Source organism: Verrucosispora sp. WMMD573 (genome assembly GCF_027497175.1).
Lineage (GTDB): Bacteria > Actinomycetota > Actinomycetes > Mycobacteriales > Micromonosporaceae > Micromonospora.
This window is the reverse complement of the sequence record NZ_CP114901.1, coordinates 1,028,900-1,086,570: the sequence shown is the minus strand read 5'-3', so window position 1 is coordinate 1,086,570 and position 57,671 is coordinate 1,028,900. Positions and strand designations below refer to the sequence as shown.

Annotated in this window: 50 protein-coding genes, 1 tRNA gene and 1 pseudogene (2 of these 52 running past the window's edge); 31 read left to right on the top strand and 21 right to left on the bottom strand. The window is 71.5% G+C overall.

Features of this window, described 5'->3' with window-relative positions; genetic code table 11:
* The 3 genes from O7601_RS05070 to O7601_RS05060 form a co-directional block, all read left to right on the top strand.
* Positions 1-107: the end of a phosphodiesterase gene (locus O7601_RS05070; RefSeq protein WP_281565089.1), read on the top strand. 673 nt of this gene lie to the left of the window's left edge; the window shows 107 of its 780 coding nt (coding positions 674-780); its start codon lies beyond the left edge, outside the window; the stop codon is at positions 105-107.
* 343 nt (positions 108-450) lie between these two features.
* Positions 451-909, top strand: a complete 459-nt coding sequence (locus tag O7601_RS05065) for a lamin tail domain-containing protein (RefSeq protein ID WP_281565088.1) — start codon at positions 451-453, stop codon at positions 907-909.
* A gap of 110 nt (positions 910-1,019) precedes the next feature.
* Positions 1,020-1,484: a hypothetical protein gene (locus O7601_RS05060; RefSeq protein WP_281565087.1), complete on the top strand. Its 465-nt coding sequence runs from the start codon at positions 1,020-1,022 to the stop codon at positions 1,482-1,484.
* Between the two features lie 36 nt (positions 1,485-1,520).
* Here the strand turns inward: O7601_RS05060 and O7601_RS05055 are convergent, their stop codons facing one another.
* The 3 genes from O7601_RS05055 to O7601_RS05045 all read right to left on the bottom strand — a co-directional run bounded on the left by O7601_RS05055 (position 1,521) and on the right by O7601_RS05045 (position 3,020).
* Positions 1,521-1,847, bottom strand: coding sequence for a hypothetical protein (locus O7601_RS05055; RefSeq protein WP_281565086.1), 327 nt, complete (start codon positions 1,845-1,847; stop codon positions 1,521-1,523).
* Positions 1,848-1,983: 136 nt separating this feature from the next.
* Positions 1,984-2,060 (bottom strand) — tRNA-Pro (locus O7601_RS05050).
* Between the two features lie 66 nt (positions 2,061-2,126).
* The gene (locus tag O7601_RS05045; protein ID WP_281565085.1) at positions 2,127-3,020 is read right to left on the bottom strand and encodes a metallophosphoesterase; all 894 of its coding nucleotides are present in this window, start codon (positions 3,018-3,020) and stop codon (positions 2,127-2,129) included.
* A gap of 25 nt (positions 3,021-3,045) precedes the next feature.
* On the opposite strand from O7601_RS05045, the gene O7601_RS05040 reads away from it, so the two are divergent.
* From O7601_RS05040 to O7601_RS05025, 4 genes are all read left to right on the top strand, one after another.
* Positions 3,046-3,501, top strand: a complete 456-nt coding sequence (locus O7601_RS05040; protein ID WP_093409988.1) for a GatB/YqeY domain-containing protein — start codon at positions 3,046-3,048, stop codon at positions 3,499-3,501.
* 305 nt (positions 3,502-3,806) lie between these two features.
* Positions 3,807-6,158, top strand: coding sequence for a glycoside hydrolase domain-containing protein (locus O7601_RS05035; RefSeq protein ID WP_281565084.1), 2,352 nt, complete (start codon positions 3,807-3,809; stop codon positions 6,156-6,158).
* A 33-nt stretch (positions 6,159-6,191) separates the two neighbouring features.
* A complete protein-coding gene (locus tag O7601_RS05030; RefSeq protein ID WP_281565083.1) occupies positions 6,192-7,265 on the top strand; it encodes a hypothetical protein in 1,074 nt (357 codons plus the stop codon).
* Positions 7,266-7,333: 68 nt separating this feature from the next.
* Complete coding sequence (locus O7601_RS05025) at positions 7,334-7,618, top strand: hypothetical protein (protein ID WP_281565082.1); 285 nt, start codon at positions 7,334-7,336, stop codon at positions 7,616-7,618.
* A 67-nt stretch (positions 7,619-7,685) separates the two neighbouring features.
* On the opposite strand, the gene O7601_RS05020 is transcribed toward O7601_RS05025, so the two are convergent.
* The gene (locus O7601_RS05020) at positions 7,686-10,139 is read right to left on the bottom strand and encodes a transglycosylase domain-containing protein (RefSeq protein ID WP_281565081.1); all 2,454 of its coding nucleotides are present in this window, start codon (positions 10,137-10,139) and stop codon (positions 7,686-7,688) included.
* A 402-nt stretch (positions 10,140-10,541) separates the two neighbouring features.
* Between O7601_RS05020 and O7601_RS05015 the strand changes: the two genes are divergently transcribed.
* Positions 10,542-10,862, top strand: a complete 321-nt coding sequence (locus O7601_RS05015) for a WhiB family transcriptional regulator (protein WP_093409985.1) — start codon at positions 10,542-10,544, stop codon at positions 10,860-10,862.
* Between the two features lie 46 nt (positions 10,863-10,908).
* Here O7601_RS05015 and O7601_RS05010 read toward each other — a convergent pair whose 3' ends face one another.
* Genes O7601_RS05010 through O7601_RS05000 form a run of 3 tightly spaced genes read right to left on the bottom strand, consistent with a single transcriptional unit; the run spans position 10,909 to position 13,714 of the window.
* Positions 10,909-12,060, bottom strand: a complete 1,152-nt coding sequence (locus O7601_RS05010; RefSeq protein WP_281565080.1) for an ArsA-related P-loop ATPase — start codon at positions 12,058-12,060, stop codon at positions 10,909-10,911.
* A 53-nt stretch (positions 12,061-12,113) separates the two neighbouring features.
* On the bottom strand, positions 12,114-13,091 hold the full coding sequence (locus O7601_RS05005) for an ArsA-related P-loop ATPase (RefSeq protein ID WP_281565079.1): 978 nt from the start codon (positions 13,089-13,091) through the stop codon (positions 12,114-12,116).
* Positions 13,092-13,117: 26 nt separating this feature from the next.
* Positions 13,118-13,714, bottom strand: coding sequence for a hypothetical protein (locus tag O7601_RS05000; protein ID WP_281565078.1), 597 nt, complete (start codon positions 13,712-13,714; stop codon positions 13,118-13,120).
* A 326-nt stretch (positions 13,715-14,040) separates the two neighbouring features.
* On the opposite strand from O7601_RS05000, the gene O7601_RS04995 reads away from it, so the two are divergent.
* From O7601_RS04995 to O7601_RS04965, 7 genes are all read left to right on the top strand, one after another.
* Positions 14,041-14,535, top strand: a complete 495-nt coding sequence (locus O7601_RS04995) for a hypothetical protein (RefSeq protein WP_281565077.1) — start codon at positions 14,041-14,043, stop codon at positions 14,533-14,535.
* Positions 14,536-14,579: 44 nt separating this feature from the next.
* A complete protein-coding gene (locus O7601_RS04990; protein WP_013736319.1) occupies positions 14,580-14,735 on the top strand; it encodes a DUF4177 domain-containing protein in 156 nt (51 codons plus the stop codon).
* Between the two features lie 5 nt (positions 14,736-14,740).
* On the top strand, positions 14,741-15,202 hold the full coding sequence (locus O7601_RS04985) for a RidA family protein (protein WP_281565076.1): 462 nt from the start codon (positions 14,741-14,743) through the stop codon (positions 15,200-15,202).
* A gap of 112 nt (positions 15,203-15,314) precedes the next feature.
* A complete protein-coding gene (locus O7601_RS04980) occupies positions 15,315-16,142 on the top strand; it encodes an MBL fold metallo-hydrolase (protein ID WP_281565075.1) in 828 nt (275 codons plus the stop codon).
* Positions 16,139-19,726: an adenylate/guanylate cyclase domain-containing protein gene (locus O7601_RS04975; protein ID WP_281565074.1), complete on the top strand. Its 3,588-nt coding sequence runs from the start codon at positions 16,139-16,141 to the stop codon at positions 19,724-19,726. Before O7601_RS04980 ends, O7601_RS04975 begins: the two co-directional genes overlap by 4 nt.
* Positions 19,727-19,949: 223 nt before the next feature.
* The gene (locus tag O7601_RS04970) at positions 19,950-20,486 is read left to right on the top strand and encodes a hypothetical protein (protein ID WP_281565073.1); all 537 of its coding nucleotides are present in this window, start codon (positions 19,950-19,952) and stop codon (positions 20,484-20,486) included.
* Positions 20,487-20,517: 31 nt separating this feature from the next.
* Entirely contained in the window at positions 20,518-21,993 is a 1,476-nt protein-coding gene (locus tag O7601_RS04965; protein WP_281565072.1) for a serine/threonine-protein kinase, read from the top strand.
* Between the two features lie 13 nt (positions 21,994-22,006).
* Here the strand turns inward: O7601_RS04965 and O7601_RS04960 are convergent, their stop codons facing one another.
* Positions 22,007-22,342, bottom strand: coding sequence for a hypothetical protein (locus tag O7601_RS04960; protein WP_281565071.1), 336 nt, complete (start codon positions 22,340-22,342; stop codon positions 22,007-22,009).
* 185 nt (positions 22,343-22,527) lie between these two features.
* Between O7601_RS04960 and O7601_RS04955 the strand changes: the two genes are divergently transcribed.
* Entirely contained in the window at positions 22,528-23,469 is a 942-nt protein-coding gene (locus tag O7601_RS04955; protein WP_281565070.1) for a transporter substrate-binding domain-containing protein, read from the top strand.
* A complete protein-coding gene (locus O7601_RS04950) occupies positions 23,466-24,608 on the top strand; it encodes a hypothetical protein (protein ID WP_281565069.1) in 1,143 nt (380 codons plus the stop codon). The genes O7601_RS04955 and O7601_RS04950 overlap by 4 nt, the downstream gene beginning before the upstream one ends.
* A 97-nt stretch (positions 24,609-24,705) precedes the next feature.
* Here O7601_RS04950 and O7601_RS04945 read toward each other — a convergent pair whose 3' ends face one another.
* The 8 genes from O7601_RS04945 to O7601_RS04910 form a co-directional block, all read right to left on the bottom strand.
* Positions 24,706-25,896, bottom strand: a complete 1,191-nt coding sequence (locus O7601_RS04945; RefSeq protein WP_281565068.1) for an acyl-CoA dehydrogenase — start codon at positions 25,894-25,896, stop codon at positions 24,706-24,708.
* Positions 25,893-27,923: a biotin carboxylase N-terminal domain-containing protein gene (locus tag O7601_RS04940; RefSeq protein ID WP_281565067.1), complete on the bottom strand. Its 2,031-nt coding sequence runs from the start codon at positions 27,921-27,923 to the stop codon at positions 25,893-25,895. Before O7601_RS04940 ends, O7601_RS04945 begins: the two co-directional genes overlap by 4 nt.
* A 116-nt stretch (positions 27,924-28,039) precedes the next feature.
* Positions 28,040-29,641 (bottom strand): carboxyl transferase domain-containing protein, encoded by a 1,602-nt coding sequence (locus tag O7601_RS04935; RefSeq protein WP_281565066.1) that lies wholly within the window; start codon positions 29,639-29,641, stop codon positions 28,040-28,042.
* Complete coding sequence (locus O7601_RS04930) at positions 29,638-30,837, bottom strand: acyl-CoA dehydrogenase family protein (protein ID WP_281565065.1); 1,200 nt, start codon at positions 30,835-30,837, stop codon at positions 29,638-29,640. The genes O7601_RS04935 and O7601_RS04930 overlap by 4 nt, the downstream gene beginning before the upstream one ends.
* On the bottom strand, positions 30,834-32,540 hold the full coding sequence (locus O7601_RS04925) for an acyclic terpene utilization AtuA family protein (RefSeq protein WP_281566799.1): 1,707 nt from the start codon (positions 32,538-32,540) through the stop codon (positions 30,834-30,836). Before O7601_RS04925 ends, O7601_RS04930 begins: the two co-directional genes overlap by 4 nt.
* 32 nt (positions 32,541-32,572) lie before the next feature.
* Positions 32,573-33,373, bottom strand: coding sequence for a TIGR03084 family metal-binding protein (locus O7601_RS04920; protein ID WP_281565064.1), 801 nt, complete (start codon positions 33,371-33,373; stop codon positions 32,573-32,575).
* A 25-nt stretch (positions 33,374-33,398) separates the two neighbouring features.
* Positions 33,399-34,019, bottom strand: a complete 621-nt coding sequence (locus tag O7601_RS04915) for a TetR/AcrR family transcriptional regulator (protein ID WP_281565063.1) — start codon at positions 34,017-34,019, stop codon at positions 33,399-33,401.
* Between the two features lie 172 nt (positions 34,020-34,191).
* Positions 34,192-34,869, bottom strand: coding sequence for a Crp/Fnr family transcriptional regulator (locus tag O7601_RS04910; RefSeq protein ID WP_013736306.1), 678 nt, complete (start codon positions 34,867-34,869; stop codon positions 34,192-34,194).
* Positions 34,870-35,089: 220 nt separating this feature from the next.
* On the opposite strand from O7601_RS04910, the gene O7601_RS04905 reads away from it, so the two are divergent.
* The 6 genes from O7601_RS04905 (at position 35,090) to O7601_RS04880 (ending at position 40,534) form a co-directional block, all read left to right on the top strand.
* Positions 35,090-35,752 carry an adenosylcobinamide amidohydrolase gene (locus O7601_RS04905; RefSeq protein ID WP_281565062.1) on the top strand — a complete coding sequence of 221 codons (663 nt, stop codon included), beginning with the start codon at positions 35,090-35,092 and terminating at the stop codon, positions 35,750-35,752.
* A 58-nt stretch (positions 35,753-35,810) separates the two neighbouring features.
* A complete protein-coding gene (locus O7601_RS04900) occupies positions 35,811-36,956 on the top strand; it encodes a CapA family protein (protein ID WP_281565061.1) in 1,146 nt (381 codons plus the stop codon).
* Positions 36,957-37,010: 54 nt separating this feature from the next.
* Positions 37,011-37,790 (top strand): endonuclease III, encoded by a 780-nt coding sequence (gene nth / locus O7601_RS04895; RefSeq protein WP_281565060.1) that lies wholly within the window; start codon positions 37,011-37,013, stop codon positions 37,788-37,790.
* Complete coding sequence (locus tag O7601_RS04890; RefSeq protein WP_281565059.1) at positions 37,787-38,395, top strand: TlpA disulfide reductase family protein; 609 nt, start codon at positions 37,787-37,789, stop codon at positions 38,393-38,395. Before nth ends, O7601_RS04890 begins: the two co-directional genes overlap by 4 nt.
* Before the next feature lie 156 nt (positions 38,396-38,551).
* Positions 38,552-39,292, top strand: coding sequence for a CoA pyrophosphatase (locus tag O7601_RS04885; protein WP_281565058.1), 741 nt, complete (start codon positions 38,552-38,554; stop codon positions 39,290-39,292).
* A gap of 63 nt (positions 39,293-39,355) precedes the next feature.
* A complete protein-coding gene (locus O7601_RS04880; RefSeq protein ID WP_281565057.1) occupies positions 39,356-40,534 on the top strand; it encodes a MarP family serine protease in 1,179 nt (392 codons plus the stop codon).
* Between the two features lie 6 nt (positions 40,535-40,540).
* Here the strand turns inward: O7601_RS04880 and O7601_RS04875 are convergent, their stop codons facing one another.
* The 3 genes from O7601_RS04875 to eccCa form a co-directional block, all read right to left on the bottom strand.
* On the bottom strand, positions 40,541-41,182 hold the full coding sequence (locus O7601_RS04875; RefSeq protein WP_281566798.1) for a phosphatase PAP2 family protein: 642 nt from the start codon (positions 41,180-41,182) through the stop codon (positions 40,541-40,543).
* 155 nt (positions 41,183-41,337) lie between these two features.
* Positions 41,338-42,660 carry a type VII secretion-associated serine protease mycosin gene (gene mycP, locus O7601_RS04870; protein WP_281565056.1) on the bottom strand — a complete coding sequence of 441 codons (1,323 nt, stop codon included), beginning with the start codon at positions 42,658-42,660 and terminating at the stop codon, positions 41,338-41,340.
* Between the two features lie 73 nt (positions 42,661-42,733).
* On the bottom strand, positions 42,734-46,678 hold the full coding sequence (eccCa, locus tag O7601_RS04865) for a type VII secretion protein EccCa (protein ID WP_281565055.1): 3,945 nt from the start codon (positions 46,676-46,678) through the stop codon (positions 42,734-42,736).
* 100 nt (positions 46,679-46,778) lie between these two features.
* On the opposite strand from eccCa, the gene eccD reads away from it, so the two are divergent.
* Positions 46,779-48,179, top strand: a complete 1,401-nt coding sequence (gene eccD, locus O7601_RS04860) for a type VII secretion integral membrane protein EccD (RefSeq protein ID WP_281565054.1) — start codon at positions 46,779-46,781, stop codon at positions 48,177-48,179.
* A 26-nt stretch (positions 48,180-48,205) separates the two neighbouring features.
* On the opposite strand, the gene O7601_RS04855 is transcribed toward eccD, so the two are convergent.
* Positions 48,206-48,712 (bottom strand): inorganic diphosphatase, encoded by a 507-nt coding sequence (locus O7601_RS04855; protein ID WP_093409905.1) that lies wholly within the window; start codon positions 48,710-48,712, stop codon positions 48,206-48,208.
* Positions 48,713-49,172: 460 nt separating this feature from the next.
* On the opposite strand from O7601_RS04855, the gene dacB reads away from it, so the two are divergent.
* The 4 genes and pseudogenes from dacB to O7601_RS04835 all read left to right on the top strand — a co-directional run bounded on the left by dacB (position 49,173) and on the right by O7601_RS04835 (position 54,501).
* Positions 49,173-50,585, top strand: a complete 1,413-nt coding sequence (gene dacB, locus O7601_RS04850) for a D-alanyl-D-alanine carboxypeptidase/D-alanyl-D-alanine-endopeptidase (RefSeq protein WP_281566797.1) — start codon at positions 49,173-49,175, stop codon at positions 50,583-50,585.
* Positions 50,586-50,721: 136 nt separating this feature from the next.
* Positions 50,722-51,789: a zinc-dependent metalloprotease gene (locus O7601_RS04845; protein WP_281565053.1), complete on the top strand. Its 1,068-nt coding sequence runs from the start codon at positions 50,722-50,724 to the stop codon at positions 51,787-51,789.
* 16 nt (positions 51,790-51,805) lie between these two features.
* Positions 51,806-52,783, top strand: a pseudogene (tilS, locus tag O7601_RS04840) (tRNA lysidine(34) synthetase TilS); the annotation flags it as partial.
* An 83-nt stretch (positions 52,784-52,866) separates the two neighbouring features.
* Positions 52,867-54,501, top strand: a complete 1,635-nt coding sequence (locus O7601_RS04835) for a gamma-glutamyltransferase family protein (RefSeq protein ID WP_281565052.1) — start codon at positions 52,867-52,869, stop codon at positions 54,499-54,501.
* 24 nt (positions 54,502-54,525) lie between these two features.
* Here O7601_RS04835 and O7601_RS04830 read toward each other — a convergent pair whose 3' ends face one another.
* The gene (locus tag O7601_RS04830; protein WP_281565051.1) at positions 54,526-55,488 is read right to left on the bottom strand and encodes a helix-turn-helix domain-containing protein; all 963 of its coding nucleotides are present in this window, start codon (positions 55,486-55,488) and stop codon (positions 54,526-54,528) included.
* A gap of 152 nt (positions 55,489-55,640) precedes the next feature.
* On the opposite strand from O7601_RS04830, the gene O7601_RS04825 reads away from it, so the two are divergent.
* From O7601_RS04825 to ftsH, 3 genes are all read left to right on the top strand, one after another.
* Complete coding sequence (locus tag O7601_RS04825) at positions 55,641-55,778, top strand: hypothetical protein (protein WP_281565050.1); 138 nt, start codon at positions 55,641-55,643, stop codon at positions 55,776-55,778.
* Between the two features lie 99 nt (positions 55,779-55,877).
* The gene (gene hpt / locus O7601_RS04820) at positions 55,878-56,453 is read left to right on the top strand and encodes a hypoxanthine phosphoribosyltransferase (RefSeq protein ID WP_099849003.1); all 576 of its coding nucleotides are present in this window, start codon (positions 55,878-55,880) and stop codon (positions 56,451-56,453) included.
* 372 nt (positions 56,454-56,825) lie between these two features.
* Positions 56,826-57,671 carry the 5' portion of an ATP-dependent zinc metalloprotease FtsH gene (ftsH, locus tag O7601_RS04815; RefSeq protein WP_093409891.1) on the top strand. The gene runs 1,173 nt beyond the window's last position, so 846 of the gene's 2,019 nt are visible here — the first part of the coding sequence; the start codon lies at positions 56,826-56,828; its stop codon lies beyond the right edge, outside the window.

The window sequence follows — 57,671 nt, the reverse complement described above, 5'->3', positions numbered from 1 at the left end:
GGGTCGCCGAGCCGACCGCACTGCTGCTGCACGTGGTGTCCGGGTCGGGCTGCGTCACGCACACCGTCCAGGTGAGCCACACCGCCGGCATGACCTGCGGCTTCTGAAGCCGGCGCTGGAGGAGGCGGCTTCAGAAGCCGCAGGAGCTGCCGACGACCGTGCCCACCGGTCCGAAGTGGATGCCGAAAGCGTGGTCCGGACCACCTGTTCGGGCGGCTGATCATGGTCGCGGGGCGAGTCCCGTCGGTCGGACCGGGTGATTCCAGCGAGCCGGCCGGGTGCGCCGGAGATGCCGGCCGGGTGTGTGGGGGTCCCCGGTCGGCCCTAATCGGTGGCAGCGCGTGCCGGGGCATTCACTCTGCCGTGATGCGTCGTTAACCTCGCTCCGTCACGCGTCGGCGTGACAGGTCCGCGCCGAGGATCCGGCGCCGTCCGTGGGGGTTGACACGTATGACGAGAAGGCTCATCGGGCTCGTGGCCGCGTTCGCCGTGATGGTGGCTGGTTCGCTCACTGCGGCCGTCCCGGCACAGGCTGCCACCCCGGCCATCGAACTCACCAAGATCTACTACGACTCGCCGGGCACTGACAACCGGTCAAATTCCAGCCTGAACGCCGAGTACGTGAAGCTCACCAACCGGCGGGCAAGCACCATCAATCTGAAGAACTGGACCCTGCGCGACAAGGCCAACCACGTCTACAAGTTCAGCGGCGACGTCAGAATCGCCAAGGGCAAGAGCATCGTCATCCGCACCGGCAAGGGCAAGAACACGGCGGGGACCCGATACTGGGGCTCGGGCAACTACATCTGGAACAACACCGGCGACACCGCGTACCTGCGCAACGCCAGCGGCAAGCAGATCGACAAGTGCGCCTGGACGAAGAAGGGCGCGGGCTACACGAACTGCTGACCGGAAGACGGCCCGGGGCGACGAGGAACGACGCGAATCACTATCGTTGGTTTGCTGAGGTTGCCGGTGGTCGCTCCGGGCCGGCCGATCCGGCGGGACAGAGGGGTGTCGTGTTGCGGCGTGGTCTTGGGCCGCTGGTGGTGGCCCTCCTGCTGAGCACTCCGGTGGTGACCGGCTGGCTCGTCGGCGACCTGACCGGCGAGGCGGCGCGGCAGCTCGCGGCCGAGGGAGAGCCGCTCGACTACGCGGTGGAGCCGGTCAGCCTGGGCCAGGCCGGCGACCGGGTCCTGGTGGCCGTGGCCAGCGTGCTTCTGCTGGTGTCGCTGGCCCTGTTGATTCGCGCCACGGTCACCCACGAGCTTGATCCTCGCTGGTGGTTCGCGCTCGTACCGCTGATCGTCGCCGGTGCGTTGGTCGGTCTCGGCTGGCGGATCGTGACCGCCGGAGCGATCGGCGCGAACATCGGGGCCGGACTCGTCGTTCTCGGCGGCGGCCCGGTGCTCCTGATCCTGCTCGGCGTCGCCGCCGTGCAGGCCGCTCGGCTGCGCCGCGAGCATCGCCGCCGGGTCGGCTGAGGCGGAAATTTCGGCGTCGGCGGGCCGGGCCAGGGGTCAGCGGAGCGGAGGGGGAATCGGCACTTCTCCCCTGAACGCCTTGGCCGCAAGCTCGACGCGCTCCGGATGGCAGGCACCATCTCCGAGCGGGTGGCTGGCCACGTTGATACAGAGTTGACCCGGCTGGGCGTCGCAGATCGGGCATTGCAGGAACAGGCCGCCCGACGACACCAGATCGACGCCCTGTGCGAGCGCGGCTCTGCCGATCTTGACGATTGCCTGGTAGAGGGCTTGATCCTGATGGCGTGCGGCGGCGTTGGCGACGTCTCGCATCCCTTCCCAGAACAGGTTGCGGGCGTCGGGCTCGTCCACGTCGATGCGCATGACCGCGCATCCCCGTCGACCCATCGGCCAAACCTGACCTCGGAAACTCGCCGCGCTCGATGCGCCGGTCGGGCGATGCCGTTGGCACACCATGGAAAGAGGGGCACATCCAGTGGCTGGATGTGCCCCTCTCACCTGGTCGGGGTGGCCGGATTCGAACCGACGACCTCTTCGTCCCGAACGAAGCGCGCTACCAAGCTGCGCCACACCCCGAGGCGTGCCGACAAATAGTAGCCCACCCGTCCCGAGGCTCAAACTCGGTACCCGGGGCGCGGATGGTCAGCGCGGGATCAGCGTGAGCAGGCTGGCCTCCGGAGGGCAGGCGAACCGTACGGGGGCGGTCGGATGGGTGCCGAGCCCGGCGGAGACGTGCAGCCAGGAATCCGATCCGGGCCAGCGGTGCAGGCCCTTCGCCATCGACCGGGGCAGCCCGCAGTTGGTCACCAGCGCCCCTACCCCCGGCACGCACACCTGGCCACCGTGGGTGTGCCCGGCGAGCAGCAGCCCGAAGCCATCAGCGGCCATCTCGTCGAGCACTGCGGGCTCGGGAGAGTGGGTGAGCGCGATGGAGAGGTCGACGTCGGGGGAGATCGGCCCGGCAACCGATGGGTAGTCGTCCCGCTCGACGTGGGGGTCGTCCACCCCGACCATGTCGATTGCCCGGCCGCCGGCCTTGACCGTGTTCCGCCGGTTGTTCAGGTCGACCCAGCCGGCCCCGACGAGCACGTCACGCAGCTCGTCGGAGGGCAGCTCGACGCCCTCGGTGTACTCCCGGTCGGGCAGGAAGTAGGTGAACGGGTTCTTCCAGACCGGCCCGGTGTAGTCGTTCGAGCCGAACACGAACGCACCCGGGTAGTCGAGCAGGGGTTGCAGCGCTCGCAGCACCCCCGGCACCGCACCCGGGTGCGCCATGTTGTCTCCGGTCACCACCACGAGGTCGGGATCGAGGGCGGCCAGCGAGGCGACCCACTGCTGCTTGCGTACCTGGTTGGGGGTCATGTGCAGGTCCGACAGGTGCAGCACGCGCAGCGGCTCGGTGCCGGTCGGCAGCACCGGCACGTCGAAGCGGCGGAGGGTGAACATGTTGCGCTCGACCAGGGAGGCGTACGCCAGGGCGGCGGCACCGGTGGCGACGGTTGCGGTCGCGAGCCGGAATAGTGTGCGCTTTCGCATGCCGATCAGGGTAGTTTGACCGTCCATGAGCACGCTGAAGGATCGCCTCACCGCCGACATGCGCGCCGCCCTGAAGGCCCGCGATGAGCTGACCACCTCCACGCTGCGGATGGCCCTGGCCGCCGTGGGCACGGCCGAGGTCTCCGGCAAGGCCAAGCGGGAGCTCAGCGACGACGAGGTGGTGGCCGTGCTGACCAAGGAGGCCAAGAAGCGCCGCGAGGCCGCCACCGCCTTCGCCGACGCGGGCCGCGCCGAGCAGGCCGCGAGGGAGAGCGCCGAGGGCGAGGTGCTGGACCGCTACCTGCCGAAGCAGCTCTCCGACGCCGAGCTGACCGAGCTGGTGACGCAGGCGCTCGCCGCGGGCGGCTTCACCGGCAAGGCCCAGATGGGCCCGGCGATGAAGGCGGCCCAGGCCGCGGTGGCCGGCCAGGCCGAGGGGGGTCGGGTGGCCGCCGAGGTACGCCGCCAACTGGGCCTCTGAATCGTCCTGCCGAGCACCGCCGGGTACGCCCGGCTGCGGATCGGACGGGCCCCCGCACTGATCGATCGACTGTTATATTCATGGCTCTGGCATGTTTGCCACGATCGAATGCGGGGTGACGGCGGCGGCATGACCAGCCCCGGTCGTTGCCGCGAGCCATGCTGTTCTGCCCTGCCGTCGAGCACTTTCGCCTTTCCTCGGTTCGGTAGGAAAGCTTCCAGGACCTCGTTGTCGCCCTCCGGGATCTTTTTCTCTGGCGCCGGTAATGGCGTCTTGGCCGATCGCTTCGGGGGCAGATTTTCGCCATGGATGAAATGGTTCTGAGGGCGCAACAGTGGGTCAATGCCACCTATGCGTCGGTGCCGGGTTACGTGCGCACGGCCGAGAACGGTGTCACCGGTTGGGGCATCGCCTTTGCGTTGACCCGTGCCCTTCAGCACGAGTTGGGGATCACCGAACTGTCCGACAACTTCGGTCCCACCACGTTCAGCCGGTTGAGTCAGTACGGTGAGGTGGGGATCAGCTCGACCAACATGAACATGCGGACCATCGTCGAGGCCGCGTTGTACTGCAAGGGTTACAGCGGCGGCGGGATCGACGGCGCCTTCAACACGAACACGTTGTCCGGCCTGACCGCGCTGGTCAACAACATGGGTCTGCACGTCGGGTACGTCACGGGCGTGACGCCCAAGGTGTTCAAGGCACTGCTGACGATGGACGCTTACGTGCTGCTGTCCGGCGGCGATGCGTACGTCCAGCAGATCCAGCGCTGGCTCAACAGGTCCTACGGTCATCGCCGCGACTTCTACTACGGGCCCTGTGACGGCTACTTCTCCCGTGACGTGCAGAAGGGCCTGATCCTCGCCATCCAGTACGAGTTGGGGATGGCCGACGGAGTGGCGAACGGCAACGTCGGTCCGGGCACCAAGGCCGGCCTCCAGTCGCAGGCGTACGTCAGGCAGGGGTCCGTCGACAGTGGTGACACCGGCTTCGTCCGGCTCTTTCAGGCGGCGCTGACCTTCAACGGGTACGACGGGCATTGGAGCAGCAGCGAGGGCACGTTCGACAGCCGGATCGAGTTCGCCGTCAAGCACTTCCAGGAGTTCGTCAAGCTGCCACAGTCGGGTGCCGGCGACTACCAGACCTGGATGTCGCTGCTGCTCTCCACGGGCGACCCCGATCGCCGGGGCACGGCGATGGACTGCATGTATCCGCTCAACAGCGCCACCATCGCGTCAGTGCGGGCGGCGGGCTACAAGTACGTCGGGCGCTACCTCAACGGCGGCACCAACAAGAGACTCACCCATTCGGAGATCGCGCTGATCTTCGACAACGGAATGTCGATCTTCCCGCTCTACCAGGAGTGGGGCGACGCTGTCCACCACTTCAGCTACAGCCAGGGTTACCAGGCTGGCCTCGAAGCCTGTGCGTCGGCCCGGGAGTTCGGGATCCCCTACGGCACGGTCATCTACTTCTCGGTCGACTTCGACGCCCTCGATTCGGAAATCACCAGCGCGGTGGCACCACACTTCCGCGGCGTACGCGACGCCGTCGCCGAGGACGGCAACCGTTACGCCATCGGCGTGTACGGCTGCCGGAACGTGTGTCGGCGGCTCGCCGCTCTCGGGCTGACCACCCGCAGCTTCGTCAGTGGCATGTCGACGGGCTACAGCGGAAACCTCGGCTTTCCGCTGCCCTCGAACTGGGCGTTCGACCAGATTTCAAACTTCGTCCTCGCGCCGGGCACCCCCGGTGCGGTCGAGATCGACAACAACATCGTCTCGGGACTTGATCACGGCATCAACAGCGTGAACCGGGAACGCGACGCCAACGACGCCTTCTACACCTACCTGCGGTGGCTGGAGGCCCGCGCCGGCCAGTGGCGCGACCAGGGACACACCGAACGGTCGGCGGCCGAACTGGTCGCGCAGTACCTGCGCTACCGGAGCCGGAAGTACGACTTCGCGGGAGCGGAGACGACGTTCGGCGCCATCGACAAGGACTTCGTGGACTTCGCCCACAACTACGCCGGCCGGCCGGACAAGGCTCCGCTGCGCGACCCGGTGACGTTCTGGGACTCCGACGTCGAACACTTCGGCGCGACGTTCGGGGCAGTGCTGAACAACACCCTGCACGACGACCGGACGAAGGTCAGCCTCGTCGACTTCGGCGGCTGGTGCGGCGACCTGCTGAGCACGCTCGGCGACATGGTACAGAGTGGGGTTTCCACGTCCGACGCCTACGACTGGGCGGTCGACCACATAGCGAACCCCTCCGACGACTCCTTCTTCACCATCGGGGACTTCATCGCCGACGTCGACGCGATGGTGCTCGGCATGCAGTTCCGAGCACATCCCACGAGGACGTTGTCCTTCGAGATCAGCGAGATCTATTCCGACATCTACCGGGCGAAGGCCCGCTTCGACAGTTTCTACTCGGTGCGCTTCAACAAAAACCTGCAAACCCTGCTGGGCGCTGCCCGGTCCGTCTTCTATCAGACATCGGATCTGCTGTACAACGTCGGCCGGGAAGCATTCTGGAACCGGACGTTCAGCGAGAGCACTGGCCACCAGATCGTCGGGACCGTGCCGGACGCATACAAGGACGCGTGTGCCGCCGGATTCGCGACCGTCGTCCAGCGTTACTCGGACATGTGACGTGGTCGACCACTCAGAAGAAGGGCGCGATTCATGGCTGTGAATAGTGGAGCAGGCGAGGCGGGAATCTCCGTCTCTCGCCGCCAGGTGCTCTCCCTGGCCGGTCTGACCCTGGGGATCGGTGTCGTCGATCTCGGTGGGCGGGCAACCGGCGCGGCGGCTGCCCCGGCGTCGACGGAACCGTCGGTACGACTCGAACCGTTGGCCGACGACCCCGTCCGGATGCTCAGCGCCACCTCGGCGGCCGTCGCGAGCGTTCCCCGCCAACTGGCGGTCCGGGTGGTGAACGAGCAAGCCCCGCTGCCGATCGGGACCACGCTGACGATCAGCTTCGACCCGCGGCTCTACGCGCCGACGTCGTCCGCCGTGGTCACAGTCGGCGACCGGCGGGTGGCCTCCCGGAGCGTGGTCACCACCGACGAAGAGACCGGTGCCGTCGTCTGCCGCATCACGCTGGACGAGGCAGTGCCCGTACTGGCCGCCGGAGCCGGCGCGGTCGCTCTGGTGGCCACCGCCAGCCCTGGCACCTACCCGTATGACCTGATGCACCGCCCGAAGGAGGCCGTGGCGGAGATCGGGAGATCCGCCGGCGAGCGGTTGAGCCGGCGTGGCCTGCGCTCCGCCCGTGAGCTGCGGGCGAGGTCCGGTCTGACGCCCTGGGGCCTGGAGCTCAGCGGTGGGTGGGGCAGGCACGTCTGGGGCGACGCTCAGCGGTTCGTCTACTTCCACCCGCAGCTGATCACTATCGCGGGCACCGGACCGGGCCGCTCACCCGAGACCGCCTTCACGGTCCTGCTGGATCCCCACCTCGTCCAGCAGATCGACGTCGAGTCGGTTCGACTTAACGGCAAGCGGATCGACAGCAGGGTCCGCCAGGTGTCGAGTACGACGGAGGCGTCCGTCTACCGCACGCGGTGGCGCAGCTCGGTCCGACTTGGTAGTGGGGACGTCCTCGAGGTACGACTGTCGAGCCGGATGAAGACCCCGACCGGAGCCCTGGCCGCGATCAAGCATCCGGTGGTGGAGGTCGACGGCATGGGCCTCGACCCGGGTCAGCGGCAGACGCGACTCACCACATGGACCAGACTCGACTCTGTCTGGGAGTAACGGGTCGTACCCGAGATCGAGGAGCCGACATCAAGGTCATCTGGTTCCAGTGGCCGTACGCGGGCGTCGTGTCCACGCTGCTGGTCGTGGCGTGGACCGTACTGGTCGTCCGCAACCGGCGGGTGGGATGGCGGTTCTTCGCCGTCGGCGTCGGCCTGATCCTCGCCTGCTTCGTGGGTGGGCCGGTGGCGGAGCGGATGACAGCGTCAGACGCCGTGTGCCCACCGCAACAGGGGCTGGCGTGCGGCATGGGTGGTGTCACCGGGGCGGCCTGGGCGAACGGTGCGCTGGCGCTGGGCTGCCTGGCCGTCCTGCTGGTGCTGACTCCGCTGACCCGGCTGCTACGGCGTTGACCGGAACGTGAACGGGCGGGCACCCCTGGTTCGGGGTGCCCGCCCGTTCGAGCGTTGCTGCGGCCGATCAGCCGCCGGGTCGATCCGGCGGACGGCCCGGGTTGTTGGGCGGGCCGGAGGGTGAGTCGTTCCCCGGCCGGTCGTCACCGCCGCCGTTGCTGGGCTTACCGGCACTGACCATGATCGTCACGATGCCGCCCTTGATGGTGCGCCCGCTGGGGCTGGTGCCGGCGGCCGTCCCGGCGGGGCAGTCGGAGGCGATCCGGCTGCTGGACACGATCGGCTCGAATCCGGCACCGGAGATGCGGGACTTGGCCCGGTCGAGATCCAGGCATCCGACGCCGGGGATGGTGCGCTGGTCGCCCAGGGAGATCTTCTTACCGGGCGGGTCGAAGTCGATCCGCTTCTTGCCCTTCATGGCGTCGCGCAGCGTCTCCCACACCGGCGGGTTGATGCCGTCCGGCTGGTTGTGCTTCATCTTGACGTTGGTCTGCGGCCAGTCCGGGTCGGCCATGATGCCGGCCACCGCGTACTGCTTGGTCATCGCGACCAGGGCGGCGCTCTTCTCGGAGTCGGTGGTGCCGGACTTGCCGGCCACCGGGGCGTCGACGATGTCCTTGGTCTGGCGCGCGGTCCGGCTGCCGCCGCACTTGCTGGTAGAGGAGTTGTCGCCGACCGGGCACCGGGCCGCGTCCACCGCGGCGCGGGCCACCTCGGTGCTGACCCGCTTCTCGCAGCGCGGGTTGGCCACGTCCAGCTTGTTGCCGTCCAGGTCCCGGATCTCCTGCACCGGGATCGGCTCGCAGTACTTGCCGTCGGCGGCCAGGGTGGCGTACGCGTTTGCCAGATCCAGCGGGGTCACCTGCGAGACGCCCAGGGTGAACGCGCCCCACTGGTGCGCGGCCTCCTTGGTGTTGGCGAACTCCGCGTCCTTGCTCTGGCGGAACTGGATGCCGAGGCGCTTGGCCGCGTCCACCACGTTCTCCGCGCCCACCTGCTGCTGCAACGGGACGAAGTACGTGTTGATCGAGGCGGAGAAGGCGCTCCACATGTTCTGCACGCCGCCGGCCTTCTTGCCGGAGTTCGTCGGGCAGTAGAGGTTCGTTCCCGGGCAGGCGGCGGGACTGCTGCTGTCGATGATGTACTCGGACTTGAACTGCTGCGGCGCGTTGAAGGTGTAGCTGAGCGGAATGCCCTTCTCCAGCGCGGCCACGATGGTGAAGATCTTGAAGGTCGAGCCGCCCTGGTAGCCGGTGATGCCGTCGCCGCCGGTGAGCAGCGGGTTGACGGTGCTCGGATAGTTGCCCCGCTTGCCCTTCTCGCGCTGCTTCGGGTCGCTGTGCGGCTTGTTCTTGGGCTTCTCGGGGTTGTCGAGCTTGAAGTTCCGGTTGACCGACAGCGCCCGGACCCGGCCGGTGCCGGGCTCGACCACCGCGACCATGGCGGCCTCCTTGGCGGTCACCGGCTTCGCCTTGCGCACGGCCTTGTCGGCGCCGGTCTGGGCCTGCTTGTCCAGGGTCGTGATGATGGTGTAGCCGCCGCTCTTGAGCCGCCGCTCCCGGTCGTACGAGGTCGACCCGAACGTCTCCTGCGACATCCACCAGCGGTAGAAGTAGTCGCAGAAGAAGCCCCAGGCGTTCTTGTTGGTGGCGACGCAGCCGTTGGGGGCCCGCTTGCCCTTGACCTCCAGCTTGACGGCCTTGGCCTCGTCGGCCTGCTGCTGGGTGATCGCCCCGGTCTTGACCATGTTGTCGATCACGTAGTTGCGCCGGTCGACCGCGTGCGGGTAACCGTCCTTGGTGGTCGGGTCGAACGAGGTGGGGGCCTTCACCAGGCCGGCCAGCATGGCTGCCTCTTCGATCTTCAGGTTCTTCGGCGGCTTGTTGAAGTAGACCTGGCTGGCGGCGTAGACGCCGTACGCGCCGTTGCCGAAGGCGGCGAGGTTTAGGTAGCGCTCCAGGATCTCGTCCTTCGACATCTCCTTGTCGAGCTGGAGGGCGTACCGCATCTCGCGCAGCTTGCGGGCGCTGGTGTCCTCGGTCGCGGCGATCACGTCGGCCGGGTGCGTGGCCGAGTACGCGATGCCCATCCGGACGTACTGCATGGTCAACGTCGAGGCACCCTGCCGATCGGCGCCGGCCTGGCTGTTGTTGACGAAGGCCCGGGCCACACCGTTGAGGTCGACCCCGTTGTGGTTGTAGAAGTCGTGGTCCTCGGCGGCGATGATCGCGTTACGCATGTTCTCCGAGATGTCGGCGAGCTTCACGTCCCGCCGGTTCTCGTCGTACATGGTGGCCAGCGGTGTCTTGCCGTCGGAGGCGAGCAGGTAGCTGATCTGTGGTGCGCGGGCCACGGTGAGCTCCTTCGGTAGCGCACCGAAGGTCTCCGCGCCGGCCTTTGCGGCCAGGCCCGACATCGCCACCGCGGGGAAAGCCGCAGCGGCGACCACCACGCCGGCCAACAGCCCACAGATGAGCAGCGATGCGGCGTTGGTCAGGACGTTGTGGTCACGTTTCCGCATCCAGGTCACCTCGACAGGGTACGCGAACAGGTAACGAGGGGCGCTGGGGCGTCTTTTCCCCATTTCCTGCGCGCGCCGTCCTCGTTGTGCTAGACGCGTGGCACCGGGTGTCCGGTTGCGTGGATTCGAGCCGAGTTTCCTCCCCGTGGAGGTGGCTCGCAGCGTTTTCGGCGACCTCGGTGGGGTAAGCGGCGATCCCAGGCCCGAGAAGCCGGGAGTGTCCGGAATGATGGATTTCGCCGACAACGTTGCGTAATCGTGCGACTACAGAGCATGATGTAGGCGGCGACAGTGCCACATGTCGTCTGTGCCGCCTTGGGGTAAGGCGTGCCGGACGACCCGGGGGGATTGCCGGCTGGCCCGCGACGGCGTCGGTAGTACAGCAAGGGGGGACGTGTACAGATGGGCATGATCACTGACTGGCCGTCGTTGGCGGCGTGTCAGAACGGGGACCCGGACGCGTTGTTCGTACAGGGCGCCGAACAGAACGTGGCCAAGCGGATCTGCCGGAGCTGCCCAGTCCGGTACGAGTGCCTGGCCGACGCGCTGGACAACCGGATCGAGTTCGGCGTGTGGGGCGGCATGACCGAACGGGAACGTCGCGCGTTGCTGCGTCGCCATCCCCAGGTCACCAGCTGGCGCAAGATGTTCGAGGCGGCGATGAAGAAGAACGCCAAGGACAAGGCCGGCAAGGACAAGATCCTGGCCGCGACCGGCAACTGAGCCACCGGCACGTTCGGCTGCGGCTTCCCGCCGCATGGACCGTCGGTCAGGGGCGGCTGATCGCCGCCGCGATCGTCCGTAGCCCGTCGACGTCATGCACGTCGGCGGGCTGCGCCGTCACCGACACGGCCGGCACCTGGGGAAACGCCTCAGTGAACCGCGCTGCCACCTGCTGCTCGCGTACCGCCTGCTCGGCCAGGGCGGCGTGCGCCCGCAACACCTCGGCGGTGCCCTCATGGCCACCGGCCGCGGCCAGGCGGTCAGCGGCGGCGCGGCTCTCCGCCGCGCCCAGCTCGGTCGCCGTCGGCCGGTGCACCCGGTTGAGCACCAGGCCGGCGAGCGGCATCTGCTCCGCGCCCAGCCGACCGGCGAAGTAGGCGGCCTCCCGGACCGCGTCCGGCTCCGGCGCCGCGACCAGCAGGAACGCCGTCTCCCGCGCCTGCAGGATGCGGTACGTCTGTTCGGCGCGCTGCCGGAACCCGCCGAACATCGAGTCGAGCGCGGCGACGAAGCCGGACAGGTCCGTCAGCAACTGAGTGCCGATCACCTTCTGCACCACCCGGGAGAACATCCCGAAGGAGGCGGTGACCAGGCTGAACATGCTGCGACCACCGCTGCGTGCCGGAGCGAGCAACAGCCGGAGCATCCGCCCGTCGAGAAATCGCGACAGCCGGGCCGGTGCGTCGAGGAAGTCCAGCGCCGAGCGCGACGGGGGAGTGTCCACCACGATCAGGTCCCACTCGCCCCGGGCGTGCAACTGGCCGAGCTTCTCCATCGCCATGTACTCCTGCGTGCCGGCGAAGGTGGAACTCATGGCCTGGTAGAAGGGGTTGGCGAAGATCTCCGCCGCCTTCGCCGGGTCGGTGTGCGCCAGCACCACGTCGTCGAAGGTGCGCTTCATGTCGAGCATCATGGCGTGCAGTTCGCCGCCGCTGTCCTCGACGTCGATTCCCTTGACCTGCCGGGGTGTGTTGTCCAGCTCGGTCAGGCCGAGGGACTGGGCCAGTCGCCGGGCCGGGTCGATGGTGAGCACCACCGTGCGGCGGCCGTGCTGTTCGGCGGCGCGCAGCGCGAGCGCGGCAGCCGTGGTCGTCTTCCCCACCCCGCCCGCACCGCAGCAGACCACGATCCGAACTCCCGGATCGGCCAGGATCCGGTCGACGTCCAGCGGCGGCGCGGCGTTGTCGGAAGGCACCAATCGAGCGTATCGGGCTGACCGGCTCCGCGCGCCAGGCCGAGGTGAGGTGTGAGTCAATCGCCCTGGACGAGGGTGGCGGCGAGCACCTCCAGGCCGGCGCGGTCCACCCCGTCGGGCAGCAGCGGTAGTTCGACCAGGGGCACGCCGAGGTCCACCAGATCGGTACGGAGCGAATCCTCCAACTCCCGGCGGATCATCAGGTCCCGCGCCTCGTGGTGCAGCCCGCTGACGATCCCCGTGCTGGCGGTGAGCCCGGCCGCGCGCAGTCCCCGTGTCAGTTCCGCCTCGGTGACCAATCGTCCGGTCGGCAGCGGCGCCCTGGTCCCGTTGACGATCACCCGCCCCACGCCGAATCCGAGCGAGGTCAGCTCGGCGATCGCGTCGACCGTCTCCTGTACCGGCATCTCCTCCAGCAGCGTCACCACGTGCACGGCGGTCATCGGTGAGCGCAGCAACGCGGAGACTCCGTCGCTCTGGGTCTTGATCGGCCCCATCTTGGCCAGCCGGGCGGTCTCGGCGGTGACGTTCAGAAAGCGCCCGATCCGGCCGGTGGGTGGCGCGTCCAGCACCACCGCGTCGTACACCCGCCGCTGGTCGACGGTGCGGGTGGTGGCCTCCTTGACCTTGCCGGTGAGCAGCACGTCGCGCAGACCGGGAGCGATGGTGGTGGCGAAGTCGATCGCACCGAACTTGCGCAGCGCCCGGCCGGCCGCGCCGAGCTTGTAGAACATGTCGAGGTATTCGAGCAGGGCCTCCTCGGCGTCGACCGCGAGCGCCGACACCTCGCCGCCGCCGGGGGCGTCGGCCAGGTGTCGCTCGGCGTACGGCAGCGGTTCGGTGCCGAAGAGCTGGGCGATGCCCTGTCGCCCCTCCACCTCGACCAGCAAGGTGCGTCGACCACCTGCGGCCAGGCCCAGGGCCAGCGCGGCGGCCACGCTGGTCTTGCCCGTGCCGCCCTTGCCGGTCACCACGTGCAGGCGCGCGGGCCAGTCGATGCCGGCCCGGTCCGTCGATCGCTGCGCTGCTCCCACCCGTCGAGCCTATCCATCCGGCGTGCTCAGGCGACCTCGCAGACCCACCAGCCGGTTTTACGGATCACCGTGAAGCGCAGATCCTGATCGGCGATCTTCTCATCGGCCGTGGTGACGGTCACCGTGGTGGTGACCGTCGCCCGGTCGCCGGTCTCGTTGTCCACGGTCGGGGTGTCCCAGCGGAACCGGGGATTCTGGTAGGTCGAGACATATTCCTCGACCTCCGACACCTTGGCCTGGATCTTGTCCCGGTCGCGCGCGGCGGTGCAGACCAGATCCGCCGCCTTGGCGGCGTCCCGGTCCTGGTAGATCGCGGTCAGGAAGTCGTCGACCGCCACCGACGGATCGGGTGCGCCCTCGCCCGACTCGGTGTTGCGCAGGGTGAGGAAGGCGGCCACCCCGCCTCCGGCGCAGAGCAGCAGCACCACGGCCAGCGTGAGCGAGGCCAGCAGTGGCCCGCGCTTACGCGACGGTCCGGTCGGCGAGTGCTGCGGCCGATATCCGCCCTCGGGCGGCGTGGGCGGCGCACCGTGGCCGGTGACCGGTGGCGGGGGCTGGGCCGGTGAGCCGGCCGGCGGGAGGTCGGTGGGGCCGGTCGGGCCGCCGGCGGGTGGCTGGGTCATCGGTCCCCCCGGGTGCGGCGCAGCACCGCGTCGAGGCGGTGCGCGTGGGATCGGGTGGCCGGGCCGGGCGCCCGTCCAGACCGGAAGGGTAGCGGTCCGCGGTCCTGCTGCGGAGAGCCCGGTCTGTCCGGTACGGCGATCGCGATCAACTTTTCGCTGGTCGGGTGTCGCAAATGTGACCGAACGCGATCGGGCGCGCGCGTCCTGTTGATGGGACCGGTGCCCCGGTCCTACGGTCGCTCCGGCACGCCCCGGCCCGGGCCGGGCGGATGGGTCCCGGACCGGTGGGCGACGCCTTGACCAGGTACGACGCCCGGAGGCAGTGCATGCGCGACACGGACAACACCCCCCGAGCCCAGTTTCCCGCCGGGTTGTGGCGGGGCAGCCGGACGGCTGGCGGAGAATCCTCCGGCCGGCTGCCAGTCAACGAGCGGTCGTATCGGCGCCCCGTCGACCCGGTCACGAGTGCCGAGCCGACCGGCGGGCGGGAGGAGGACGGCCCCGGGTACGTCATTCACTTACCCATTCGGGTGACCGATCTGGCCGCCGCCACCGCGTTGGCCGGTCGGCTGGCCACATCGCTGAACTTCCTGCTCGAACTCGACGCCGGCGAGACCGAGGTGTCGACCGCCGACGACCAGAACAACAGGCACCGGGTCTTCTGCGACCTGCTGCTGCCCGACCGCACGCGCTGCCCCCAGCCCTACGAGCATCCCGGCCCCTGCGGCGAACTGTCGCCGGCAGCCGAGCAACGGGCCGTTCCCGAGCAGTGGCCCGATGCTGAACAGCGTCCCGCGTCCCGGCCGTCCGGCGGACCGTAGGCTGTGTCGCGAAGTGTCCATGCCACCGAGGGAGCCCTTCACCGATGCAGAAGTGGGAATACGCCACCGTCCCGCTGCTGGTCCACGCGACCAAGCAGATCCTCGACAACTGGGGTGAGGACGGCTGGGAACTCGTCTCCGTCGTGCCCGGGCCGAACCCGGAGCAACTCGTCGCCTACCTGAAGCGCCCGAAGGCATGAGTGCCGTGGCCAACGGACCCCACGCCAGGCTGGCGGAACTCGGTCTGGAACTGCCGGAGGTGGTGCCGCCGGTGGCGAGCTACCTGCCGGCGGTGCAGTCCGGGCAGCACGTGTACGTCTCCGGGCAGCTGCCGATGTCCGAAGGCAAGCTGCTGGCCACCGGCAAGGTCGGCGCCGGCGTCTCCGCCGAGCAGGCCAAACAGCTGGCCCAGCGCTGCGCACTCAACGCGCTCGCCGCGATCGACTCGCTTGTCGGTCTGGAGAACGTGGTAAAGGTCGTGAAGCTGACCGGCTTCGTGGCCAGCGCCGCCGGCTTCACCGGGCAGCCGGGCGTCATCAACGGCGCGTCGGACCTGTTCGGAACCGTCTTCGGCGAGGCGGGACGGCACGCCCGGTCGGCCGTCGGTGTCGCGGAACTCCCGCTGGACGCGCCGGTGGAGGTCGAGGTCATCGTCGAGGTCTCCTGACCTGCCGCGATCTTGCAGTTTCCGACCGGACGAAGACCTCTAACGAGGACGAATCGGGGACCGGAACTGCAAGATCGCGGGGCTGCGTTCGTGGGGTCGTACGATCGCAGCCATGGGAGGGCATGTGACGGGGGCGGTGACCGCACTCGCCAGCGAACTGCCGGACTGGGCGGCGCTGCTGCGGGCACCCAACCCGGGGCCGATGACGCTTGACGGCACCAACACCTGGCTGCTGCGGGCCGGGCCCGGTGAGCCGGCCGTGGTGGTCGACCCGGGACCGGCGGACGAGGCGCACCTGGCGGCGATCGTCGCGCAGGGGCCGATCGGGCTGGTGCTGATCACCCACGGCCACCCGGACCACACCGAGGGCTCGGCCCGCCTGCACGACCTGCTCGATGGAGCCGCCGTTCTCGCCGCTGACCCGGCGCACACCATCGGCGGTGAGCCGCTGACCGGTGCGGGGCCGGACACGAGCGGCTTCGGCCTGGAGATCCGCCTGCTCGCCACCCCCGGGCACACCGCCGACTCGGTCTGTTTCCTGGCCGAGCGGAACGGCCAGCGGGTGGTGCTCACCGGTGACACGATCCTCGGCCGGGGCACCACCGTCGTCGCGCACCCGGACGGGCATCTCGGCGACTACCTGGCCAGCCTGGAGCTGCTCTCGACGTACCGGGGAACACCGGCGTTGCCCGGGCACGGCCCGGCGCTGGCCGACTGCGGCGCCGCCGCCGAGTTCTACCTCGCCCATCGCCGTGCCCGCCTGGACCAGGTCCGCACGGCACTGGACGCGGGCGCCCGGACCGCGGCCGAAGTGGTCGCGGCGGTCTACGCCGATGTCGACCGGTCGCTGTGGTGGGCGGCGGAATGGTCGGTGCGCGCCCAACTCGAATACCTGGGCCGGGAATCCGACGGCGGCGGCGCGAGGTTGGATCCAGCGTGACCTGCCCGGTGTGCGGAACCGTCGCCGTGCCCGGCGCCCGGTTCTGCCACAACTGCGGCGCCGCGCTGCCGGCCGCCGCGACCCTGCCGGCAGCCGAGCGCCGGGTGGTGACCGTGCTCTTCGGCGACCTGTCCGACTTCACCTCCTGGTCGGAGGATCTCGACCCGGAACGCGTCGGCGCGGTCACCGACCGGGTGCTGGCCGCGCTGGCCGGGGCGGTCAAGACCTTCGGCGGGCACGTCGACAAGCTGACCGGTGACGGGATCATGGCGGTCTTCGGTGCTCCCGTGGCGCACGAGGACGACGCCGAGCGGGCGGTACGCGCCGCGTTGTCGATGCAGCGTGCGGTGCGCCGGGTGCTCGACGACGAGCGGGGCGGCGGCGCGCCGCTGGGATTGCGGGTCGGGCTCAACACGGGTGACGTGATCGCCGGCATCCAGGCCGCCATCGAGTACACCGTCATCGGCGACACGGTGAACACCGCCGCCCGGCTGGCCGACGCCGCCGCCGTCGGTGCGGTCTACGCCGGTGGGCGTACCGCCGCGGCGACCCGGCACGTCGCGAGTTGGCGGGCGCTGCGACCGCTGCGGCTCAAGGGCAAGCGCGAGCCGGTCGAGGCGTACGAGCTGCTCGGTCTGCTGGACGCGCCCGGCACCCGCTCGGGTCTGGGCGACGAGGCGCCGTTCGTGGGTCGGGAGACCGAGATCGGCCGGGTGGCGGGCCGGCTCGCCGAGGTGATCGACCGTGCCGAGCCCCGGGTGCTGCTGATGACTGCGGAGGCGGGCATCGGCAAGTCCCGGTTCGCCGCCGAGGTGGAACGCCTCGCCGCCGGCTACGACGTCGGTCCCGGCCGGTACGCGGCGCACACCGGCGCCCGGGTGCTCTCGGTGCGCTGTGCGGCGTTCGGCGAGCGGCGTCGACTGGCACCCCTCGCCGATCTGGTGCGCGCCGCGACGGGATTGCCGAACGACGCCGCGACCGCGGTCACCCGGGCAGCTGTGGAGGAGCGGCTGCGTCGGCTCGGACAACGGCTCAACCGGGTCCGGACGGAGCCGGCCCCGGTCGCCACCGACCAGCTGCTGGCGCTGCTCGGGTACGCGGAACTCCCCGCCGGTGGCCCGACGGACCAGGGCGAGTGGAGCACCGCCCAGACGCCGGCCGACGTCGACGCGGTGCCCAACGCGGTGGCCGACCTGCTCAGTGCGCTCGCCGAGGAGGCGCCGCTGGTGGTGATCGTGGACGATCTGCACGACGCCACCGCGGAGACCATCGGCGCGTTGGAGGTCACGCTGTCCCGGCTCGCCGGTCCGGTGCTGGTGCTGCTGCTCGGTCGACCCGAACTGGTCCGTACCGCCGGCACGTTGGCCCGGGTATCCGACGCCGAGGTGCAGCCGCTGCCGCCGTTGCGTGGTGCCGACGCGGCCCGGTTGCTGACCAGTTACCTCGGCGGTGGGCGGCTGCCCCAGGCCGACGCCGACCGGTTGCTCGCCACCGCCCAGGGCAACCCGTTCTACCTGGCAGAGCTGGTCACCCTGCTGATGGAGCGCGGGGCACTCACCGCCGGAGCACGCAACACCTGGCGGCTGGCACCGGGCTCACTGGGCAGCCGACTGCTTTCCCGGGACCTCGCGGCGGTGCTCGCCGCCCGGATCGACGCCCTACCGGCGGAGGCCCGCTCGGTGCTGCGGGACGCCGCGGTGGTCGGCGACACCGTGCCCGACGGTGCGCTGGAGGCGTTGCGGGAGCAGCGCACCGCCAGTGACGGCCGCCCGGCCGCCGTCGCCGCCGTCGAGCTGGAACGAGCCGTGGAGGAGTTGCTGCAACGCCGGATGCTGCACCGCACCCGCAGCGGGTACGCCTTCGCCACCCCGCTGATGCGGGAGGCCGCGTACTCCGGGATCAGCAAGGCGGAGCTGGCGGAACGGCACGCCGCGCTGGCCCGCTGGGCGGCTCCGGTGACCGAGGACGCCAGTCCGAGCGGCATCGGGACCGGCCCGGGCGGCTTCCCGGAGGCCGCCCGGGACGACTTCGTGGCCGAGCACGTCGAGCGGGCCACCGCGCTGGCCGACGCGGTCACGCTACGTCCGGACGCGCCGGCCCGGGCGGTCGCGCCGCTGGGCGTGGCGGCGCTCGGCCGGGCCACCCGCCGGGCCCTGCACGCGGGAGAGCCGGCACTGGCCGTCGAGTACGCCGAACGCGCCGCCGAACTGGCCCGCGACGGAATTCCCGCGGTCGACCGGGTGGCGCACGCCCGGGCGCTGCTCCAGGTCGGTCGGGCCACCGACGCGCTGGCCTCGGCCGAGAAGATCGCCGCGAACGTGGGAGACCCGGCGACGCGGGCCAGCGCCCTGCTGCTCGCCGGGCAGGCCCAGCAGGTGATGGGTGATCTACGGCGGGCCGAGTCCTGCTGGCGGGAGGCGCTTCAGGTGGCCGGCGACGCCGACCTGCCCACCCTGCGTGCGTCTGCGATGCGCCGGCTGGGCATGACCGACTTCCTGGTCGGCCGGCTGGGCCAGGCCAGCAGCCGGCTGGCGGCGGCGTACCAGGTGAGCCTGGGTGCGGGGGACCGCCGGGGGCAGGCGTGGTCGTTGCAGAACCTCGCGTGGGTGACCACCACCCGGGGCGACTTCGCCGGCACGGACGCGGTGCTCGGCCGCGCCGCCCGGCTCTTCGCCGAGCTGAAGGACCCGTACGGACGGGCGTGGCTGCGCGGCACCACCGCCTTTGCCCGGCTGCTGGCCGGTCGGTTGCGGGAGGCGCGCCGGCTGGCCCGGGTCTTCCTGCCGTTCGGTGAACGGGTGGGTGAGGCGTGGGCGGTGGGTACCCTGCGGGCGGTCGACGCGTACGCCAACGCCGAGCTGGGCGAGTTGGTCGATGCTGACCGGGAGGCCCGGCGGGCGTACCGGGACTTCGCCGCCGCCTCGGACGACTGGGGGCAGGGCTTTGCGCTTGTGGTCCGGGGCGTGGTCGCCCGAGGGCTGGGCGAGCCGGAGCACGCCGCGGACCTGCTCACCGACGCGCTCGCGTACGGTCACCGGACCGGTCACCCGCTGCTCACCGGGATGGCGGGTACGCTGCGCGGCTTCGTCGCCTTGGAGATGGGTGACGTGGCCGGCGCCGAGCGGCACGCCCGCGCGGTGCTCACCACTGTGGAACCGCACAATCCGCAGGCACCGGCCCAGGTCGCTCCCCGGGTGCTGCTGGCCACCGCCCGGTTGGCGGCCGGCGACTCGGGTACCGCGGTCGGCCTGCTCGCTCCGGTCGCCACGATGGCGGCCACCACCCCGTCCCTACTCTTCTCCCGCCGGCAGTCGATGGCGCGTTACGCCTCGGCCCTGCTCGCTCACGGCCAGCGCGAACAGGCGCTGGACTGGGCCCACCGAGCGGTGCGGGTGCAGGCCGAGGACGTCCGCAGCCAGGTGGTCGCGGCGAGCGTGCTGGCCGAGGCGCTGGCCGCGTGCGGCCGGCCGGCGGAGGCGAAGGCCAGCGCCGAGGACGCCGTCCGGCTGGCGTACGCCACCGAGCAGCGCAGTGAGCGGGCCGCCGCGGAGGCGCTGCTGAACCGGCTGCGTACCCCCGGCTGACCGCACCCGCCCGCGACGTCGGCGTGCCCCGCCCTCGGCGGCGCTGCCGCTGTCGCCCGCTGTCGAGGAACGGGCCGGGTGCTCTCGGCCCGATCCGTCCGGTGGATCGGTGGCCGGTGCGAATCTGACGGTTTCGGGGATGTGGTCGGTCGGGGCTGGCCGCTAGCGTGACGGGTGCACGCGGCCGTCGCTGTCGTCGGTCGCGCCGTCGAGGGGGGCGAAGATGAGGCTGCCGCGTTCGGTCGCGGGGTGGACGATCGCGGTGTTCGGCGTGCTGGCGCTGGTGATGGGGGCGGTCGGCCTGCTCTGGCCGGAGGCGCTGCTGCGGATGCTCGGCTTCGAGATCCCGCAGAGCCGGGCATCGGGCGATTACACGGGTGTCTTCGTGACGGCCTCCTCGATGGCCTCGTTCAACATGGGGGTCTACTACCTGCTCGCCGCAGCCACCGAGTGGCGCGCCTTCTACCGTTTCACCGTGGTGTTCCGGCTGGTCACGTTCACGGTTTTCACCCTCGCGGTGCTGGCCGACGTGGCACCTGGGCGGTTCTTCGGGGTGGCGGCCTGGGAGGGCCTTGGCGCGGTGGCGACCGCCGTCGGGCTCTGGTGGGACGCGCGGCGGTCCGCTGGCATGACGGGTCGGTCCGGCGTGATCGCTCCGGCGGGCGGGAACGGATCGACTGCGGACGAATCGGATCAGGAAGACGACCGGCGCGGTGCCGGAACGTCGGGTGTGGGGCCGGCCACCGATGCGGTTCGCTGAGCGGCCGGCAGAGTTCGGTATTTTCGAGATTGTGACCGACACCCCGCCCGGCGCCCTGCCGACGCCCATCGTGCCCGGTCTGACTGATTTGCAGGTCTTTGCCCGGGGTGGCTACGCCACGGTCTACCGGGCGACGCAGATCTCGGTGGGCCGCGAGGTCGCCGTCAAGGTGGAGAACCGGACCCTGGCCAGCGACCGGGACCAGGCCCGTTTTCTGCGCGAGGCGCGTGCCGCCGGTCGGATGTCGTCGCACCCGCACGTGGTCGACCTGTTCGACGTCGGGGTCACCATCGACCAGCACCCTTACCTGATCATGGAACTCTGCGACGGCTCGTACGCCGAGCGGATGCGCAACTCACCGCTGGGCGCCGTCGAGGCCCGGGATCTCGGCGTCAAGATCGCGGACGCCATCGCCCACTCACACGCGGCCGGGGTCCTGCACCGCGACGTCAAGCCGGCCAACATCCTCCACTCGCACTTCAACCCGGCGGTACTGGCGGACTTCGGGCTCGCCGTGGTTGCCGAGATGCGGGACGCTTCCGTCGCGCTGGAGGTGCTCACCCCGGCGTACGCGCCGCCGGAGATGTTCAGCCACAGTCCGCCCTCGCCGGCCGTCGACGTCTACGCGCTCTGCGCCACCCTCTACGCGGTCATGCACGGTCGACCGCCGCGCTGGCAGAGCGAGCGCAACCCGAGCCTGGTGACCGTGTTGGAGATGTTTCACCAGCCGATTCCCGGTCTGCCCGGCATCCCGGAGGATCTGGTCGACGTGCTGCGTGCCGGCATGGCCAACGATCCCGGCGACCGGCCGTCCGCCGCGGAACTGCGCGACATGCTCAGCAACCTGACGCTGGACGGCTCGGCCGCGTCCAGCGGCGGGGCGAACGCCGCGGCGGCACCGATCGGCGGCGCTGCCGCCAGTGGCCAGGATGCCGGCCGTGCCGCCCCGCCGGCCAGGGACGGCTCCACCGAGCGCAGCCGTCGCCGACGCTGGTTCCTCGGGGCCGCCGGGGTGGTCGCCCTCGCCGCCTCGGCAGGTGTCGGCGCCTGGGCGGCCGGTGGTGGACCGTCGCCACAGCCGAGCATGCCGGCGCGCCCGGCGGCCACCGGGATGCTGCGCCCGGGCTGTGCCACTCACCAGGAGGTGCTTCCCGCGGGTGCCCAGTGTGCCGCGGAGTTGGAGTGCTTCGGGCCGGTGCAGGTGCGTGGCCAGCGGGCCGAGGCCAGCCGAATGCCCTGCGACACCCGGCACACCTGGGAGAGCTACGCCCAGGGGAAGTTGCCGGCCGCGCTGGCCGATGCCGGCCACGACGAGATCGTCGCGGATCCCGGAGTGCGCCAGATCTGCAACGAGGAGACGTTCCGCCTGGTCAGCGGGATGCGTCAGGCGGCGGGATGGAATCTTGAGGTGCTACCGCCGGCTGACGCGGACATCGACCCCACCTACCGGTGCCTGGCCGGCCGGGGCCTCAACGGCCTAGCCTCGCCCACGCTCACCAGCGGCTGACCCCCGAGGGCCGTCAGCGCGCCCGCCGATCGCGTCGATGCCGATCCCGCAGCGCGCGGACCGCCTCCCGGTCGCCCAGGGTCTCCAGGGTGTCGGCATCGATGCCGGGCGGCTCGATGCCCGGCCCTACGGGCGGCTGCCCGCGATCCGGTCGAGCGTCCCCGTCCCGCTGCCGAGCGGCGGTGACGGCCACCCCCGCGACGGTGGCGAGCAGAACGCAGAGCAGTGCCCCCGCGACGCCGAGCAGATCCTGCCGGCGCCCCACCAGCAGCACCGCGAGCAGCCAGAACGCCGCCAGAGCCGCGGCCACCGCCACGGTCCGCGCGTCGGATACCGGGAACCGTCTCACCCGTCCAGAATGTCGGAGATTGTCGATCTGTCAACAGTAGCCAGCTTCATCATGCGGAACAGCTGACAAACAACAGCTTGCCGAACGAGGAGAGGGCTGTCCGGCCGTCGGCGCCGGGTGGTGGCACCTCGACACGGACGACTACTTTCAGTGCCACACGGAACTCGAAATGTAGCGAGGTGGCCATGACGGTAAGCCTCTCCAGTCCCCGGTGGCGTGCGGCGGCGACGACCGCGGCGGTCGCCCTGACGCTGCTGCTCGGCGCGGCGGCCGGCTGCGACAGCCAGCAGGAGCCGGAACTGCCGTCCGTACAGGAGAAGCTGCGTGAGTCACACATCTGGGGTCAGCCCGTCCTGCGAATCGGGGTGGCGGACGACGAACCGCTGATGGGCGAGATACGCGACGGCAACCACATCGGCTTCGACGTCGAGATCGCCCGGTACATCGCCGCCTCCCTCGGCTACGAGGGGGAGCACCGGCTGGAGTTCGTGGCGGTGTCCACGGAGGACCGGATCCCGGCCCTTCAGGGCGGGGTGGTGGACCTGGTGGTCTCCAGCTTCTCGATCACGGAAGAACGCAAAAAGCTCGTCAGCTTCGCCGGGCCGTACTTCGTGACCACCCAGGAGGTGCTGGTTCCGACCCGGCACAAGGACACCATCCGCACCATCGAGGACCTGCGGAATCCGAAGTACCGGATCTGCACCAGCGGCGGCTCCACCACCGAGGCGGAACTGGAGAAGAATCAGGTCCGCACGCTTGTGGTCAAGGACGTCTGGGACTGCGTCAAGGGAATCCGCGCCGGCAAGTACGACGCGGTCAGCTCCGACGAGACGATCCTCGCTGGCTTCCTGGCCCGCTACCCGACCGAGTTCGAGATCGTCGACATGCCGTTCGGCACCAGTGAACTGCTCGGCGTCGGGGTGCCGATCGGGGATCCGGCCCTGCGCGACCTGGTTGCCTACTTCCTCGACAAGAGCTACCAGCAGGGCCGCAGCGGGGAAGCCAGCCCGTGGCTGACCGCGTACAACCGCACGTTGGGGCCGTGGCTGCGGGGCGAGAAGCGGCAGCCGCAACCGCTCGAAGTGCCGAAGCTTGTGGACTTCGACGACAAGGCGCCGCACCGATGACTGCGGCACCCGCCACCGCCCCCGACGAACCGGGCGCCGGCGGTCCACCGCCACCCGTACCGCGGGCCCCCGTGCCGCCGGCCGCCGCGCCGCCTTCGGCGTTGCCGAGCACGGCGGGACGGGCCGAGTCGGCCCCGGGTGCGCTCCGCACGCAGGCCGTCGGCGGCTGGGATCCGGCCGAGCGCCGGGCGCGGGCCAGCCAGTCGTTCTGGACGGCCGTGGTCGGCGTACCGGCGATCTTCTCGGTGCTGCGGCTCGGCATCGAGGCCGGCGGAGAGTTGCAGACCACCTTGCTGCTGGTGGCCAACGTGGGACCGGTCAACCTGCTCGCCGGTTTCCTCACCACGGCCGCCCGCCTGCTCTCCACAGTGCTGGTGGCGGTGTTCGCGCTCGGCGGGGTACTCGCCGCCAGCGGGCACCGGCTGGCCCGCCGACCGCTCTTCGCCCGGTGGATGGAGATCACCCCGGGTTGGTTCGTCGCGGCGAGCTTCCTGATGGCCCTGGTGACCTGGCCACTGCTGTACCTTCCGCTGCTGCTGCCCACCGTTGCGGCGGCCTTCCAGCTCCGTCCGGAACGCCTGCACGAGCGCCCCGCCCTTCGGGTCCTGATCGTCGTCGCGGCGTACGCCGGCTACCTCTGGCTGCTCGTGCCGACGCTGCGCACCGCCGGACGGCAGGGCGAGCCGCTGCCGGTCGTGCTGCTTGTCGTACCCCCGCTGCTGGCTCTCTTCGTCGCCGGTCCGCTGCCCGGGGTGGTGATCCGGCTGCTCGCCCCGGTGACCCAGCTCGCCGTGCTGGTGGTGCTGGTCTGGGCGGCGCTGCCGGTGATCAGCACGCCGGTGCTGCCGCTGACCGTGACCACTGTGGGCGAACCCGGCGCGACCTCCGCCGAGGCCACCGAGGAGATCCGTGGGCACGTGGTGACCACCGACGATGTGAACATGGTGATCCTTCAGGAACGCGGCGGGGTGCGCTATGTGCCGGTCGGGCAGGTACGCGGTCAGGTGCTCTGCCCCTCGGAGGAGGAACTGCCCCGGTACCGGCTGCGCGTCCACGACTTCCACATCGAGGACTCGCTGCTGGAGGGACTGGGCCGCCGGGTACGCCCGGTCCACCGGGTCGACGCCGCCTGCCGCTGATCCCGGGTGACGGCGCTGCGGGTTGCGGCACGTTGCGCCTTCCCACCCGGCTGATCCCGCGACCTGCCGCAGCTCGGGACGACCATGTCAGGGGGTCTCAGTATGACTTGTCCTGGTTGAGGACGTGTTGGGCGACGAAGTTGAGAATCATCTCCCGACTGACCGGGGCGATCCGGCCGGCCCGTACCGCGCCGAGCAGCGTCGCCACGCCGTACTCGGTGGTCATGCCGGCGCCACCGAGCGCCTGCACGGCCGTGTCCACCGCCAGCGCCGCAGCGTCGCCGGCCGCGTACTTGGCCATGTTGGCGGAGACCCCGGCCTCCAGGTCGCGGCCGGCGTCGTAGAGCGCCGCTGCCTTCTGAATCATCAGTCGGGCCAGCTCCACCTGCACCGCCGCATGCGCGAGGGGATGTGCGACTCCCTGGTGGGAGCCGATCGTCCGGCCGCCCCACACCGAACGGGTCGCGGTGTACTCGCAGGCGCGTTCGATGGCGTACCGGCCGGTGCCGGCGCCCATGGCGGCGACCGTGATGCGTTCCGGGTTGAGCCCGGCGAACAGGGCGGGTAGGCCAGCGTCCAGCGATTCGCCGACCAGCGCCTGGGCGGGCAGCCGGACGTCGTCCAGGTAGAGCAGGAACTGGTTCTCCGGGGACACGATCTCCATGTCCAGCTTGGACCAGGTCAGCCCGGCCGCGTCGGTCGGCACGATGAACAACGCCGGCTTCAGCTTCTGCGCCGCCGCGTCCCCGGAGCCGGAACTGCCGTCGCCGACGGCGACGCGGGCCACCACCAGGACGTGCCCGGCCTCGTCGACGCCGGAGATGTAGCACTTGCGGCCGGACAGCACCCAGTCGTCACCGTCCCGGCGAGCCACCGTGGCAAGGCGGTGGAAGTTCGAGCCGGCGTCCGGTTCGGTGATGGCGAAGACGATCTTCTGTGAGCCGTCGGCCAGCCCCGGCAGGTGGCGTTTGCGCTGCTCCTCGGTGCCGTGCCGGTTGATGACGGTGGCCGCGATGGCGGGGGAGACCACGAGCAGCAGCAGCGGGCAGCCGCTGGCCGCCAGTTCCTCGCAGACGATGGCCAGCTCGGTGATGCCGCCGCCTCCGCCGCCGTACTCGGTGGGGATGTTGACGCCGAGGTAGCCGAGCTCGCCGGCCTCCTGCCACAGCTCGGTGGTGTGCTCGCCGGCTTTCGCCTTTGCCACGAAGTACCGGTGGCCGTACCGCCTGCCCAGCGCCCGCACGGCGTCGCGGAGCTGGTCCTGCTCTGGGGTGAGGTCGAAGTTCATGACGGCGACTCCTCATCGGGGGTGACCACGGCCAGCACGGCGTCGGTGTCCACCTGGCCGCCGGCCGGTACCGGCAGCTCGGTTACCAGACCATCGGTGGGGGCGAGCACGGGGTGTTCCAGCTTCATCGCTTCCAGGGTCAGCAGCAGGTCACCGGCGGCGACCCGCTGACCGACCGAGACGTGCACCCGGGCCACCGCGCCGGGCAGCGGCGCGAGCAACGACCCGGCGGCCAGCTCCGCGGTGGGCAGCGGGAAACGCGGCAACTCGGTCAGGCCCGCCGCCCCGTCCGGACCGTCCACGAAGACCTCCGACCCCACCCGGCGTACGCGGTACGTCCGCCGCACCCCGGCGACGTCGAGCACGACGCGCTCTGGGGCGGTCTCGACCGGCGTGACGATCGGTGCAGCGTCGGCTGCCTCGTCCGCACCCGGCGGAGCGCTGCCGGACGCGGCAGCGACCGGCGACACCGACCACTCGGCGAGGCCGCCGGAGCGGTCCAGGCGGTAGCGGACCTCGATCTCACCGCCGTCCGGGCCACTGAAGCGGGTGACCTGTGGGAACGCGGGTACGTTGCGCCAGCCCGACGGCAGCCCACCGAGCACCCCAGCTCGGCTGCGGCGGTCGGCCGCCGAGGCGAGGGCAGCGGCCAGCGCGACCAGGGGGAGCTGCTCGGCGGGCAGCAGCGGAGCGAAGACCTCCGGGTGCCGATCGAGGAAACCGGTGTCGACGTCGACGGCGGCGAACTGCGGGCTACGCAGGACGCGGACGAGCAGGTCCCGGTTGGTGGCCACGCCGTGCAACTCCGCCCTGGCCAGCGCGCCGGCCAGGGCGCGGGCCGCCTCCGTGCGGGTGGGTGCCCAGGCGATCGCCTTGGCGAGCATCGAGTCGTAGTGGACACTCACCGCCGACCCGTCGACCACGCCGGAGTCCAGCCGCAGGCCGGGGGCGGTCAGCGGCCCGAACTCGGCTGCCACGTCGGGCAGGGCGAACCGGTGCAGGGTGCCGGTCGCCGGCCGGAAGCCGTGCGCGGGATCCTCGGCGCAGAGGCGTACCTCGATCGCGTGTCCGCTGGCCGGCGGTGTCGCGGCCAGCGGCAGCGACGCGCCCTCGGCGACCAGCAGTTGCAGCCGGACCAGGTCGAGTCCGGCGGTCAGCTCGGTTACCGGGTGCTCGACCTGAAGGCGGGTGTTCATCTCCAGAAAGTGGATCTCCCCGTCGGGCGCGAGCAGGAACTCGACAGTGCCGGCCCCGACATAGTCGACCGCCCGGCCGGCGGCCACCGCCGCAGCGTGCAGCCGCTCGCGCACCTCGTCGGGAAGGACGCCGGGTGCCTCCTCGACGATCTTCTGGTGCCGGCGCTGGATCGAGCAGTCCCGCACGCCCAGCGCCAGCACCGTGCCGAAGCTGTCGCCGAAGATCTGCACCTCGACGTGCCGGCCACGGTCGACGTACCGCTCGATGAAGACCGTGTCGTCGCCGAACGCCGAAGCCGCCTCGCGGCGCGCGCCGGTGACGGCCTCGGCGAGCCCGGCGGCGTCGCCGACCACCCGCATGCCGCGCCCGCCGCCCCCGGCGGACGCCTTCACCAGCACCGGAAAGCTCGTCACCTGGGCCGGGTCGGTCCAGGTCGGCAACATCGGCACGCCGGCCTCGGCGAGCAGCGCCTTGGCGGCCAACTTGTCGCCCATCGCGGCGATCGCCTTGGCCGGCGGACCGATCCAGGTCAGGCCGGCGTCGGTGACCGCCGTGGCGAAGCCGGCGTTCTCGGCGAGAAACCCGTACCCGGGATGGACGGCGTCCGCACCGCAGCGGCGGGCCGCGTCCAGGATCAGGTCGATCCGCAGGTACGTCTCCGCAGGTGTGTTTCCGGGCAGCCGGACGGCCCGGTCGGCCTCGGTGACGAAGGGCGCGTCGACGTCCGCGTCGGAGTACACGGCGACCGTCTCGATCCCGAGTGCCCGACAGGTGGCGAAGACCCGGCGGGCGATCTCCCCCCGGTTCGCGACCAGCAGCTTGCGAATCACTTGCTGTTCCTCCCTTTGTTCGCGACTGCGGGACTCCGCTTCGCTGCGTTCCTCACGCTCACGGTGCCTCCTTTCGTTCGCGACTGCGGGACTCCGCTTCGCTGCGTTCCTCGCGCTCACATGCGGAAGACGCCGAAGGCGTCGGCGCCCTGCACCGGTCCGCTGTGGATGGCCGACAGACACAGGCCGAGGACGGTACGGGTGTCCCGAGGGTCGATCACCCCGTCGTCGTAGAGGCGCCCCGACAGGAACAGCGCGCCCGACTGGGACTCGATCTGCTGCTCGACCATCATCCGCATCGCCGCGTCGGAGTCCTCGTCGAACTCGCGGCCCCGCGCGGCGGCGGCCTGCCGGGCCACGATGGACAGCACCCCGGCCAACTGCGCCGGCCCCATCACCGCCGACTTGGCGTTCGGCCAGGTGAACAGGAATCTCGGCTCGTACGCCCGGCCGCACATGCCGTAGTTGCCGGCACCGTACGAGGCGCCGAGATTCACCGTCAGGTGCGGCACCGTCGAGTTCGAGACCGCGTTGATCATCAAGGCGCCGTGCTTGATGATGCCGCGTTGTTCGTACTCGGTGCCGACCATGTAGCCGGTGGTGTTCTGTAGGAAGATCAGCGGGGTGTCGGTGGCGTTGGCGAGCTGGATGAACTGCGTCGCCTTCTGCGCCTCCTCGCTGAACAGCACGCCCCGGGCGTTGGCCAGCACGCCGACCGGGTACCCGTGCAGCTCACCCCAGCCGGTGACCAGCGCCGTGCCGTAGGCCGGCTTGAACTCGTCGAACTCGCTGCCGTCGAGCACCCGGGCGAGCACCTCGCGCGGATCGAACGGCACCTTGAGGTCGGCGCTGGTGATGCCGAGCAACTCCTCCGGGTCGTACTTCGGCGGTTGGGGCATCGGGTTGCGCGGCCCCGGACCCAACTTGCGCCAGTTGAGCCGGCGTACGCACTGTCGGGCCAGCCGGATACCGTCGCGCTCGTCGGCGGCGAGGAAGTCGGCCAGGCCGGATCTCGTGGCATGCATGGCTGCGCCACCCAACGACTCGTCGTCGGCGTCCTCACCGGTGGCCATCTTCACCAGCGGTGGCCCGGCCAGGTAGACCTGCGAACGATCCCGGATCATGATCGTGTAGTCGGACATCCCGGGCACGTACGCGCCACCGGCGGTGGCGTTGCCGAAGACCACGCTGACCGTGGGGATCCGCTCGGCCGAGAGCCGGGTCAGGTCACGGAACACTCGGCCGCCCGGAATGAAGATTTCCGCCTGAGTGGGCAGGTCCGCGCCGGCCGACTCGACCAGGTTCACCATCGGTAGCCGGTTGGCCAGGGCGATCTCGCCGGCCCGGCGGGTCTTCGCCAGCGACCAGGGGTTCACCGCGCCACCGCGTACCGTCGGGTCGTTGGCGACGACCAGGCACTCGACCCCCTCGACCACGCCGATCCCGGTCACCACGCTGGCCCCCACCGGAAAATCGGTGCCGAACGCGGCGACCGGCGACAGTTCGAGGAACGGGCTGTCCTGGTCCAGCAGCAACTCGATGCGCTCGCGGGGGAGCAGCTTGCCGCGCTGGTGATGCCGGGCCACGTACTTCTCGCCACCGCCGCCACGCGCGGTGGCGAGTGCGGCGTCCAACTCGGCGAGACGTTCCAGCAGGGCGTCCCGATTGGCCCGGAAAGCCGGCGCGGACCTGTCGATCGCGGTGTCGAGTGTGCTCACAGGCCGATGCCCTTCGCGATGATCTCGTTCATGATCTCGGTGGTGCCGCCGCCGATGCCGAGGATGCGGGCGTCCCGGTAGTGCCGCTCCACCTCGGCGTCGCGCAGGTAGCCGAAGCCGCCGTGCAGTTGCAGGGCCTGGTCGACAACCCGGTCGGCGGCCTCGACCGCCACGTTCTTCGCCATCGCCACCTCCGTGACCACCGGCTCACCCGCGGCCACCCGCGCGGCCACCTGGTGCACGTACGCGCGGGCGGCCTCGGCCCGGGTGTGCATCTCGGCCAGCCGGTGCCGGACCAACTGTCGGCTCGCCAGCGGCCGGCCGAAGGTGGACCGGTCGCGACACCAGGTGGCGGCCAGCTCGACGCAGCGCTGCGCGATGGCGTACGCCTGGGTGGCCAGGGAGAGGCGTTCGGCCGCGAACTGCTGCATGATCGCGAGGAAGCCGGTGTCCTCCTCGCCGATCCGGTTCGCCACCGGCACGCGTACGTCGACGAAGGCGAGTTCGGCGGTGTCCGAGCAGTGCCAGCCGAGCTTCTCCAACCGTCGCCCGACGGTGAAGCCGGGGATGCCCTTCTCGATGACCAGCAGACTCAGCGCTCCGCTACCCGGCATGCCGGTGCAGACCGCGGTGGTCACGAAGTCCGCCCGGACCCCGCTGGTGATGTAGGTCTTCGCGCCGTTCACCACGTAGTGGTCACCGTCGAGGCGGGCGTGGGTGCGGATGCCCGCCACGTCCGAGCCGGTGTCGGGTTCGGTGATGGCAAGTGCGCCGATCATCGAACCGGCAAGCGTCGGCCGGACGTACCTGTCGATCAGGTCGTGTTCCCGGCCGGTCGGGTCGACGTCAGAGAGTGGTCTGGGGAGTTTGCCGCCCGAGCGGGTACCGGCCGCGGCGACCATGTGCGGCAGCGCGATGCCGTGCGTGAAGAGGGCGGCCACCAGCCCTGACGAGCCTCCCGAACGGATGATCTCCTCGGTGACGATGATCGAGTCGAGCAGGTCGCCGCCGCTGCCGCCGACCGCCTCGGGAAAGCCGACGCCGAGCAGGCCGATCTTCGCCGCGGTGGCGTGCAACTCGCGGGGTACCTCGCCGGCCCGCTCCCAGTCGGCCAGGTGCGGCAGCACCTCGCGGGTGACGAAGGCGCGGGTCAGCTCCCGCAGCTGCCGCCGCTCGGGAGTGTCCACGATCGTCACGGCCGTACCTCCGCGACGACCGGTGCGTCGCCGGCCGCCGGCTCGACCGGCAGGTCGACGATCCGGGAGCGGAGCAGCTCGCCGAGGGCCTTGGCCTGCGGGTCGAACCGGGTGGAGGCGGCCACCCCGGCACCGAGCAGCCCTCGGATCACGAAGTTGACGGCACGCAGGTTCGGCAGTTCGTGCCGCTCGACGGTCAACGGCGCGGTTTCCGGCAGCAGCTCCGCCAGCCGTGCCACGGTGAGCCAGCCACGCAGCCAGGCCCAGGTCGCGTCGGTCCGCGCCCAGACCCCCAGGTTCGCGTCGCCGCCCTTGTCGCCCGACCGGGCACCCACCACCTCGCCCAGCGGCCCCCGCCGCGTCGGACCCACCATCGCCGGGCCGGCCAGCTCAGTCGTCGGCTCGGCGGCGAGGGGCACGGTCACCGGCGGTGGTGCGATCGGCGCCCGGGTGCCGTCCGGAAGCACGGCGACGTGAGCGACCGTGTCCTGCGCCACGGAATCGGCGGTGAAAATGCCGTACGGGGTGGCCTCGCCCGGCAGGGTGGTCAAGGTGCAGCCCGGGTAGGAGGCCAGGGCCAGCTCGACCGCCGCCGCCGAGAACGCCCGCCCGGCCCGCGTCCGGTCACCGTCGCGCAGGTTTACGTGCAGCAGGGCGCTGGCGGTCTCGGTATCGGCGGCGTCGGGGTGATCGGTGCGGGCCAGCGTGAACGCCAACCCGTCCGGGCCGACCGCCTCGGTCAGCTGCTCCCGGACCAGGGCCGCCTTGGCCGGGATGTCCAGCCCGCAGAGCACGAACGTCATGGAGTTGCGGAAACCACCGAGGTTGTTGACGCCCACCTTGAGCGTGTCCGGTGGCGGGGTGCCCCGGGCACCGCTGACCAGGATCCGGTCCGGGCCGTCCTGGCTCAGCCGGACCGAGTCGAGCCGGGTCACCACGTCCGGGCCCAGGTACGCCGGCCCGCCCACCTCGTACAACAACTGGGCGGTGACCGTCTCGACGGTGACCGCGCCGCCGGTGCCGGGATGCTTCGTGATCACCGCCGAGCCGTCCGCACGCAGCTCGGCCACCGGAAATCCCGGCCGGCGCCCGCCGTCAGGCAGCTCCGTGAAGAAGCTGAAGTTGCCCCCGGTGACCTGCGCCCCGCATTCGACCAGGTGCCCGGCGACGGTGGCTCCGGCCAGCGCGTCGAGGTCGCCGCGCCCCCAGCCGAAGCGGGCGATGGCCGGCCCCACGACAAGCGAGGCATCGGTGACCCGGCCGGTCACCACCACGTCCGCCCCGGCGTCGAGGCAGGCGGCGATGCCGAACGCCCCGAGGTACGCGTTCGCGGTCAGCGCGTCGGCTCGGCCCAGGGCGTCGCCCTCGACGTACCCGATCCGGACCGGGAGCCCGAGCCGGTCGGCGAGGGCGCGGATCGCGGCGGCCAGCCCGGCCGGGTTGAGTCCGCCCGCGTTGGTGACAAGTGTGACCCGCCGGTCGAGCGCGGTGCCGAGGCAGCCCTCCAGTTGCCGGAGGAACGTCTTCGCGTAGCCCAGGTCGGGATCACGCATCCGGTCCCGCCCCAGGATGAGCATGGTCAACTCGGCCAGGTAGTCGCCGGTCAACACGTCCAGCTCGCCGCCGTCGAGCATCTCCCGCCAGGCGGAGAACCGGTCACCGTAGAAGCCGGAGGCGTTGCCGACCCGCAGCACGTCGCTCATCGGCAGCACCTCCGGGTCGCCGCCGCGCGCGTTCACGGCTGTGCTCCCGACGCCGCCGTTCGGGGAGCGCGGCCGGTGCCGGGCGGGCCGGCGAAGGCCTGGGCCACGTCCAACCACCCGTCGGCGACCGGCCCGGTGGCGACCAACGCGGTGTCGGCGCGGTGCCGGCGTCGGGTCACCAGCAGGCAGAAGTCGAGCGCCGGACCGGTCACCCGGTCGGCCGCGTCCGCCGGACCGAAGGCCCAGGTCTCCCCGCCGGGCGCGGCCAGTTCCACCCGGACCGGTGCCGTGGGCACCGTGCGGCCGTGGGCGGCGAAGCTGTGCCCGACGGTACGGCAGCCGAGGTACGCGACGTGCCGCAGGCGGTGGGTGGCGGGCCGGGTGACGCCGAGCGCCTCGGCCACGTCCTCGCCGTGTGCCCAGGTCTCCATGATCCGGGCGGTTGCCATCGAGGCAGGTGACATGCGGGTTCCGTACCAGGGCAGCTTCTCCCCGGCAGGGGCGGCGGCGAGGGCTGCCGCGAGCGCCGAGCGGCCCTCCCGCCAGCGGGCCAGCAGCGCCTCGGGCGGGGCGAGGAAGGCGATTGCGCCGTCGTCGACCAGCCGGGCCGGATCCGGTGCGGCGGTGACCGAGGCGTAGAACGCGTCGGCGTCGGTGGCGGCGAGCCGGGCCACGTGATCCGTCCACGCCAGATGGGCGATCTGGTGGGCGATCGTCCAGCTTGCCGCGGGGGTGGGCCGCTCCCACTCCGGCTGCGGCAGCGCCGCGACGAGCGCGTCGAGCTGCTCGGACTCGGTGGCCAGATCCGTGAGCAGGTGGGTCAGGTCGACCATGGTGCCTCCGGGCGGTTGGGGCCGGTCAGGGTGCCTTTTCCGCGCTGGTGAGCAGCGCCGTCAACTGGGTCTTCCAGACCAGCAGCAGCGCGGCCCGGCGGGTCGAGTCGTCGCTGAGCAGGTTGGCGACGCCGAGCCCGCGCAGCAGGTCCAGGGTTGCCTGCACCGCCTCGCGGACGCCGGGACGCCGCTCGTCCACCCCGAGCAGTTCGACGGTCAGCCGATGCATCTCCCGACCGATCCGGGCTTCGAGGGGCAGTAGGGCGGTCCGCAGCTCGGCGTCGGTGCGCGCGGCCACCCAGAGTTCGAGGGCGGCGACGAAGAGCGGCCCGGTGAAGGCGGCGGCAAGCAGGTCCACCACCCGATCCAGCCGGTCGGCGTCGGCCGGCAGGGCGTCGGCCTCGGCTCGCAACTCGGCCGCTCGCCGTTCGGTGAGGTGCCCGACGGCGGCGGTGACCAGGGCGGTTCGGGTCGGGTAGTGGTGCAGCTGGGCGCCCCGGGAGACACCGGCCCGGGCCGCCACGACCGTCGTGGTGGTGCCGGACCAGCCGTGCTCGACCAGGCAGTCGACGGTCGCCTCCAGCAGCCGGGCCCGAGTGGCGCGGCTGCGCTCCTGCTGCGGGACGCGGGTCGCTGCGGGGGGCATGCCGGAAAGCCTGCCCCCCGAAAAACAAACAGTCAAGACTGACTTTTTCGGAGCCACGCCCGTGCCGGGTGCCGCCCTCGCCAACGCAACTTCGGGGTTGTTGCTGCACCCAGCGCGCGGCGGGTAACAACAACCCCGAAGTTGTACACCCAGCTAGGTGGGCCTAGGGGGCTCAGACGCGGGCGCGGCGGGCCAGACGCTCCGGGTCGAGGATGATGATGCTCTTGCCGTCCAGCCGGAGCCAACCGCGCGAGGCAAAGTCCGCGAGGGCCTTGTTGACCGTCTCCCGGGAGGCGCCGACAAGCTGGGCGATCTCCTCCTGGGTCAGGTCGTGCGTCACCCGCAGCACGCCGCCGTCGCGGGTGCCGAAGCGCCCCGCCATCTGAAGGAGATTCTTCGCCACCCGGCCGGGCACGTCGGTGAAGATCAGGTCCGCGAGGGCGTCGTTGGTCCGGCGCAGCCGGCGGGCCAACACCCGCAGCAACTGCTCGGCGATCTCGGGCCGGTTGTTGAGCCACGGCCGCAGCGCCTGCTTTCGCAGTCGGGCCAGCCGGCTGTCGGTGACCGCGGTCGCGGTCGCGGTACGCGGACCCGGGTCGAAGAGCGACAGCTCGCCGACCATGTCCGACGGACCCATCACGGCGATCAGATTCTGCCGGCCGTCCGCCGCCCGGCGGCCAACCTTGATCTTGCCGGACAGCAGGATGTAGAGACTGTCGCCGGGCTCGCCCTCGTTGAAGACGACCTCGCCCTTGCGGACCTCGATCGTCTCCATCTCCTTGGCGAGCGCCTCGGCCGCCTCCGGGTCGACACCCTGGAAGATCCCGCTGCGGGCCAGTACCTCGTCCATCGCGCACCTCCGGTTGCGCGTGCCGTCTGCTCGGCCTGGGTCCGCCGTCCGCTGATCCCTCGCGCGCCGACCAGTCTAGGCGCACGTGAGCAGGAATCAGAGGTGCACCCCTGGAATCTTGATCGTTGGGCGTAACGCGCCCGTCGTGATCACCCTTTAGAATCCCGCGCCTGGTCAGGCCGGGATCGGCGGTGCGGACACCCGGACGTAGGGTCACCGGGTGCTGCCCGAACCACTGCTGGCCACCCGGCGTGAGGACGAACGTGACGTTCCGGTGCTCATCTGGCATGCCGAGGGAGCGCTGCGGGCGGTCAGCTCCGCCCCGTTGGGCGGTGGGATCGGCGTACGACGGTGGGTGCTGAACGCGACGGTGCCGATGTCGTATGACCGGGACGACCCCGCCGACCACCTGGCCGAGCTGGCCCGGGAGTTCGGCCTGGACGGGCCCGGCGTGGGCCTGATGACCGGCGTGGACGTGGCCGAGGTGGTGCGGCGGACCGACACCGGGGTGCAGGTCTGGGCCACCGTCGGCCTGGGCACGCCGGTGCCGGCGGCGGCCCCCACGGTGGCGGTGCCGGCGCAACCGGTCGGCACGGTGAACATCGTGGCGTACGTCCCGGCGCGGCTCGGCGACGCGGCACTTGTCAACGCGGTCGCCACGGCCACCGAGGCGAAGGCGCAGGCGATCGCGGAGTTGGGGCTGCCCGGCACCGGTACGCCGACGGACGCGGTCACCGTGCTCTGCCCGCCGGACGGGTCGATCAACGCCTACGGCGGACCCCGCTCCACCTGGGGCGCGCCGCTGGCCCGGGCGGTGCACGCCGCAGTGCTGTCGGTGGGCCGCGACACCGTTGTGCCATGGTCGGATCGGCTCCAGGGCTGAATCTCCCCACCCGATCGGCTGTCGATTCCGCGATATCCGCCCGGTAGGGTCGCGCACGATGTACGCTCCCGCCCCCTTCGTGTCCCGACCCCGCCGCCGCACCCTGGCCGCAGTGGGGGCGCTGCTCGCCGCCGTCCTCCTCGCCGGCTGCGCCAGCTCCGACGAGGGGCCGCTCTGGCAACCCGGCACGGGCGGTGGCGAAGGCGCACCCGTCGAATCGGCTGCCCCCGAGGTCAAGAAGATCTCGCTCTCCGCCACCGGCGACATCGTGATGGCCATGGCACCCGATCGGCTCCCCCCGAACAACGGCAAGGGTTTCTTCAACTCCGTGAAGAAGGCGCTCGCCGCCGACCTGGTGATGGGAAACCTGGAAGAGCCGTTGACGGTGGACACCGGGGCCGGCAAGTGCGGTGCCAACTCCACCCGCTGCTTCCAGTTCCGCGCGCCGCCGGAGTATGCCGCCCATCTCGCCGATGCCGGTTTCGACCTGCTCAACCAGGCCAACAACCACGGGTACGACTTCGGGCCGAAGGGCTACGAGAACACCCAGCAGGCGTTGGAGGAACACGGGCTGGAGCACACCGGCGCACCTGACCAGATCACGGTCGTCGAGGTGAAGGGCGTCAAGGTGGCCGTCGCAGGCTTCTCGTCGTACCAGTGGTCGAACAGTCTCACCGACATTCCGGCCGCGAAAAAGGTGATCAAGAAGGCCGCCGGTCAGGCCGACATCGTCGTGGTGCAGGTGCACATGGGGGCCGAAGGGTCGGAGATGACGCGGGTGCGGCCCGGCACTGAAATGTTCCTTGGGGAGAACCGCGGCGACCCGATCAAGTTCTCCCGCGCCATGATCGACGCCGGTGCCGATTTGATCGTCGGGCACGGCCCGCACGTGCTGCGCGGGATGGAGTTCTACAAGGGCAGGCTGATCGCGTACAGCCTGGGTAATTTCGCCGGTGGCGGCAATTCGCTGAGCAACAACGGTCGACTCGGCTGGGGCGGCGTGCTGAAGGTGTCACTCGAAGCGGACGGCACCTGGGCCGGCGGCTCGTTCACCTCCACCTACATGGACGGGGCCCGCAAGCCGACGATCGACCCCGACGACCGTGGTCTCGGGCTGCTGCAGGACCTCACCGAGCTCGACTTCGCCGAGACCGGTGCCCGGTTCACCGACTCCGGAAAGATCAGCCCGCCCGACGCGGACTGAGTGCGACGACACAGGCGTCCGGGCCAGTCGGACCGGCGACGTAGGCTGGCCGTCGTGACCAGAAGCGCCACCGAGACCGACCTGGGACGCACCCGCCGCGCGCGGCGGATCGGCCGGGTGCTTACCGAAACGCACCCCGACGCGCACTGCGAGCTCGACCACGGCAACCCGCTGGAACTGGCCGTCGCCACCATTCTGTCGGCCCAGTGCACGGACAAGAAGGTCAACGAGGTCACTCCGAAACTGTTCGCCCGCTACCCGACGGCCGCCGACTACGCCGGGGCCGATCGCGGCGAGGTGGAGGAGATGATCAAACCGACCGGCTTCTACCGCAACAAGACCAACTCGCTGATCCAACTGGGCCAGGCCCTGGTCGAGCGCTACCACGGTCGGGTTCCCAACCGGCTCGCCGACCTGGTCACCCTGCCCGGGATCGGTCGCAAGACCGCCAACGTCATCCTCGGCAACGCCTTCGACGTGCCCGGCATCACCGTCGACACCCACTTTCAGCGACTGGTACGGCGCTGGGGGCTGACCACCGAGACCGATCCGGTCAAGATCGAGCACGAGATCGGGGCGATGTTCCCGAAGCGGGACTGGACCATGCTGTCGCACCGGATCATCTTCCACGGCCGCCGGGTCTGCCACGCCCGCAAGCCCGCCTGCGGCGCGTGCACCCTGGCGAAGCTCTGCCCCTCGTACGGCACCGGACCGACCGAACCAGCCGCCGCCGCGAAGCTGCTCAAAGGTCCCCGCGCCCGTGCCCTCGCGGTCGCCGCCGGCGTCGATCCCGAGCTGGTGCCGGCGCAGGCGGTTGCGGCGGAGGCACCGTGAACCGCCGGCTCGCGCTGCTGACCCTGCCGCTGCTGCTGATGCTCGCCACCGCCTGCACCGCCGACTCCGAGGCCCCCGCCCCGGCCGGGCCGGCCACGGCGGCGGCCCGCCCGTCACCCTTCGAGGGCTGCGGCGGCCTCACCGACGGCCCGGCCGACCCCGATGGAGGGAAGCTGACCGGCGATCCGCTGCCCGAGTTGACTCTCACCTGCTTCACCGGCGGGTCCCCGGTCGCCCTGCGGGACATCCGTGGACCGGCAGTGGTCAACATCTGGGCCTCCTGGTGCCCGCCCTGCCGCAAGGAGCTTCCCTCCTTCCAGCGGCTGCACGAGCGCGCCGAGGGGCAGCTGCGGGTCATCGGGGTGAACACCCAGGACAGCCGCAGCGCCGCGCAGTCCCTCGGCGAGGACTTCGGCGTACGGTTCCCGATGCTGTTCGACCAGGGCAAGGCGTTCCAGCGGGCCATGGAACGAAGCGCGTTCCCGATGACGGTGTTCGTGGGTGCCGACGGCGGCGTCCGGTACATCGACACCTCGGGCGCCCTCGACGACGCCCAACTCGCCGAACTCGTCCGGCAGCACCTCGGCATCGCGGTATCGGCATGAGCGAGCGACAGCGAGCGAATCATCAGCTCTGCGCGTTGGTGCCTCATGGCGGCCCGCAGCGCAGCGAAGGGCCGGCATGAGCGAGCGACAGCGAGCGAATCATCAGCTCTGCGCGTTGGTGCCTCATGGCGGCCCGCAGCGCAGCGAAGGGCCGGCATGAGCGAGGTGCCAGCCAGCGTGAGCCGGGGCGGGGAGGCGTCCGGCGCGTCACGGCCGGTGCCGGGCTGGCTGGACCCGCTGCTGGTCCGGCTCGGCACCGCGCGTACGGAGGATTTCACCCAGCTGCGTACGCCGGACCAGGGTGGCCGGGAAAGCGCCGTGCTGGTGCTGCTCGGCGAGGACGCCGGCACCGGCCCGGACGTGCTGGTCCTCCAGCGGGCCGCGACTCTGCGCAACCACGCCGGTCAACCGGCGTTTCCCGGCGGCGCGGCCGACCCGGAGGACGCCGACGCCGCCGCCACGGCGCTGCGGGAGGCGAACGAGGAGGTCGGGCTCGACCCGACAAGCGTCACGGTGCTGGCCCAACTGCCGAGGTTGTGGATCCCGGTCAGCGACTTCGTGGTGACGCCGGTGCTCGCCTGGTGGCACGCGCCGCATCCGGTGGACTCCCGGGAGCCCGCCGAGGTGGCGCACGTGGCCCGCCTGCCGATCGCCGAGCTGGTCGACCCGGACAACCGGGTCCGGGTACGCCATTCGAGTGGCTGGGTCGGGCCCGCCTTCTCCGTACGCGGGATGCTGGTCTGGGGGTTCACGGCCGGGGTGCTGGCCGCGCTGCTGGACATGGGTGGCTGGAGCCGCCCGTGGCCCCGCAGCCGGGTGATCGATCTTCCGCCGGTCGGTGCCTCACCCGCTCCGTCGGCCGGCACCGACGAGGACGACGAGAGCGCCCTGCGCTGATCTGACCGTCACCTTCCGCAAGCGATCGTCTTCGGGTGAGCCCCAGCCCCGTACGCTTGAGCCGTGTCGGCCGTGGATCTCGTCCTGCTGTTGCTCATGCTCGTGTTCGCGATCAGCGGATACCGACAGGGGTTCGTCATCGGCGTGCTCTCGTTCTCCGGCTTCTTCCTGGGCGCCCTGATCGGCCTACAGGTCGGCCCGATGTTCGCCCAGCAGTTCGTGGACAGCGGCACCCGGGTACTGATCTCACTGGTCGCCATCTTCGGCCTCGCCGTGGTGGGTCAGGCGCTGGCCGGCTGGCTCGGATCGCACCTGCGCCGGACCATCGGAAGTGATGTGGGACGACGGGCCGACGACATCGGAGGCGCATTCGTCTCGCTCTTCGCGGTGCTGCTGGTCGCCTGGCTGGTCGCCGTGCCGCTCGGCTCCTCCTCGCTGCCCTGGCTCGCCTCCTCCGTGAAGAGCAGCGCGCTGCTCAACGTGGTGGACCGGGTGCTGCCCGACCAGGCTCAGCAGCTCTCCACCGCACTGCGCGACACCGTCGACACCAACGGCTTCCCCGACGTCTTCGACGGGCTGCGACGTACCCAGGCCCGGCAGGTCGAGCCGCCCGACCCGGCGCTCGCCGGCTCCGAGGTGGTGAGCAACGGCCAGCGCTCGGTGGTGAAGGTGCTCGGGTCGGCACCGAGCTGCTCGCGCCGGATAGAGGGGTCGGGCTTCGTGTACGCCGACGACCGGGTGATGACCAATGCGCACGTCGTCGCCGGCACCCGTTCGGTCGCGGTGGAACTGGGCGGGGACCGGTACGAGGGCGAGGTGGTCGTCTACGACCCCGACCGGGACCTGGCCGTGCTCTACGTGCCCGGGCTGCCCGGCCCGTCGATGCGGTTCGCCGCCGGCAGCGCCTCCACCGGCGCGGACGCCATCGTGCTCGGTTTCCCACTCGACGGGCCGTACAACGCCCAGTCGGCGCGGATCCGCGACGTCGACCGGATCACCGGGCCGGACATCTACTCGTCGGGAAACGTCAACCGGGAGATCTACACGATCCGGGCACTGGTCCGCAGCGGCAACTCGGGTGGTCCACTGGTCTCCTCGAACGGCCTGGTGCTCGGGGTGATCTTCGCGGCGGCGGCCGACGACCCGAACACCGGGTTCGCGGTCACCGCCGCCGAGGCCCGACCGGTGGCGCTGGCCGGTGCCGAACGCACCCGGGGCACCGACACCGGCGACTGCACCTGACGAGGGTCAGCCCGACCGGCGGCCCGACCAGACGGTGAACGCGGCGGCGGTGGCGACGACCACCGCCGCGCCGAGCAGCCACCCGGCCAGCACGTCGCTGCTCCAGTGCACGCCGAGCGCCACCCGGCTGAACCCGGTCACCAGGGCGATCGTCAGCGCACCGAGCCAGACCGCCGCGCGGGCCACGGAACGGCGCCTGGTCCGGGGCAGGAACACCACCACCAGCACCCCGGCGGCGAGCATCGCGTTCAGCGCATGGCCCGACGGGAAGGCCAGACCAGGCGCCTGCGCCACCGGGTCGGGCAGATCCGGTCGCTGCCGGCCGACGAGCAGTTTGAGCAGCGGCCCGAGCAGACCACCGAGCACCATGGTGCAGGCGACCCAGCCGACGAGCCGCCGCGCACCGTCGCGGGCCAGCCAGATCACCAGAACCAGCGCCACGGCCCGCAGGGGCATCGGCGCGAACGCGTCGGTCCAGAAGCTCATCGCCCGGACCCACACCGGGTGGTCCAGGGCGTACCCGTGCAGGTGGGTGGTGATCACCAGGTCGAGTCGACGCAGCGGCGGCCAGTCACCCAGCACCAGCGCGGCGAGCAGCGCGAACGGCGCCGCCAGCAGCACGCCGGAGACGGTGTGGGCCGGCCGCACACCTGGCCGGTCGTCCCGTGGTCCGACACCCTCCGGACCGCAGGGCGACGCGGACTCGACTCGTTCGAAGGCGTCCACGGCGATGGTTGTACCCGCTGAACGGGATCTCCCCGGGCGGATGCGCAGAATCTGCGTGATTCGTCGACGGGTGTCGGTCAGCGGTGCGCCTGCCGGAACCGGCGCACCATCAGCGCCGCTCCGGTGAGCAGCGCGACGAAGAGGGCCGAGCCGATCCAGAGCCGCTCCGGGCCGGCGTCGTCCTGGGAACCGGCGGCCCGGGCCCGCCACTGGGTCTCCTGCCCGGACCCGGTCAGCCCGAGTTGCTCGGCGTCGGGATCACTCGTCGTCGCCGCTCCGGGCGCGGGACCGAAGCCGGTCACCCCGGGCGGGTCGTTGTCGTCCAACGGGTTCTTGTCCGTCGACGGCACCTGTGCGGTCAGGGCCGCGACCGGGTCGACCAGCCCGTACCCGAACCGCTCGTCCCGTCCGGTCGGACCGATGTCCCGGGCGGTGGTCAGCAGCCGGTTCACCACGTCTGCGGCGGACATCTGCGGGTAACGCGACCGCACCAGGGCGGCAGTGGCGGCGACCAGCGGTGCCGCGAAGCTGGTGCCCTGCACCCGCCAGTAGCCGCCCGGCGAACGCGCGCCGACCAGTCCGCTGGCGGGGGCGGTCAGGACGGTGGCGCGACCGGTGATCGCCCCGCTCCACAGGTTGTCGCTGTTGCGCTCCAGGCCGGAGACCGCGATGACGCCAGGTTCGCGGGCCGGATACCACACCTTCGCCTCGGGCGAGGTGGCGAGATTTCCGGTGCAGGCGACCACCACCACGTCCCGGGCGAAGGCGTAGTCGATCGCCGCTGCCAGCGCCGCACTGTCGCCGTTACCGCCGAGCGACAGGTTGATCACTTTCGCGCCGTTGTCGACCGCCCATCGCACACCCTTGGCCACGATCAACGCGTCGTCGTAGCGGTTCTCCGCGTCCAGCACCCGCACGGGCAGGATCCGGGCGTCCGGCGCGAGCCCCACCACGCCACGCCGGTCGTCGTTGCGCCCCGCGATCAGGCCAGCCACCGTGGTGCCGTGCCCGACCGGATCCGCCTCGGTCGCCCCGTTCGGCGCGACCAGGTCGAGCCCCGGCAACACCTGACCGGTCAGGTCCGGGTGAGAACCGTCCACCCCGGAATCGATCACGGCCACGACCACACCGCGCCCGGTCGAGGTACGCCACGCCGTCCGGGCGTTCAACTTGTCGAGCTGCCACTGCTCGTCACGGACCTGGTCGGCGCGTCGCGCGGCGTCGGGATTGTGGGCAGCCGGCGGGCCGAGCGCGGGAGCCTGGACCGGCACGGCGGCGGCGGGCACGACCGCGACGGCAGCCGACAGCGCGGTGGCGGCCGTCGCGAGCAGCACGCGGTTGGCAAACCGGCCGGCCCTCGCCGGGCCGCTGTGCCGCAGCCTGGTCACATCCTCAGCCATTCGTCGCGGGACACATGACGATCGGAGATTACCGGTTCCGACCCGCCTACAGGGACGTTCCGTGGAGTCGACGTCACCGTGGCGGCAGGTGAGCCAGTTGGACCAGGCGTACGCCCTCGCGTCGGGTGAAGAGCCGACCGCGCCCGGGCGGCAGCGGACCGGGACGAACCGGACCGACCAGCGCACCCTCCTCCGGGCTGCCCGACATCACCAGGCCCGAGGTGGACAGTTCCCGTAACCGCTGCACCAACGGCTCGTACTGGGCGCGGGCGGCACCGCCGGAACGGCGCGCCAACACCAGGTGCAGCCCGACGTCGCGGGCGTGTGGCAGGTGCTCCTCCAACGCCCGCAGCGGGTTCGCGGGCCCGCTGGACACCAGGTCGTAGTCGTCGACCAGCACGAACAGTTCCGGGCCGGACCACCACGACCGTTCCCGCAACTGCGTCGGGCTGACCTGCGGCCCCGGTGCGCGGCCTGTCAGGTAACCGGCGGCCGATTCGACCAGGTCGGCGGTGTGTGCCGCCGTGGTGCCGTAGCCGATCAGGTGCTCCGTGGCGATGACGCCGAGCAGGCTGCGCCGATAGTCCACCAGGATCACCCGTGCCTGTTCCGGCGTGAACCGGGTGACGATCGAGGTGGCCAGGGCGCGCAGGAACGACGACTTGCCGCTCTCCGCGTCCCCGTAGACCACGAGATGTGGCTCCGTGGCGAAGTCGAGGACCACCGGACGTAGGTCGGCCTCGGCGACACCGACCGGGATCCGCAGCCCCGTCGTGGCGTCGAGGTCGAGGTCGGCGTACGGCAGCACGGCCGGGAGCAGCCGCACCCGGGGTGCGACCGGGCCGGGCCACGCGTCGTTGATCTGCTTCACCAGCCCGGCGGTGTCCGCACCGGTCGGCTGCGGCAGCGCGGTGAGGAAGTGCAGGCTCTCCGAGGTGATGCCACGCCCGGGGGTCTGCTCCGGCACGTGCGCCGCCGCCCGGCGGGCGACCAGCGAGTCGGACGGATCACCGAGGCGCAGTTCCAGTCGGGAGCCGAAAAGGTCCCGGATGGCCGGCCGGAAATCCAGCCAACGCACCGCGCTGGCGACCACGTGCACGCCGTAGGAGAGCCCCCGGGTCGCCAGGTCGGTGATCAGCGGTTCCAGATCCTCGTACTCGGTCCGCAGGGTCGTCCAGCCGTCCACGACGAGGAACACATCGCCGTACGCGTCGGTATCGCCCGGGTCGGTGCCGGTGCCGGTGCCGCGCCGCTGTCGCCAGGCGGCCATCGACTCCAGACCCAGTTCGGCGAAGCGGCGTTCCCGATCGGCGAGCAGGGTGGACATCTCGCCGACGGTGCGGCGCACCCCGGTGGGGTCGGCCCGGCCGGTGACCCCACCGACATGCGGCAGGTCACGGAGCGAGGCCAACCCGCCGCCACCGAAATCGAGGCAGTAGACCCGAGCCTCGGCCGGCGTGTGGGTGAGGGCCAGCGCGCAGACCAGCGTACGTAGCGCGGTGGACTTGCCGCTCTGCGTACCGCCGACCACCGCGACATGGCCGGCGGCGCCGTCCAACGCCAACCACAACAGGTCGCGGCGCTGCTCGAAGGGCCGGTCGACGACGGCCACCGGCACCTGGAGGGCACCGTGCAGCTCGGGATTGCCGAAGGTCAGCCCCCGGGCCGCGTCGACCGTGAGCGGGCCGACCAACTCGTCCAGGGCCGGAGCGGTATCCAGCGGCGGCAGCCATACCTGGTGGGCCGGCGCACCCTGCCCGGCCAGCCGGTCGACGAGCAGACGCAGCAGGGTCTCCGTGGCGTCCGCCTCGTCCTGCACGGCCGGCGGGACGGGCGGCTGCGGCATCGGGATGGTGTGGGTGGAGAAGGCGAGCAGCCGGGGACGTTCGGGCCCGGCAGCGTCGGTCGCCAGGGCACGCCGACGCACCGGGCCGGAGACGTACGCGGTCTTGAAGCGCAGCAGCGGCTCGGTGCCGAAGCGCAGGAAACCGTGCCCCGGCGACGGGGGCAGCTCATGCGCGTCAGGCACCCCGAGGACGGTGCGGGACTCCAGCGAGGAGAAGGTCCGCAGACCGATCCGGTACGACAGGTGGGTGTCCAGCCCGCGCAGTCGTCCCTCCTCCAGCCGCTGGCTCGCCAGCAGCAGGTGCACCCCGAGAGAGCGGCCCAGCCGGCCGATCTGGACGAACAGGTCGATGAAGTCGGGCTTGGCCGACAGCAGTTCGGAGAACTCGTCACAGATCAGCAGCAGCGACGGCAGCGGGGGCAGCGGATTGCCGGCGGCCCGGGCACGCTCGTAGTCGCGCAGGCTGGCGAAGTTGCCGGCGCGACGCAGCAGCTCCTGCCGGCGGACCAGCTCCCCGTTGATCGCATCGACCATCCGATCGACAAGCGGTAGCGCGTCGGCCAGATTGGTGATCACAGCGGCGGTGTGCGGCAGCCGGTCGAAGGGCGCGAAGGTGGCCCCACCCTTGAAGTCGACGAGCACGAAGTTGAGCTGCTCGGCGGAATGGGTGGCGGCCAGCCCGAGCACCAGCGTACGCAGCAACTCGGACTTGCCGGAGCCGGTGGCGCCGATCAGCAGCCCGTGCGGCCCCATGCCGCCCTGCGCCGACTCCTTCAGGTCCAACTCGACCGCGCCGCCGTCCACGCCGATCCCCACCGGCACCCGCAGCCGGTCCCGCGGCGACCTCGGAACCCACCCCTGTTCGACGGTGAAGCTCGCCGGCTCGCCGATGCCGAGCAGCTCCGGTAGACCCGGCTCGGCCCCAGGGGCGGTGTCGGCACCCGGGGTGGCGGCCAGCCGCAGTGGTGCCAGCCTCCGGGCCATCGCCTCGACCTCGGCGACCTCCAGCGCGTCGGCCGTGCCCACCTCGGCCGGCCCGTCCGAGGAGCGGGAGTGCAGCCGGCCGTCTCGCAGCTCCAGCAGCAGCGAGAACCGGTCGAGCAGGCGTGGCGGCGGGGTGTCCAGGTCGATCAGGGTCACCGCGTCGATCCCGCCGTCGCCGACCAGCTCGGTGGCGCCGGTGCGGTCGCCGCCGTCGAACACGACCACCAGGTGCGGCCCGTCCGTGGCCGGTCCGGCCGGGCTGAACCTCGACCGGCTGGCCAACACCCGGTCGAGTAGCCGTTCCAGCTCCACGGCGGAAGTGGCCACCAGCCGTACCGGGCCGAGAGCGTCGGTGCGGGTGGGGTGCTGGGCGTGCGGCAACCATTTGACCCACTCCCAACGGCCGCGGCGTTCCGGCCCGGCACAGATGGCGACCAGCAACTCGTCCGGGGCGTGGAAGACCGCGAGCTGGGCGAGCATGGCCCGGACCAGCGCCTGCGCGGCCGGCGACCCGGTGGGTCCGGCCGGAGCGGCCCGGACGAAGACCCGGGCGAAGCTGCGCAGCGAGAGAGCCACCGGCAGGTCGGGCACCACCGAGTACGCGTCCAGGAAGCGGCGCAGCGCGCCCGCCGTCATCGGCTCCAGTTCCTCCAGCGGGCGGGTGACCGGCGGCACCAACGGCGTGGCCAGGGTCTGCGGCCCGACGGCAACCCGAATCACCGCGAAATCCGGGTCCGTGGGCCGTCGTTCCCAGACCCGGTGGCTGTGCACCGTCGACCAGAGCAGCGACGGATCGGGGTGCCGGTAGCAGAGTCCGGCGCGTTGCCGCTCCGCGGTCTGCCGAACCTGCCGTCGCAGGGTGGCCAGGTGCCGCAGGTAATCCCGGCGGGCGGCCATCATCTCGGACTTCCTCGGACTGCCGGAGGCGCTGCCCCACGAGGTCGCCAGCATCGCCAGAGAGGAGAGGCCGAACATGCCGCCGACCACGTACGCGTACGCCCCGCCGCCCCGGCCGAACATCATCGCCATCGCGACCGTACCGCCGAGCATCGGCAGCAGCATCAGCAGCTGGTGCCAGCGGGTGTCGGCGCTGGCCGGAATCTCCGGGGGTGCCTGCACCGGCAGGTCACCGACCGGTATCTCGGGCGCCGGGCGTCGGGCCGGCCGCCGGATGACGACAGTGGACACTCGACCTCCCGACTGCGCACGGTGACCCGAGCCTGGCTCATGGTAGGTAAAGTCCTGTCGTCCGCGCAGCAGCAGGCCCGCTCGGGATGGAGGTGAGCCGATGACCGTCGGGCTTGCCCGGCTCACCGTCAGCACGCCCCGACGGCGGGTCGACGTGGCGCTGCCGGACCAGGTGCCCCTCGCCGAGTTGCTGCCCGAGGTGCTGCGCCACGCCGGCGACGGGCTCGCCGACGAGGGGGAGCAGCACGGCGGTTGGCTGCTCCGGCGGGCCGACGGCAGCGTGCTGACCGGCGGGCAGACGCTGCTCGCTGAGGGGGTCCGCGACGGCGAGGTGCTGCACCTGGTGCCGGCTCGCACCGAGTGGCCGGAGTTCGAGTACGACGACGTGGTGGAGGCCATCGCCGACGCCGCCCGCCGCCGAGGCGGGGCCTGGTCACCCGGCGCCACCCGGGCGGTGGCACTTGTCGGTGCCGGTGTGCCGCTCGTCGTCGGCCTGCTCGCCCTGGCCGCCGGTGGGCCCGGCGACCCCGCCGGTTGGCCGGCCGCGACCGTGGTGGCGGTACTGCTGGTGCTGGCCGGCACCGTGCTGTCCCGTGCGCAGGGCGACGGGCCGGCCGGCGCCGTGCTGGGCGGACACGCGCTGCCCTACGCGGCGTTGGCCGGCGCCCTCGCCGTCAGTTCGGGCGACCCGGTCGGGCCGATCGGCACGCTGCGCTGGGTGGGCGCACCGGAGTTGTTGGCGGGGTCGGTGGCGCTGCTGCTCGCTTCGGTGCTGGGGCTGTTCGGCGTGGCCACCCGACTACGGATCTTCGTGGCCGGCACGGTGGTGGGGGCGGGCGCCGGATCAGCCGCCCTCGGCGGTCTGCTGCTCGGCCCGGCCGGCGCGGCCGCCGTCCTGCTCGGCACGCTCACCTTCGCCGTCGGGGCAGTTCCGCTGCTGGCCATCCGGTTGGGCAAGGTGCCGCTGCCGCCGGTAACCCTGCCCACCGACGTGTCGGATGACTCGGACCAGGCTCGTGATCTGCCGGACCGTGGCCGGGTGCACGCAGCCGTGGCCCGTACCGAGGAAATGCTCACCGGCATGCTGATCGGTCAGGCCGTGCTGGCCGTCGGCGCGGCCGTGATCCTCGTGAGCACCGGTGGCACCGCCGGTCGACTGCTGGTCGGGGTGACCGCGACGGTGCTGCTGCTACGGGCCCGGCTCTTCAGGACGGTCCGGCACCGAATCGCCCCGGTGCTCGCCGGCCTGGCCGGGTACGCGGTCCTCGGCGGGGCGCTGGCCGGGGCCGCCGACCCGACAATCCGGCTGATCCTGGTCACCGGCGGTCTGCTTGGCGCGCTGCTGGTGGTGGCGGGCGGCACGACATACGCCCGCCGGCCGGTCTCCCCGTACCTCGGGCGGGTCGCCGACCTGGCCGACACCCTGCTGGTGGTCTCGGTGGTGCCGGTCGTCTGCGCGGTGCTCGGCCTCTACGAGCAGGCCCGGGGACTGCTCGGCTGAGCGACCCCCGGGACCCATCGGACACCTCAGTGGGTGGACTCGCCGCGCTCCTCGGCCTCCCTGGCGCGCCGGTACGAAGCCTGGATCTCGGCCTCGGCCTCGGTGCGCCCCACCCAGGTCGCGCCCTCGACCGACTTGCCCGGCTCAAGATCCTTGTACACCTCGAAGAAGTGCTGGATCTCCAGCCGGTCGAACTCGCCGAGGTGGTGGATGTCGCGCAGGTGTTCCTGCCGCGGGTCCTCGTAGGGGACGCAGAGAACCTTGTCGTCGCCACCCTTCTCGTCCGTCATCCGGAACATGCCGATCGTGCGGCACCGAATCAGGCAGCCGGGGAAGGTCGGCTCGGGCACCAGCACCAGGGCGTCCAGCGGGTCACCGTCCTCGCCCAGGGTGCCCTCGATGAAGCCGTAGTCGGCCGGGTACTGCGTGGAGGTGAAGAGGGTGCGGTCCAGCCGGATCCGCCCGGTCACGTGGTCCACCTCGTACTTGTTGCGGTGACCCTTGGGGATCTCAACCGTCACGTCGAAATCCATCTGCACGCTCCCTCGTTGGCCCACGCTGGCTTGACGGAACCGGCGGCGGAGCCGGGCGGGCGATTGCCGACCCGCCGACTCCGGCCGCCGCATAGTCTTCGGACCGAAGTAGTGTCACCCAGGCCGGTTCCCGGTGGGGGAGGAGGGGGTCGTGGGGAGGGAAGATTCACACTACCGTCCCGGCGGTGCCGCCGAGGGCGGTGCGAACCAACCGCCGGCCAAGCCGGCCGCCGGGCGGGTACCAGTGCCGGACGCGCAGGTCCTCCGGCCACAACCTCCAACGCCGCCCGCCACACCCGGCGGCGCCGTTCCCACGATCCCGGCCGGGCCGCCGACCGGATCGGCGACCGTGCCGGTGCGCCCGGCGTCGGTAGTGCCGGCGTCCGGTACGTCGGGTGATCCGCCGGCCGGTGTCGTACCGCCACCGGTCGGGCCGGTACGGCGCCGTCGCCTGCCGTTGGTGCTCGCCGCCGTGCTGGTGCTCGTGCTGGTCGCGGTGGGTCTGGTCGTGGTCCGGCCCGGGCCGGTGGGCCGCTGGCTGGGAGACACGCCGCCGACACCGACGGCAACCGGGATGGTGGAGCCCGCGCCGATCCCGGTGCTGGCTGCTGCCGACATCGGCGCGCCGCCGCCCAGCACGGACGGGCTCCGGACCACCCTCGAACCGCTGATCGACGACACCGCGCTGGGCAACCGGGTCAACGTGGCGGTGGCCGACGCGCTCACTGGGGAGATGCTCTTCGAGCGCGGTGGCGGGGAGGGGACCGTGCCGGCCTCGGTGACCAAACTGGTGACCGCCGTGACGGTGTTGACCGCCCGAGGCCCCGGCCATCGCATCCCGACCCGGGCGGTGGCTGGCGCCCAACCCGGCGAGGTGGTTCTGGTCGGTGGCGGGGATCCGACGTTGGCAGCCGACACGAAGGGCTTCTACCCGGGCGCGGCCAGCCTCACCGACCTCGCCGATCAGGTCCGGCAGGCGCTGGGTGGGGTCGCACCCAGCAGGGTCGTCGTCGACTCCTCGCGTTACTCCGGCCCGGTGCACGAACCCGGCTGGGACGACGACATTCCGACCGGCGGGTACGGCGGGGCGATCACCGCGCTGATGTTGGACGGAGCACGCGAGAATCCGAAGGCCGGCCCCGGCTGGGCCGAACGCGTCGCCGAACCGGACCTGGTCGCCGGCCGTGCCTTCGCCAAACTGCTCGGGGTGCCGGCCAACACCGTACGCAAGGGCACCGCCCCACCGCCGCCGACCGGGGCGACCGCGACGGAACCGGTCGGCGGCGGTGGACCCGGTGCCGAACTCGGCGCGGTGCACTCGCCGCCGCTGATCCGGCTGGTCGACATCATGATCAGCGACAGCGACAACATCGTCGCCGAGGCGCTGGCCCGTCAGGTCGCCCTGGCCCGCGACCGGCCGGCCTCGTTCACCGGCGCCGCGACGGCGATGGCCGAGGTGGTCGCCGAGTTGGCCCTGCCGGTGGCTGGGCTCGACCTGGCCGACGGCAGCGGACTGTCCCGGAAGAACCTGATCAGCCCGGCCCTGCTGACCGAACTGCTGGCGCTCGCGGCCAGCCCGGACCGGCCCGAGCTGGCCGGTATCTTCGGCGGCCTGCCGGTCGCGGGCTGGTCCGGCACCCTGCGCGACCGGTACGGCGCGACACCCGGCACCGCCGCCGGTGCCGGTGTGGTCCGGGCCAAAACCGGCACGTTGACCCGGGTGCACGCCATCGCGGGCGTGGTGACCACCACCGAGGGCCGCCTGCTCACCTTCGCGGTGCTCACCGACGACGTGCGGCCGGACGGGATGGAGCCGGCCCGGGCCGCGCTGGACAGGATCGCCGCCGCGCTGGCCGGCTGCGGCTGTCGCTGAGCGGATCGGCGGGCACCGGTCGGCGGGCTTAATGCCCGGTGGGGCGGCTTGTTGCTGGTCCGGCGACACCCTGCCGGCGGGCCAGCACCGCGTCGGCCCGCCGGGTGGGTGTCGCGGCGCGGGTACGGTGGGTTGCATGGCGCAGTTCGTGGACTGGGATCTGGCCACCGCGACGGCGGGGGCCCTGGGTAAGTCAGGCCCTCGGGTGACGTACGCCGAGGCCACCGAGGTGGTGTCCGAGTTGCGCCGGTTGACCGACGAGGCTGCCGGGCACGTCGCCGACTACACCGGGTTGACCTCGCAGGTCGCCCATCCGCCGGTGCGGGTGGTCGATCGGCGTGACTGGGCGGCGACCAACATCGCCGGGCTCCGCGAGGTGATCACCCCGCTGGTCGGCCGGCTCGCTCAGGACAAGCAGCCCGGTGCAGTCACCGAGGCGATCGGTTCCCGGGTGACCGGGGTGCAGGCCGGCACCGTGCTGGCCTATCTCTCCGGCCGGGTCCTCGGCCAGTACGAGGTCTTCTCCGCCAACCCGGGGCAACTGCTGCTGGTTGCGCCGAACATCGTCGAGGTCGAGCGCAAGCTGGGCGCGGATCCGCGCGACTTCCGGCTCTGGGTCTGCCTGCACGAGGTGACCCACCGGACGCAGTTCACCTCGGTGCCCTGGATGCGGGCCTACTTCCTCGGCGAGGTGCAGGCGTTCGTCGACGCCTCCCAGGGTGGGGAGCACCTGCTGGAGCGGCTGCGCCGGGGGGTGAGCACCCTCGCTGACGCGGTTCGGGACCCGCAGAGCCGCTCCAGCGTGCTGGACATCGTGCAGACGCCGGGGCAGCGGGCCGTGCTGGACCGGCTGACCGCCCTGATGACCCTGCTGGAGGGGCACGCCGAGTTCGTGATGGACGGCGTCGGACCGCAGGTGATTCCGAGTGTGGAGCGGATCCGAGCCGGCTTCAACCGACGGCGCGAGGCCGGCAACCCGGTGGAGAAGGCGATCCGGCGGCTGATCGGCATCGACGTCAAGATGCGGCAGTACGCCGAGGGCCGCAAGTTCGTGCACGCAGTGGTGGACCGGGTCGGGATGGCCGGTTTCAACCGGGTCTTCGAGTCGCCGCTGACCCTGCCCCGGCTGTCCGAGCTGAGCGAACCGGACGCCTGGGTGGCGCGGGTGCACGGGCCGGTCGGTCCGGTGCCGACCGCCGGCTGAGCACGTCGCCGCACCGATGGCCCCGCTCGCTCCGCCGGTGGCCGCGATCCGGATCGCGGTCCGTCGTGCGTTGGCCGATCTGCCGACGGACGGTCCGGTGCTGGTCGCCTGCTCCGGTGGCGCCGACTCGCTGGCCCTGGCTGCGGCCACCGCGTTCGTGGCGCCCCGGGCCGGCCGCACCGCCGGGCTGGTGACCGTCGATCACGGGTTGCAGACCGGGTCGCGGCACCGGGCCGAGGCGGTGGCGCGCTGGGCGGTCGAGGCCGGCCTGGCACCGGTGGAGGTGGTCCCGGTCGAGGTCGCCGGCCGGCCCGGTGGCCCGGAGGCGGCGGCCCGGGACGCCCGCTACCAGGCGTTGGCCGAGGTCGCCGGTGGGCACGGCGCCTCGGCACTGCTCACCGGCCACACCCGGGACGACCAGGCGGAGACGGTGCTGCTCGCGCTGGCCCGGGGCGCCGGCCCGCGCGGGCTGGCCGGCATGCCGGCCCGTCGGGACCTGGCCGGCATTCCACTCGTACGACCGATGTTGGAGATCGGGCGGGCGGAGACCCGCGCCGCCTGCGTGGCCCTCGGGCTGGTGCCGTGGGACGACCCGCACAACAGCGACCCGGCGTACGCCCGCTCCCGGGTCCGGGCCGACGTGCTGCCCGTGTTGATCCGGGCGCTCGGACCGGGCGTGCTGGACAACCTCGCCCGTACCGCCGCGCTGGTGGCGGCGGACAACGCGGTACTCGACGAACTCGCCGTTGCCGCGCTGAGCCGGGCCCGGCATCCCGACGGTGGCCTGGCCACCCGGATCCTGGCGGAGCTGGCGCCGGCTGTGCGCGGCCGGGTGCTGCGTGCCTGGGCCCACGAGTTGGGCGCCCCACCGGCTGCCCTGTCGCATCGCCACGTCGCTGCGCTCGACGCGTTGGTGACGGCGTGGCGCGGCCAACGAGCCAGCTACCTGCCGGGCGGGCTGCGGGTGCTCCGCCGTGACGACCGGCTGGTGTCGGAGTCACCACCGGCCGCACCGGCCGGTCGAGCACCGGTACCCGAGACGGTGGGGTCAGCGCCCGACGAGGCGGTGCGCGAAGGATGACCCATCCCCGGCAACCGCTCTACGCGCCGAGTGGCGCCGTCGCCACCAGCCACCCGTTGGCCGTGGCCGCCGGCCTGGCCGTGCTGCGGCGTGGTGGCAACGCCGTGGACGCCGCGCTGGCCACCGCCAGCACGCTCACCGTCGTGCAACCACCCTCCAACGACATCGGCGGTGACCTCTTCGCCATCGTCTGGGACGGCGGGCGGCTGCACGGCCTGAACGCCTCCGGCCGGTCGCCCGCCGGACTGACCCGGGACCTGGTGCTCGCGGCGACCGGCGGCCGAGGCGGCGAGCCCGCCGACGCGCTGGGCGGCGCGCAGGCGGTCGGCCCGGCGATGCCGGCCCGAGGCTGGCTGCCGGTGACCGTGCCGGGCGTGCCGGCGGGCTGGCGCGACCTGCACGAGCGGTTCGGATCGCTGCCGTTCGCGGACCTCTTCGCCGACGCCATCGGCTACGCCGAGCAGGGACACCCCGTCTCCACCAGGACGGCGGCGGCCTGGTCCCGCGCGGTAGCCGGGCACGCCGGCCTGACCGGTCCCGAGTACGCCGAGTTCGGGCGGGTGTTCGCACCGGACGGGCGGGCTCCCCGCGCGGGCGAACGGTGGCGCAACCCGGACGCGGCACGGACGCTTCGACTGATCGCCGACAGCCGGGCGGAGGAGTTCTACCGGGGGCGGATCGCGGCGGCCCTGACCAACCACGCCGCCCGTACCGGCGGGCTGCTCACCGAGGCGGACCTGGCGAACCACGCAAGCGTCTGGGTCGACCCGGTGTCGGTGCGCTACCGGGATCACGAGGTCTGGGAACTGCCGCCGAACGGGCAGGGACTGGCCGCCCTGCTCGCCCTGGGCATCCTGAACGGATTCGACCCGGCCGACGAGTCGCGGTGGCTGCACCGGCAGATCGAGGCGGTCAAGCTCGGCTTCGCCGACGCGCATGCCCATGTCGCCGATCCCGACCTTGCTCCGGTCCCGTCCGGGCTGCTCACCACGGAACATCTGGCGCGGCGCCGCGCGGCGGTCTCCGACGCGGCGGCCGACCCGGTGACCGGCGCACCGGAGCGCGGTGGAACGGTGTACCTCTGCACGGCCGACGAGAGCGGCATGATGGTCAGCCTGATCCAGTCCACCTACCTGGCCTTCGGCTCGCACGTGGTGCTGCCCGGGTGCGGCTTCGCGCTGCAGAATCGTGGTCTCGGCTTCCGGCTGGACGCGGGTCACCCCAACGTGGTCGGCCCGGCGAAGCGGCCGTATCACACAATTATTCCCGGTTTCCTGACCCGTGGGGGCGTGCCGGTGGGGCCGTTCGGGGTTATGGGTGGGCACATGCAGCCCCAGGGCCACGTTCAGCTGGTCTCCGCGACCGTGGACGCGGGCCTCGACCCGCAGGCGGCGCTGGACGCCCCGCGCTGGTACTGGCACACGGGTCGTTCGCTGCTGGTCGAGGAGCAGCTGACCGCCGGGCCCGCTGGCGACGCGCTGCTGGCCGACCTGCGGGACCGGGGGCACCAGGTGTCCGTCGCGTCCGATCCCACCGTCTTCGGCTACGGGCAGGCGATCTGGCGAAGCGCCGACGGGGGTTACATCGTCGGTTCCGAGCCCCGGGTGGACGGCGGTGCCGGCGGCTTCTGATCTGCACGACGGGCCGGTGACCGGTCAGCCAGTGGGAGCACGATCGCGGAACGTGGTGCGATACGCCTGTGGCGTGGCGCCCACCCGGCGGGTGAAGTGATGCCGCAGCACGGCGGCGTCACCGAAGCCGGACCGTTCGGCCACCCCCTCCACGGTGAGCGCGGTGTCCTCCAACAGCCGGCGGGCCAGCAGGACGCGCTGGTTGGTCAGCCAGTCGTGCGGGGTGGTGCCTGTCTCGGCACGGAACCGGCGAGCGAACGTCCGTGGCGCCATCCCGGCCCGCGCGGCCAACTCGTCGACAGTGGTCTGCCGGTCCAGGTGGCCCATCAGCCACTCCAGCACCGGTTCCAGGGTGGGGGCCTCCGGCGCCTTCGGGATCGGCGCCTCGATGTACTGGGCCTGTCCGCCGTCGCGATGCGGGGGTACCACCATCCGTCGGGCGAGCCGGGTGGCGGTGGCCGAGCCGTGCGCCTGGCGTACCAGGTGCAGGCAGGCGTCGATGCCGGCGGCGGTGCCCGCGCTGGTGAGCAGGCGGCCGTCCTGCACGTACAGCGAGTTGCAGCGCACCCGGGCGCTCGGGTGACGGCGCTGCAACTCGTCGACGTGCCGCCAGTGGGTGGTGCACTCCCGGCCGTCCAGTAGTCCCGCCTCGCCCAGCAGGTACGCCCCGGCACACACGCTGAACAGGTACGCACCCCGATCGGCGGCCCGGCGCAGCGCCTCGTGCACCTCGACAGGTGCGGTGGTGGTCGGGTCGTGGGCCGGAACGGCCACCAGGTCCGCTCGCTCCAGCGGATCGAGGTCGGCGTTCGGCACCAGCTGGAAGCCGGCGGAGGTGCGAACCGGGGCCTGCCCAGGTCCACACACGTCGAAGCGGTAGCCGGGCAGTCCGTCGGCGGTGCGGTCGGTGCCGAACACCTCGGCGAGCACGCCGAGCTCGAACGGGGCGACGCCGTCCAGCACGAGTACGGCCACTGAACGAAGCATGTGACGAGGGTAACCGCACGAGTGGCAGGAAATCGAGTAGGGCTGGCATTTCTGCCACTGTCCGACGGCTGGCGGGGTACGCAGACTGGCAGATGTCCGGTGCGCACCGGCGGCGATCCGACAACCGCAGACGCCAGAAAGCGAGCGCCGCCATGGGTTTCCTGTTCTTCCTGCTGTTCTTCCTGTCCCTCGCCCTGCTGTCCGCCCTGGGGCTGACCGCCGACAGCCGTGACTCCGCGGACTGGAAGCCCTCCGACGGGGGCCGCAGGTGGCAGTCACGTCACTGCTGAGGTGAATGTCGCATCATTCGGAAAAATCCTCCGGCGGGGTTGCCCCGAAACGGGCGGCCCCGCCGACGGCGAACCCGAGGCGTACGGCAGGCTATGGGCATGGCTGACGGCTCCTGGTACGACGCCGACATCGACCACGTGATCATTTCCGAGGCGCAGATCCGCGAGAAGACCGCGGAACTGGCCAAGCAGGTCTCCGCGGACTACGCCCACGTCACCGACGGGCTGCTGCTGGTCTGCGTGCTCAAGGGCGCGGTCATGTTCATGGCCGACTTCGCCCGGGCACTGGGCCGGCACGGCCCCCCGGCCGAGCTGGACTTCATGGCCATCTCGTCGTACGGGCAGGGGACCACCTCGTCCGGGGTGGTGCGCATCCTCAAGGACCTCGACCGGGACATCGCCGGTCGGCACGTCGTCGTCGTGGAGGACATCGTCGACTCCGGGCTGACCCTGTCCTGGCTGCTGCGCTACCTGGAGTCGCGGTCGGCGGCGAGCGTCGAGGTGGTCGCGCTGTTCCGCAAGCCGGACGCGGTGAAGGTGACGGTTCCGGTCAGGTATGTGGGCTTCGACATCCCCACCGAGTTCGTCGTCGGGTACGGCCTCGACTTCGGCGAGCGCTACCGGGAGCTGCCGTACGTGGGGGTGCTCAAGCCGGAGGTCTACGCCCGGTCCTGACCGTTGCGGCGCGTCGGCACCGGACCGCCGGCCCTCGTCGCCGCGCCGCCGGCCCGACTGCCATCACGGGCGCGTCCGCCCGACGTTCAGCCGACTTTCAGCTGATCGGACTACCTTTGACCACGGTGACCCGGGGATCCGACTCCGGGCCACGCCGGCTGACATCCGGTTCGCCGTGCGCGTAAGTGCTGGGCTCGCCAGCTCATATCGGTCTCGCACGGTGTACCGTCGAATGACCGTGGCGCGGCAATCGCGCCCCGGGGTCGAGGCCGGCCCGCACGGCGGCTCCGGCAGCCGCCCAGGCGGCGACACCCATCAGTCGGTCAGGACGTCGATCAGGAGGATGCGGGCGTCTCGGCGCTCGACAACAGCATGGAACGTACGCGTTTCTTCCGCCGACCGGTGTTCTGGGTCATCCTGGTCATCCTCGGCGCCGTCGTGCTCAGTCAGTTGTTCACCGGTGGACCCAGTTACCACCGGGTGGACACGTCCGTCGCGCTCGACCAGCTCAACAAGGGCGGCATCGAGAAGGTCGTCTTCCAGGACAAGGAACAGACGATCCAGCTCGAGCTGGCCGAGGAGACCGAGTTCGGCGACACCACCACGAAGCTGATCGAGGCCCAGTTCCCCTACGAGGTCGGCGACGAGGTCTGGAACCAGGTTCTCGACGCCAAGGCCAACAATCGGGTCACCGGGCCGGCCGACACCGAGGTGTCGTCCGACAGCATCTGGGTCAGCCTGCTGGTCAACCTGCTGCCCATCGTGCTGCTCGTGCTATTGCTGCTGTTCTTCATGTCGCAGATGCAGGGCGGCGGCTCGCGGGTGCTCAACTTCGGCAAGTCCAAGGCGAAGATGATCACCAAGGACACGCCGAAGACGACGTTCGCCGACGTGGCGGGCTCCGAGGAGGCCGTCGAGGAGCTGCACGAGATCAAGGACTTCCTGCAGAACCCGGCGAAGTACCAGGCGCTCGGTGCCAAGATCCCGAAGGGTGTGCTGCTCTTCGGCCCGCCCGGCACCGGCAAGACGCTGCTCGCCCGAGCGGTGGCCGGCGAGGCCGGGGTGCCGTTCTACTCGATCTCCGGCTCCGACTTCGTCGAGATGTTCGTCGGTGTCGGTGCCAGCCGGGTCCGTGACCTGTTCGAGCAGGCCAAGGCGAACGCGCCCGCCATCGTCTTCGTCGACGAGATCGACGCCGTCGGCCGGCACCGTGGCGCC

Bases quoted from the DNA above. Each gene is read 5' to 3' on its own strand.
- O7601_RS05065 (WP_281565088.1), top strand. From the start codon at position 451: ATGACGAGAAGGCTCATCGGGCTCGTGGCCGCGTTCGCCGTGATGGTG.
- O7601_RS05055 (WP_281565086.1), bottom strand. From the start codon at position 1,847: ATGCGCATCGACGTGGACGAGCCCGACGCCCGCAACCTGTTCTGGGAA.
- O7601_RS05045 (WP_281565085.1), bottom strand. From the start codon at position 3,020: ATGCGAAAGCGCACACTATTCCGGCTCGCGACCGCAACCGTCGCCACC.
- O7601_RS05040 (WP_093409988.1), top strand. From the start codon at position 3,046: ATGAGCACGCTGAAGGATCGCCTCACCGCCGACATGCGCGCCGCCCTG.
- O7601_RS05035 (WP_281565084.1), top strand. From the start codon at position 3,807: ATGGATGAAATGGTTCTGAGGGCGCAACAGTGGGTCAATGCCACCTAT.
- O7601_RS05030 (WP_281565083.1), top strand. From the start codon at position 6,192: ATGGCTGTGAATAGTGGAGCAGGCGAGGCGGGAATCTCCGTCTCTCGC.
- O7601_RS05020 (WP_281565081.1), bottom strand. From the start codon at position 10,139: ATGCGGAAACGTGACCACAACGTCCTGACCAACGCCGCATCGCTGCTC.
- O7601_RS05015 (WP_093409985.1), top strand. From the start codon at position 10,542: ATGGGCATGATCACTGACTGGCCGTCGTTGGCGGCGTGTCAGAACGGG.
- O7601_RS05000 (WP_281565078.1), bottom strand. From the start codon at position 13,714: ATGACCCAGCCACCCGCCGGCGGCCCGACCGGCCCCACCGACCTCCCG.
- O7601_RS04995 (WP_281565077.1), top strand. From the start codon at position 14,041: ATGCGCGACACGGACAACACCCCCCGAGCCCAGTTTCCCGCCGGGTTG.
- O7601_RS04990 (WP_013736319.1), top strand. From the start codon at position 14,580: ATGCAGAAGTGGGAATACGCCACCGTCCCGCTGCTGGTCCACGCGACC.
- O7601_RS04980 (WP_281565075.1), top strand. From the start codon at position 15,315: ATGGGAGGGCATGTGACGGGGGCGGTGACCGCACTCGCCAGCGAACTG.
- O7601_RS04970 (WP_281565073.1), top strand. From the start codon at position 19,950: ATGAGGCTGCCGCGTTCGGTCGCGGGGTGGACGATCGCGGTGTTCGGC.
- O7601_RS04955 (WP_281565070.1), top strand. From the start codon at position 22,528: ATGACGGTAAGCCTCTCCAGTCCCCGGTGGCGTGCGGCGGCGACGACC.
- O7601_RS04950 (WP_281565069.1), top strand. From the start codon at position 23,466: ATGACTGCGGCACCCGCCACCGCCCCCGACGAACCGGGCGCCGGCGGT.
- O7601_RS04945 (WP_281565068.1), bottom strand. From the start codon at position 25,896: ATGAACTTCGACCTCACCCCAGAGCAGGACCAGCTCCGCGACGCCGTG.
- O7601_RS04925 (WP_281566799.1), bottom strand. From the start codon at position 32,540: ATGAGCGACGTGCTGCGGGTCGGCAACGCCTCCGGCTTCTACGGTGAC.
- O7601_RS04920 (WP_281565064.1), bottom strand. From the start codon at position 33,373: ATGGTCGACCTGACCCACCTGCTCACGGATCTGGCCACCGAGTCCGAG.
- O7601_RS04915 (WP_281565063.1), bottom strand. From the start codon at position 34,019: ATGCCCCCCGCAGCGACCCGCGTCCCGCAGCAGGAGCGCAGCCGCGCC.
- O7601_RS04910 (WP_013736306.1), bottom strand. From the start codon at position 34,869: ATGGACGAGGTACTGGCCCGCAGCGGGATCTTCCAGGGTGTCGACCCG.
- O7601_RS04900 (WP_281565061.1), top strand. From the start codon at position 35,811: ATGTACGCTCCCGCCCCCTTCGTGTCCCGACCCCGCCGCCGCACCCTG.
- O7601_RS04885 (WP_281565058.1), top strand. From the start codon at position 38,552: ATGAGCGAGGTGCCAGCCAGCGTGAGCCGGGGCGGGGAGGCGTCCGGC.
- mycP (WP_281565056.1), bottom strand. From the start codon at position 42,660: ATGGCTGAGGATGTGACCAGGCTGCGGCACAGCGGCCCGGCGAGGGCC.
- eccD (WP_281565054.1), top strand. From the start codon at position 46,779: ATGACCGTCGGGCTTGCCCGGCTCACCGTCAGCACGCCCCGACGGCGG.
- O7601_RS04855 (WP_093409905.1), bottom strand. From the start codon at position 48,712: ATGGATTTCGACGTGACGGTTGAGATCCCCAAGGGTCACCGCAACAAG.
- O7601_RS04845 (WP_281565053.1), top strand. From the start codon at position 50,722: ATGGCGCAGTTCGTGGACTGGGATCTGGCCACCGCGACGGCGGGGGCC.
- O7601_RS04835 (WP_281565052.1), top strand. From the start codon at position 52,867: ATGACCCATCCCCGGCAACCGCTCTACGCGCCGAGTGGCGCCGTCGCC.
- O7601_RS04830 (WP_281565051.1), bottom strand. From the start codon at position 55,488: ATGCTTCGTTCAGTGGCCGTACTCGTGCTGGACGGCGTCGCCCCGTTC.
- O7601_RS04825 (WP_281565050.1), top strand. From the start codon at position 55,641: ATGGGTTTCCTGTTCTTCCTGCTGTTCTTCCTGTCCCTCGCCCTGCTG.
- hpt (WP_099849003.1), top strand. From the start codon at position 55,878: ATGGCTGACGGCTCCTGGTACGACGCCGACATCGACCACGTGATCATT.